General features: G+C 42.4%; 40 protein-coding genes (2 of these 40 cut by a window edge). 34 read left to right on the top strand and 6 right to left on the bottom strand.

The window, feature by feature from the left end:
* Both cheZ and Xmir_RS12050 read left to right on the top strand, forming a co-directional pair.
* Nucleotides 1-244: the 3' portion of a protein phosphatase CheZ gene (cheZ, locus tag Xmir_RS12055; protein ID WP_047965002.1), read on the top strand. It extends 413 nt beyond the left edge of the window; only the last 244 of its 657 coding nucleotides appear in the window; its start codon lies off the left edge, out of view; it ends in the stop codon at nt 242-244.
* Nucleotides 245-428: 184 nt separating this feature from the next.
* The gene (locus tag Xmir_RS12050; RefSeq protein ID WP_167385974.1) at nt 429-1277 is read left to right on the top strand and encodes an alpha/beta fold hydrolase; all 849 of its coding nucleotides are present in this window, start codon (nt 429-431) and stop codon (nt 1275-1277) included.
* Here the strand turns inward: Xmir_RS12050 and Xmir_RS12045 are convergent.
* A complete protein-coding gene (locus Xmir_RS12045; protein ID WP_099114489.1) occupies nt 1246-1833 on the bottom strand; it encodes a recombinase family protein in 588 nt (195 codons plus the stop codon). The genes Xmir_RS12050 and Xmir_RS12045 overlap by 32 nt on opposite strands.
* A gap of 316 nt (nt 1834-2149) precedes the next feature.
* Here Xmir_RS12045 and Xmir_RS12040 point away from each other — a divergent pair, with 316 nt between their 5' ends.
* The 4 genes from Xmir_RS12040 to flhA all read left to right on the top strand — a co-directional run bounded on the left by Xmir_RS12040 (nt 2150) and on the right by flhA (nt 7936).
* A complete protein-coding gene (locus Xmir_RS12040) occupies nt 2150-3526 on the top strand; it encodes an alanine/glycine:cation symporter family protein (RefSeq protein WP_099114488.1) in 1377 nt (458 codons plus the stop codon).
* A gap of 91 nt (nt 3527-3617) precedes the next feature.
* Complete coding sequence (locus Xmir_RS12035) at nt 3618-4493, top strand: hypothetical protein (protein ID WP_099114487.1); 876 nt, start codon at nt 3618-3620, stop codon at nt 4491-4493.
* A gap of 196 nt (nt 4494-4689) precedes the next feature.
* On the top strand, nt 4690-5841 hold the full coding sequence (gene flhB, locus Xmir_RS12030) for a flagellar biosynthesis protein FlhB (RefSeq protein WP_099114486.1): 1152 nt from the start codon (nt 4690-4692) through the stop codon (nt 5839-5841).
* The gene (gene flhA / locus Xmir_RS12025) at nt 5834-7936 is read left to right on the top strand and encodes a flagellar biosynthesis protein FlhA (RefSeq protein WP_099114485.1); all 2103 of its coding nucleotides are present in this window, start codon (nt 5834-5836) and stop codon (nt 7934-7936) included. Before flhB ends, flhA begins: the two co-directional genes overlap by 8 nt.
* Nucleotides 7937-8004: 68 nt before the next feature.
* Here the strand turns inward: flhA and Xmir_RS12020 are convergent, their stop codons facing one another.
* The gene (locus Xmir_RS12020; RefSeq protein WP_099114484.1) at nt 8005-8337 is read right to left on the bottom strand and encodes a hypothetical protein; all 333 of its coding nucleotides are present in this window, start codon (nt 8335-8337) and stop codon (nt 8005-8007) included.
* Between the two features lie 105 nt (nt 8338-8442).
* Here Xmir_RS12020 and Xmir_RS12015 point away from each other — a divergent pair, with 105 nt between their 5' ends.
* The 5 genes from Xmir_RS12015 to Xmir_RS11995 all read left to right on the top strand — a co-directional run bounded on the left by Xmir_RS12015 (nt 8443) and on the right by Xmir_RS11995 (nt 15033).
* Nucleotides 8443-9015, top strand: coding sequence for a DUF4291 domain-containing protein (locus Xmir_RS12015; RefSeq protein WP_099114483.1), 573 nt, complete (start codon nt 8443-8445; stop codon nt 9013-9015).
* Nucleotides 9016-10013: 998 nt separating this feature from the next.
* Nucleotides 10014-10577, top strand: coding sequence for a fimbrial protein (locus Xmir_RS12010; RefSeq protein ID WP_145956892.1), 564 nt, complete (start codon nt 10014-10016; stop codon nt 10575-10577).
* Between the two features lie 99 nt (nt 10578-10676).
* The gene (locus Xmir_RS12005; RefSeq protein ID WP_099114481.1) at nt 10677-11384 is read left to right on the top strand and encodes a fimbrial biogenesis chaperone; all 708 of its coding nucleotides are present in this window, start codon (nt 10677-10679) and stop codon (nt 11382-11384) included.
* Between the two features lie 33 nt (nt 11385-11417).
* On the top strand, nt 11418-13934 hold the full coding sequence (locus tag Xmir_RS12000; protein ID WP_099114527.1) for a fimbria/pilus outer membrane usher protein: 2517 nt from the start codon (nt 11418-11420) through the stop codon (nt 13932-13934).
* A gap of 97 nt (nt 13935-14031) precedes the next feature.
* On the top strand, nt 14032-15033 hold the full coding sequence (locus Xmir_RS11995) for a fimbrial protein (RefSeq protein ID WP_099114480.1): 1002 nt from the start codon (nt 14032-14034) through the stop codon (nt 15031-15033).
* Between the two features lie 339 nt (nt 15034-15372).
* Here Xmir_RS11995 and Xmir_RS11990 read toward each other — a convergent pair whose 3' ends face one another.
* The 3 genes from Xmir_RS11990 to flgA form a co-directional block, all read right to left on the bottom strand.
* On the bottom strand, nt 15373-15813 hold the full coding sequence (locus Xmir_RS11990; RefSeq protein ID WP_099114479.1) for a flagella synthesis protein FlgN: 441 nt from the start codon (nt 15811-15813) through the stop codon (nt 15373-15375).
* A 26-nt stretch (nt 15814-15839) separates the two neighbouring features.
* On the bottom strand, nt 15840-16139 hold the full coding sequence (gene flgM, locus Xmir_RS11985; RefSeq protein WP_099114478.1) for a flagellar biosynthesis anti-sigma factor FlgM: 300 nt from the start codon (nt 16137-16139) through the stop codon (nt 15840-15842).
* A 123-nt stretch (nt 16140-16262) separates the two neighbouring features.
* Entirely contained in the window at nt 16263-16934 is a 672-nt protein-coding gene (flgA, locus tag Xmir_RS11980; RefSeq protein ID WP_099114477.1) for a flagellar basal body P-ring formation chaperone FlgA, read from the bottom strand.
* A gap of 301 nt (nt 16935-17235) precedes the next feature.
* Between flgA and flgB the strand changes: the two genes are divergently transcribed.
* The 12 genes from flgB to Xmir_RS34020 all read left to right on the top strand — a co-directional run bounded on the left by flgB (nt 17236) and on the right by Xmir_RS34020 (nt 28290).
* Nucleotides 17236-17652 (top strand): flagellar basal body rod protein FlgB, encoded by a 417-nt coding sequence (gene flgB / locus Xmir_RS11975; protein WP_099114476.1) that lies wholly within the window; start codon nt 17236-17238, stop codon nt 17650-17652.
* Nucleotides 17653-17657: 5 nt separating this feature from the next.
* Complete coding sequence (flgC, locus tag Xmir_RS11970) at nt 17658-18062, top strand: flagellar basal body rod protein FlgC (RefSeq protein WP_099114475.1); 405 nt, start codon at nt 17658-17660, stop codon at nt 18060-18062.
* Between the two features lie 13 nt (nt 18063-18075).
* Nucleotides 18076-18771, top strand: coding sequence for a flagellar hook assembly protein FlgD (gene flgD / locus Xmir_RS11965; RefSeq protein WP_099114474.1), 696 nt, complete (start codon nt 18076-18078; stop codon nt 18769-18771).
* Between the two features lie 15 nt (nt 18772-18786).
* Nucleotides 18787-19995, top strand: a complete 1209-nt coding sequence (flgE, locus tag Xmir_RS11960; RefSeq protein WP_099114473.1) for a flagellar hook protein FlgE — start codon at nt 18787-18789, stop codon at nt 19993-19995.
* A gap of 21 nt (nt 19996-20016) precedes the next feature.
* Nucleotides 20017-20772, top strand: coding sequence for a flagellar basal body rod protein FlgF (locus tag Xmir_RS11955; protein WP_099114472.1), 756 nt, complete (start codon nt 20017-20019; stop codon nt 20770-20772).
* A gap of 17 nt (nt 20773-20789) precedes the next feature.
* A complete protein-coding gene (flgG, locus tag Xmir_RS11950) occupies nt 20790-21572 on the top strand; it encodes a flagellar basal-body rod protein FlgG (RefSeq protein WP_099114471.1) in 783 nt (260 codons plus the stop codon).
* A 68-nt stretch (nt 21573-21640) separates the two neighbouring features.
* Nucleotides 21641-22420 carry a flagellar basal body L-ring protein FlgH gene (locus Xmir_RS11945; protein ID WP_099114470.1) on the top strand — a complete coding sequence of 260 codons (780 nt, stop codon included), beginning with the start codon at nt 21641-21643 and terminating at the stop codon, nt 22418-22420.
* Nucleotides 22421-22435: 15 nt separating this feature from the next.
* Entirely contained in the window at nt 22436-23554 is a 1119-nt protein-coding gene (locus Xmir_RS11940; RefSeq protein WP_099114469.1) for a flagellar basal body P-ring protein FlgI, read from the top strand.
* Nucleotides 23554-24519, top strand: coding sequence for a flagellar assembly peptidoglycan hydrolase FlgJ (gene flgJ, locus Xmir_RS11935; protein ID WP_099114468.1), 966 nt, complete (start codon nt 23554-23556; stop codon nt 24517-24519). Before Xmir_RS11940 ends, flgJ begins: the two co-directional genes overlap by 1 nt.
* Nucleotides 24520-24639: 120 nt before the next feature.
* Nucleotides 24640-26277, top strand: coding sequence for a flagellar hook-associated protein FlgK (flgK, locus tag Xmir_RS11930; protein WP_099114467.1), 1638 nt, complete (start codon nt 24640-24642; stop codon nt 26275-26277).
* 36 nt (nt 26278-26313) lie between these two features.
* Nucleotides 26314-27264, top strand: coding sequence for a flagellar hook-associated protein FlgL (flgL, locus tag Xmir_RS11925; RefSeq protein WP_099114466.1), 951 nt, complete (start codon nt 26314-26316; stop codon nt 27262-27264).
* A gap of 675 nt (nt 27265-27939) precedes the next feature.
* Nucleotides 27940-28290, top strand: coding sequence for a DUF2645 family protein (locus tag Xmir_RS34020; RefSeq protein WP_099114465.1), 351 nt, complete (start codon nt 27940-27942; stop codon nt 28288-28290).
* 88 nt (nt 28291-28378) lie between these two features.
* Here Xmir_RS34020 and Xmir_RS11915 read toward each other — a convergent pair whose 3' ends face one another.
* On the bottom strand, nt 28379-28708 hold the full coding sequence (locus Xmir_RS11915; RefSeq protein ID WP_099114464.1) for an antibiotic biosynthesis monooxygenase family protein: 330 nt from the start codon (nt 28706-28708) through the stop codon (nt 28379-28381).
* A 74-nt stretch (nt 28709-28782) separates the two neighbouring features.
* Between Xmir_RS11915 and Xmir_RS11910 the strand changes: the two genes are divergently transcribed.
* From Xmir_RS11910 to Xmir_RS11860, 11 genes are all read left to right on the top strand, one after another.
* A complete protein-coding gene (locus Xmir_RS11910) occupies nt 28783-29487 on the top strand; it encodes an ArsR family transcriptional regulator (protein WP_099114463.1) in 705 nt (234 codons plus the stop codon).
* A gap of 905 nt (nt 29488-30392) precedes the next feature.
* The gene (locus Xmir_RS11900) at nt 30393-30710 is read left to right on the top strand and encodes a hypothetical protein (protein WP_099114461.1); all 318 of its coding nucleotides are present in this window, start codon (nt 30393-30395) and stop codon (nt 30708-30710) included.
* Between the two features lie 323 nt (nt 30711-31033).
* The gene (locus tag Xmir_RS28865; protein WP_244170922.1) at nt 31034-35653 is read left to right on the top strand and encodes an AMP-binding protein; all 4620 of its coding nucleotides are present in this window, start codon (nt 31034-31036) and stop codon (nt 35651-35653) included.
* Nucleotides 35650-38991 carry an AMP-binding protein gene (locus Xmir_RS28860; protein ID WP_244170921.1) on the top strand — a complete coding sequence of 1114 codons (3342 nt, stop codon included), beginning with the start codon at nt 35650-35652 and terminating at the stop codon, nt 38989-38991. Before Xmir_RS28865 ends, Xmir_RS28860 begins: the two co-directional genes overlap by 4 nt.
* 394 nt (nt 38992-39385) lie before the next feature.
* Nucleotides 39386-40258 carry a 3-hydroxyacyl-CoA dehydrogenase family protein gene (locus Xmir_RS11890; RefSeq protein ID WP_099114460.1) on the top strand — a complete coding sequence of 291 codons (873 nt, stop codon included), beginning with the start codon at nt 39386-39388 and terminating at the stop codon, nt 40256-40258.
* Nucleotides 40259-40260: 2 nt separating this feature from the next.
* On the top strand, nt 40261-41319 hold the full coding sequence (locus Xmir_RS11885; protein ID WP_099114459.1) for an HAD-IIIC family phosphatase: 1059 nt from the start codon (nt 40261-40263) through the stop codon (nt 41317-41319).
* 12 nt (nt 41320-41331) lie between these two features.
* The gene (locus Xmir_RS11880; RefSeq protein ID WP_099114458.1) at nt 41332-41589 is read left to right on the top strand and encodes an acyl carrier protein; all 258 of its coding nucleotides are present in this window, start codon (nt 41332-41334) and stop codon (nt 41587-41589) included.
* A 7-nt stretch (nt 41590-41596) separates the two neighbouring features.
* Nucleotides 41597-42748, top strand: a complete 1152-nt coding sequence (locus Xmir_RS11875) for an acyl-CoA dehydrogenase family protein (protein WP_099114457.1) — start codon at nt 41597-41599, stop codon at nt 42746-42748.
* Nucleotides 42749-42956: 208 nt separating this feature from the next.
* Complete coding sequence (locus tag Xmir_RS11870) at nt 42957-53228, top strand: type I polyketide synthase (protein ID WP_099114456.1); 10272 nt, start codon at nt 42957-42959, stop codon at nt 53226-53228.
* Between the two features lie 263 nt (nt 53229-53491).
* A complete protein-coding gene (locus Xmir_RS11865; RefSeq protein WP_244170920.1) occupies nt 53492-54985 on the top strand; it encodes a serine hydrolase domain-containing protein in 1494 nt (497 codons plus the stop codon).
* A 156-nt stretch (nt 54986-55141) separates the two neighbouring features.
* Nucleotides 55142-57671, top strand: the 5' end (the start) of a protein-coding gene (locus tag Xmir_RS11860) for a type I polyketide synthase (protein ID WP_099114454.1). It continues 3245 nt past the right edge of the window; 2530 of the gene's 5775 nt are visible here — the first part of the coding sequence; its start codon is at nt 55142-55144; the stop codon falls past the right edge of the window.

Here is a 57671-nt window from a genome sequence, read left to right as displayed (position 1 = left end):
CATGATGGCGCAAGACTTTCAGGATCTTACTGGGCAGGTAATCAAGCGGATGATGGAAGTCATTCAGGAACTGGAAAAACAGTTGGTCATGGTATTAATGGAGAATATGCCCTCTGACCAGATGGCTAAAGCGAAAAAAGAGAACGATAGTCTTCTTAACGGTCCTCAAGTTAACCAAAGTGGTACTGGTGTTATTGCCAATCAGGCGCAGGTTGATGATTTATTGGATAGTTTAGGTTTTTGATAACGAGCGATAGTGACTTAACGAACAGAATTCTTAATAGAACTTTCATCTTTTGATCGCGTTTGGGGGAGTCTGATGGCTAACCCAAACGTCTGCTTAGAAATTATTAGATTAGCTCACAGTGTTATCCCGTTGTTCTAGTGTATAAATATACAATAGTCCAAATCAAGCTGAGGAAAACATTGTGAAGTCGATTAATAAAATCATTAAGTTGAAAAATTCATTTGTATCTTACCGTAAAGAGTTCGGCGAAGATCAGGAAGCCAATAAAAATGCAGTTGTTTTTCTGCATGGCACAAATAGCAGTGGCAATAGCAGCTTTGGCGAAATAAAAAAAGCATTTATCGGTGATCGAACGGTAATTATTCCTGATTATGCAGGATGTGGTCATTCAGGTTTACCGTCAGAAGCCCTGACTATTGAACATCTTGCAGAGCAAATCGCTGTTGTGATAGAAGACAGCGGTGAGGTTCCTGTTGATTTGGTAGGGGTTTCTTTGGGAGCTGTAGTAGCTGCTGTTGTGGCAGCAAAGTATCCGCATTTAATCAATAAATTGATATTGACTGCACCGTGGGCAACAAATGATGATCCCCGCCATCAATTGATATTCAATACCTGGTTGCATTTGGAGCTGAATGATAAAGCGTCAGCAATGGCTTTTGGTTTATCCCATGCCTTAAGCCCAGAATTTATTTCCTCACTAGGGCATGAAACGATACAGAAAATCTGTTCTCAACCCGCAGAAAAAGCGATAGAAAAACGTATTGCCTTGGGATTAAACATAAATATAAAAGACTATTTGAATCAAATAGATAAAGATACTCTGGTTATTGGATTACGCCGAGATACGTTAATTCCACCTTATTTAGTGCGTGGAGTTTATAACAATGTGAAAAACAGTACATATAAAGAAATTAATAGTGGTCATGCTGTGCACATTGAAAAACCAACAGAATGGATTGATTTAATAAAAAACTTCACTTTTTCAACACCGCAGCTTTCTAATCAGGTAAATCATGAAATGGGGAATTAGCCACTTTTCCCACCGGCAAATACTTATAAATCGTTGATAACGACACATTGTAAATAATCGACAACTGTTTTCGGGTATGTCCTTTAATCAGCAACCTGGCGGCTTGTTGTCGGTCTTCCTCAGTAAACACCACCGGCCGCCCTCCTATTCGTCCTTGTTCCCGCGCTGCTGCCAGGCCTGCATTGGTTCTTTCCACAATCAATTCGCGCTCCATTTCTGCCAGTGCACTCATTACATGAAAGAAAAATCGTCCCATTGCGGTACTGGTATCAATACTGTCAGTCAGGCTTTGAAAATGAATACCGCGTTCATGCAGCTCTGAAATGAGCGTCACCAGATTTTTCACACTGCGCCCTAGTCTATCCAACTTCCAAACCACTAACGTATCACCGGATTCAAGATGTTTTAAAGCACGTTTTAGCCCCGGACGATTAGCGGTTTTCCCACTGATTTTGTCTTCAAAAATCAACTCACAGTTGATACTAACCAACGCATTTCTTTGTAAATCACTATTTTGGTCATTTGTTGACACTCTGATGTAACCCACTCTTGCCACTGAAAATCCTTTAGTTATCTAAGAAACTATTCATTTTATAAATAATACCTATTTATTCACTATAAAAAACCTTTAATTTCTTTAAAGAGAAGATAATAGTTTGTTTTAAGAGGATTAATATCAGAACGAGTGATGTAAGAGGAATTGTTATCAATAACATTGATGAAAAGTAACCAGAACGAGTGACCAAACTCACAGTATCAATTTTTTCTTGCCAATAATACTCAATTAGTCCTCGCTTATTTCTCCAAAATGCTCTTTATTTAATTGAAATAATTTTGTTGCTAACTTGTTATTTTAAATGCCGAGGGTGTATATGGAATTGATTACGCAATGGTTAGGTGCGGTAAACGGGATAGTATGGGGAGTTCCCATGCTCGTCGGGCTTCTGGGTATTGGTATCTTCATGCAAATTCGTCTGTCCTTTTTACCGATCCGTAAATTGGGCACCGGATTCAAATTACTCTTTCAAAAAAATGAACAACGAGGTGAAGGACAAATCTCACCTTTTAATGCGTTAATGACAGCTTTGTCAGCGACGATAGGGACAGGGAATATCGCAGGTGTAGCGACAGCTATTGTAATGGGCGGGCCAGGGGCGATGTTCTGGATGTGGATGACCGCACTGGTCGGCATGGCGACGAAATATTCAGAAGCGGTACTGGCAGTGCGTTTCCGTGAAACCGATAAAAATGGTAATTACGTTGGCGGCCCGATGTATTACATCAAAAATGGTTTGGGAAAAAAGTGGGTTTGGCTGGGAACGCTCTTCGCCTTTTTCGGCAGTATTGCGGGTTTTGGGATTGGCAATACAGTACAAGCCAACTCCGTTGCTGATGTATTGCAAAGTAATTTTGGTATTGAAAAAACCATAACTGCCGGGATTCTGGTTATTTTGGTTGGTGCAGTGTTGATTGGTGGCATCAAACGTATTTCTGACGTTGCAGGTAAATTAGTACCTGTCATGACAGTGGGTTACTTTGGTGCAGGGATTATTGTTCTGGCCCTCAATGTGACAGCGATTCCAGAAGCGTTTGCTTTAATCATCAAATCCGCTTTCACCCCGGTTGCAGCACAGGGTGGATTTGCGGGTGCAGCAGTTTGGGCGGCGATTCGTTTTGGTATTGCTCGTGGAGTATTCTCTAACGAAGCGGGAATGGGAAGTGCACCTATCGCACATGCAGCGGCAAAAACTCAAAACCCAATTCGTCAGGGCTTGATTGCCATGCTGGGAACCTTTATTGACACGATCATTGTTTGTTCCGTTACAGGTTTAACTATTGTTATTACCGGTGGCTGGCTGACAGGTGAAACAGGCGCAACACTGACCGCATCTTCCTTCTCATCTGTGATCCCGGGAGGTAACTATATCGTTGCCGTTGCCTTGGCGATTTTCGCCTTCACAACTATTTTGGGCTGGAGCTTCTACGGTGAGAAATGTATCCAATATTTATTGGGGCCAAAAGCCATAGTGCCTTTCCGCATTGCTTGGATTATCGCGTTGCCGATTGGCGCTACTCAGTCGTTGACCTTCGTCTGGTTGCTGGCAGATACCCTTAATGCCATGATGGCAATCCCGAACCTGATCGCGGTTGCTATGCTCAGCCCGGTTGTCTATCGTTTGACGAAAGACCATATCCGTGATGTTAATGCCGATAGCTTTGATATTAAACCAGTGGTGAAGGCAGATTAATGTTGGCTGATATTGATGTTGGCTGATAAGGGGCAGGAGAGATTAACAAATCTCTCTAAGAGAGAGTTATCTTCTGATTAGGAGTAACAAATTGTTAAGCTACAGAAAATTAATTCCCGTCATTTTGATGGCAATATGGCAGATGACTGAAGTGCAGGCAGCTCCTCTGGAGTTACCTATCTCATGGGATAAGTTTTCATCGCCGATTATCACACTGGAATTTGATGGAAAAGTGCATGCTTTAACGCTTGATACAGGATCAAGAACAGGGCTTCACTTATTTAAAGAGATAGCCAACGATATAAAGTCGCTAAAATTTACAGGTCAAAAGAGACGTTCAACGAATATTCTTGGAGAAGCGAAAGAAGACGCACAATTTATAATTAAAAATGTCACGGTGAATGGTGAACCATTTCATAACATTGAAGGTGTCGAATTTGCTCCATGGGGAGTAACGTTATCAGGGAAAGAAAAGCCTCCGGAATATTCAGTGATCGGCCTTGGTTTCTTTCACGATCATCGGCTCCTTATCGATTACGGCCGTATGAAATTGACTGTCATTGATAAAGACACAAATTTAAATTCCTGGATCGATCCAGACTGGGTTGAAGTTCCTTTTCAGTTATCGGAAGAAGGATTAATACTTACTGTTGAGGTGGGTGGTAAAAAGCGCGATCTGGTGCTTGATACAGGCGCAACGATTTCGATAATAAAGTCAGATCGAGTTCCAAATCCGCAGGACACCGTTGCCTGTAGCAGTATTTACCCGGCACTCAGTGATGAGAAGTGTACTTTCATCCCGATGGAAGTCCTTCATTCAAAAAATAAAGATAAAATATACGCGATGATATTGGATAATATTAATGCCTCATTTACTAAGGACGGGTTGCTTGGAGGTGATTTTTTCAAGAAACATGCTGTTTTAATTGATTTCGTGCAAAAGAAGTTATTCTTGCGGCAAATTTAAGGCATATAACCTGTTCTAACCATACCGGAGGCTGGATGCCTCCGGCGCTCTCATAATTCCCCAAATACCCCTGCAAATTTCGCAGTGTTCCCGCCATTGAATTTCTGGGCTTTTGTCATGCTTAACACAATTTTATTTGCCCTTTTCCAAAGGCAAATTTTCTGCATGCAGTAACGAATGCTCACCAAGGAAAGCCGTGGCTGAAGATAGCGATCTCGAAAAAACCGAAGAACCCACGCCCCATAAACGGGAAAAAGCCCGTAAAGATGGGCAAATTGCGCGTTCCAGAGAACTCACTTCCATCCTGATGTTAGCTGGAGGCGTAAGCCTGCTCTGGATGAGCGGACAATCAATCACCCATGATCTTTCCCTGATGGTGTTTGAAGGATTCAATTTTGATCACAATATGGTCAGTAATGACAAACAGATGGTGCAACAAGTTGGCCGATTGCTGAAACAGGCGGTCTGGGCATTGCTGCCAGTTTTTGTCGGGTTAGTTTTAATTGCGCTCAGCGCACCCGCTTTAATGGGCGGGCTGTTATTCAGCTCAAAATCCATCAAATTTGACCTGGCTAAGTTGAATCCCATTTCTGGCTTGAAGAAAATCTTCTCCATGAATGCGTTGGCAGAACTGTTCAAAGCCATCCTGAAAGCATCATTGGTGGGAAGCGGTGCCGCGCTGTTTATCTGGTTGAATTGGCCTGCCATGCTCAACCTGACTGCCCAGCCTCCGCTGATGGCGTTGAGCGATGCGATGATGATGCTGATTTTTGCCGGCTATGTTGTCTTATTTATGCTGATACCGATGGTGGCGTTTGATGTGTTTTATCAAATTCGCAGCCATTTGAAAAAGTTGAGAATGACTCGTCAGGAGATCAAGGATGAATTTAAGGAACAAGAAGGGGACCCGCATGTAAAGGCAAGGATCCGTCAACAACAGCGAGCGGCTGCGCGTAAACGCATGATGGCGGATGTGCCAAAAGCTGATGTCATTGTCACCAACCCAACCCATTACGCTGTTGCCTTGCAATACGACAGCAAAAAGATGAGCGCCCCTAAAGTGTTGGCAAAAGGGGCAGGGCTTATTGCCTTGCGCATTAAAGAAATCGGTGCTGAAAATCGCATTCCGTTACTGGAAGCTCCACCTTTGGCGAGGGCGTTATTTCGTCATGCTGAGGTAGGCGGCTTTATTCCTGCGGCGCTCTATGCTGCTGTCGCAGAAGTGCTTGCCTGGGTTTACCAATTGAAACGTTGGAAACAGGAAGGTGGCCTGAAACCGAAAAAACCTGAAAATCTGCCAGTGCCGCCAGCACTGGATTTCGCTGGAGAAAATAATCGTCATGGCTAATCTGGCCTCATTACTACGTTTATCGGGAAATCGTTTACCGGGGAATATAAAAGGCTCCCAGTGGCAAATGCTTGCGGGGCCTGTTTTGATTCTCATGATCTTGTCGATGATGGTACTGCCGTTGCCACCATTCCTGCTTGATCTGCTATTCACTTTCAACATTGCACTTTCCATCATGGTTTTGCTGGTGGCGATGTTCACCCGTCGGACGCTGGACTTTGCCGCATTCCCGACAATTCTGCTGTTCTCAACCTTACTGCGTCTGTCACTAAACGTCGCTTCCACACGAATTATCCTGATGGAAGGGCATACTGGCTCTGCGGCCGCGGGGCAAGTCGTGGAGGCCTTTGGTCACTTCCTTGTCGGTGGTAATTTTGCGATAGGTATCGTGGTTTTTGTTATCTTGATCCTGATTAACTTTATGGTTATTACCAAAGGTGCAGGGCGTATCGCAGAAGTCGGTGCGCGTTTTGTGCTGGATGGAATGCCCGGCAAACAAATGGCGATTGATGCTGACCTGAATGCCGGATTGATCGGCGAAGATGAGGCGAAAAAACGTCGTGCCGAGGTAACACAGGAGGCGGATTTCTACGGCTCAATGGACGGTGCGAGTAAATTCGTGCGCGGTGATGCGATTGCCGGATTGATGATATTGGTGATCAACGTGATCGGTGGTTTGATTGTCGGTGTTGCCCAACATGGTTTGGCTCTGGGTGATGCAGCGGAAGCTTATACCCTGCTGACTATCGGTGACGGATTGGTTGCCCAGTTACCTGCATTGATCATCTCTACCGCAGCGGGCGTTATTGTAACTCGTGTAGCGACTGATGAAGATGTTGGTCAGCAAATGGTGACCCAGCTTTTTAACAATCCCAAGGTGATGATGTTAAGTGCTGGTGTACTTGGCTTACTCGGCTTGGTGCCGGGTATGCCTAACTTTGTCTTTTTATTGTTTACGGCGGCATTGGCAGGCGTGGGTTATTTCCTATTGCGTAAGGACAAAAATCCGCTTATGGCACAACATGAAGAGATGAAAGTGGTAGAAGAACAACAACAAACCGCAGAAGCATCATGGTCTGATGTGCAATTGGAAGATCCGCTGGGCATGGAAGTTGGCTATCGTTTGATCCCGATGGTGGACTTCCGCCAAAATGGCGAGTTGCTTGGTCGTATCAGTGGTATTCGTAAAAAATTCGCGCAAGAAGTGGGATATTTGCCCCCTGTCGTGCATATTCGTGACAACCTTGAATTGGCACCAGCCAGTTACCGTATCATGATGAAAGGTGTCGAAATTGGTCGTGGTGAAGCTCATCCGGGCCGCTGGTTGGCGATTAATCCGGGCGGCGCTGTAGGTGAACTACAAGGGGATTTGACGACAGATCCGGCCTTTGGTCTGGCGGCAGTCTGGATTGATGACAGCTTAAGAGAACAGGCACAGGTACAAGGTTATACCGTTGTAGCAGCCAGTACCGTTGTGGCGACTCACCTTAACCATTTGCTTTCCCAGCATTCCAGTGAACTCTTTGGAAGACAGGAAGCACAGCAGCTGTTTGAGCGTGTCAGTCAGGAAATGCCGAAATTGACGGAAGATTTCATTCCTGATGTCGTCAGCCTGACAACGCTGCATAAGGTTCTGCAAAACCTATTGGCAGAACAAGTGCCGATTCGTGATATGCGTACCATTATTGAAACGCTGGCAGAACACGCACCGGTACAGAAAGATCCGTATGAATTAACGGCGATGATCCGAATTGCACTTGGCAGGGCGATTGCTCAGCAATGGTTCCCGGGAGCGGATGAGATCAAAGTGATTGGCCTGGATGCCGGTCTGGAAAGATTACTGCTGCAAGCGCTGCAAAATGGTGGCGGTTTAGAGCCGGGCTTGGCTGAAAGTCTTGAACGTCAGGCGGCAGAAGCTTTGGAGCGTCAGGAAATGTTGGGTGCACCACCAGTGCTATTGGTAAATCACGCACTGCGGCCGCTGCTTTCTCGCTTCCTGCGCCGTGTATTGCCGCGCTTGGTTGTATTATCTAACCTTGAAATCACCGACAATCGTCAAATCAGAATGACAGCAACGATTGGCGGTACGAGGTAGTATTGGCAGAAACTTTGTTTTGAAGTGAAAGAATAATGAATATAAGGTGATCCTTTGTGATCACCTTATTATAATTCAGGCCCTGACCACTGTAGCTGTTTTTTCATTTCATCTGGAACCAACTCAAAAAGCATTTTAATTCGTTCTTTATGGAATTGATAATTTGCGCATATTTTACTATTAGCATTTTCTAAATAGTATCTGGCTTGGTTATTTAAAAAATAAATATCATGATTACAATTTTTTGTTTCTCTTAGAGATTTAACAATGTCGTGTAATAATTCTGCTTCATGATAGCAGGATTTATCTCGCCCTTTTCTAATTGGGCTAAGTGTTTGTACATTTCTGATATAAGGCAGTGCAAAGCTTAACATTTCAATATATATATCAATACGCTTCATGATAATACCTTAAGCATAAAAATTAACTTCCCTTGAGAAAATGTATATTGTACAGTTGTATAATTAAAATAGATATTTCTAACCAAAGATAAAAATAAGGATATTATGTTTTCATATAAAAATAACGCAATAAAAGCAAATTACACTGATGAATATATCAGAGTATATCAAGCTTATTCCGATTCAATCGCTGACAGTGCCATCCAAAGCGGTACTTTTGTTTCCCCCCCTTTCAGTATGACCCGCATGACATGGATTAAACCTTCCTTTTTATGGATGATGTACCGCTCCGGTTGGGCAAAAAAAGATGAAGGGCAGAAGCGAATTCTGGCGATTGACCTGACACATGAAGGATTTAAAGAAATCATCCAGCAAGGTGTGGTCAGCCATTTTGATCATAAACTTTTTGATTCAATAGAAGTATGGAAGAAGAAAGTACAGAACAGTGATGTTGTGATCCAGTGGGATCCTGAACGGGACATCTCATTAAATAAATTGGAACAGAGGACTATCCAGATTGGTTTACGCAATCAAGCTGTTGAGAAATATGTGAATCATTGGATTATTAAGATCAGTGATGTGACTGAACAAGCACATGAAATTCATCGCTTAGTGCAAAAGAATGAGTTGGATATGGCTAAGTCATTGCTCCCTGAAGAAAGAATATATCTGGATTAAAATTAATGTCTCAATAATACTCAATTGCTAATCTGGTATTTTGGGTATAAATGAAAGATAAAGCAGAAAAGGTGGGTTGAAAAATAGCCCCCTTGCAGACTTATAGAGGACACAATTTAAAACTATCTAGCATGAATATATGGTGGTGGCTTTTTAGTTTAATCAGAGTTTCAGTTTATCAATAAAGCAATAACCATTATGCGGTGTTTGTAGGTATAAAGTTAGCTAAAAGTATAACTATTTTATATCAATAATATGATATTTCAGAATATTATATTGCTCAGGATGGTATTGTACCCAAATATGAGAATTCGTTTTTTAGTGGTGGCTGGATAAATTTCAGACTGGTTGGTGTGCTTGTTATTTGATCTTGAAATCGAAAATTTTGAGTAATTGACAGTAAATGACGATCGAAATAAGCATTTCGATAGTTTTTATCTATCAATTGTTTCTTATAAATAGTTAATAACAATTTTTACGACGAAATGAGTTAGTGTATCTTGATTCCATTAGTAATAGGGGTTTTATTAATATTGTTCATATAATATATTGCTGTAAGCTAAATTTATTTAATAGCATTTGGCATGGAGGCCGTGTTTATGTTTTCCCTATATATGGATGCTCTCTCCTCTATAGCATTTAATCAACATATTTATAACATAATGAGTGTTTTTTAACCCAAAACACTTTTTTTGGTTATTTTTATACATATGCGTCTGTATAAATTGACGAAAAGAAGAGAAATTATCATTTATCATATTGTCAAACTAATATTGGGAAGAAAAATAGAGATAACTATATCTTTCTTTTCTTTTTCGATCGTTGGTGGTGTATTTATTAAGGGTTTTTGATGTTAAAGGATTGCATTTATTAATTTTTAAATAAAGTGTATTAGATTTTTATTGATATTAATTTATTATTTTTTAGGGACTTTGAACGGAAGACGTTTTCTTCTCGATGAGTTTTACACATGCACGTAATATAAATGGAATAAAGAAGTGAATTTATTAATGAGATCTGCTGTTATAGTGGTGGTTTGGTGTTCTATGGTTGTTTCCGTATTTGCTGCTAGTAATAATGGTTCTATTACCTTTACTGGTAAAGTAACTAAAGGAACATGCTCTACTGTTGTAGTGGGTGATAGTGGGAGTCATATTGGTAGTGTTAAGATGCGTGATGTTGGCGTGGGGGATTTTACAGCCAAGGATGATGCTAAAGGTGATACAGATTTTAAAATTAAGCTGAGTAATTGTAAGTCATCAAATAGCTCTTCAGTGAAGATCAGTTTTATTGGTACTCCAGATGCTAATAATTCAAAGGTGCTGAAGAATAGTGCAACGAGTTCTCCCGCTGCTGGTGTTGGCATTGGTATTTATAATAAATCAAATGACTCGCTAATCGAAATAGGAAAGGATCCTGTAGCAGTTGCTACTCTAAATTCTGGCGCTTCTGCTACTAAAGAATTGCTTTTTGTTGCTAAGTATGTGGCAACAAAAGATCTAGGTAATATTACAGCAGGTCCGGTGCAGGCTAATGCAAGCTTTACCGTAAGTTACGATTAGTTCCAATTCCTTACGTTTCTATTTTTATTGCCTCTGTGATATCCCCGCCGTGTTTGGTGGGGTATCCCTTATCTTGAATTTGTGTAGGGATATGTCGTTATGTCAAAACATTTTTTGATCGGGCTGTTATTTTTTCTGCCTGTTTTCCTTGCTACTCCTGTCCACGCGGGAATATCACTCAGTAGCACTCGGGTGATCTATGAAGCCTCGCAACGTGAAGTCGCCATTTCCGTCATCAATGACAGCAAAGAAAATGTATATCTAATTCAGTCCTGGGTAGATATTTTTACTCCCACTGTTGAATCTTCTGGTCAAAAAATACCATTTTTAGTTACACCACCTTTGTTTCGTTTAGATGGTGAACACGAAAATCGTTTGCGAATTATTCTCATGAATGGCGTATTACCACAGGATCGTGAATCTGTTTTTTGGCTTAATGTTAAGGCTATTCCTGCCCTGAATAAAAATGACACAAGTCGCTTACTAATATCGCTGAAAAACCGGATAAAACTTTTTTATCGTCCGGCAGGGCTGACAGAACAACGCGCTGCGAAGGCCTATCAACAACTCATTTTTTCCCGGCAAGCAGGGCAATTAATGGTGCAGAATCCAACGCCTTTTTATGTCTCTTTTTATGAGATCAAGCTTGGGAAAAGTGCAATACCGGAAACCGGCATGATAGCACCGTTTAGCAGTCGGCAATGGCCGTTGCCTATAGATTCTGGTAATACCGTTACTTGGAGAACCATCAATGATTATGGTGGTATCACTGATCCCCAATACCAAACATTATCACTTGTGCAATAACCTATCAGTCAGAATAAGAAGATGTTTGGCGTTATGAGCTTGATTATTTTTGTTGTCTATAAGCGGTTAGCGTTGTTGTTGATGGTCATGTTGTCAGGGGTATTGTTAGTGATACCTGTTGCTGGGCATGCCAGTGAACTCTTTGACTTAAATGCCTTGGAAATCCATGATCCGTCTGCTCCACTACCCGATTTAAGTTATTTTTCTGAGAAAGGTGGCAGTGCACCCGGAATATACAGGGTTGCTATTCGCGTCAATGATCAGGATAAGGGTACACAAGATATCCAATTTGTGATGGGAACAGAGAAGAAACTTCAACCCATTTTATCAGTTCAGCAATTGATTGACTGGGGGGTTAATACATCTGCTTTTCCAAAACTGAATTCATATGAGCAATTTACTGATTTATCTGATGTTCTTCCTTATGCCGACGCATCATTACAATTGAGTCAACAAACTCTGTCGATCACTATTCCTCAGGCAGCAATGGCAGCAGCAGCCCGTGGGGCGATTGATCCGTCACTTTGGCAGCAAGGAGAGTCAGCATTATGGGCCAGCTATGACCTCAATGGTGTAAATACCTGGGGTAAAAACGATTCGGGTACGAAGAATTTCTATATGAATTTACGTAGTGGATTGAATTGGGGAAGCTGGCGTTTACGGAATTATTCCACCTACTATCGAAACTTTGGCAAAAATAGTGGTGATAAATCATATTGGGAAAATCTGAATACTTCTTTGCAGCGTGATATTCATGCGCTAAAAAGCCAGCTTGTGATTGGTGAGACAAATACACAAGGCGATTTGTTTAGTGGATTTGCTTTTCGCGGTGTCACCTTGATGTCGGATGATAACATGTTGCCGGATAGTCAACGGGGATTTGCTCCGGTAGTGAGGGGGATCGCAGAAAGTAATGCTCAGATTACTATTCGTCAAAACGGGTACATTATTTATCAGGCAAATGTTCCACCTGGTGCTTTTGTGATTGATGACCTTTATCCAACCTCTTCCGGGGGAAATTTGGATGTAGTCATTCGGGAAGCTGATGGGCGTGAACGTCACTTTGTGCAGCCATTTTCATCAATTCCTGTTATGTTGAGGGAAGAGCACTTCAAATACAATTTTACGCTGGGAAAATATCGTGATTCGCGTGCAGATGCCTATCAGCCAATTTTCACACAGGGCGAAGTTTATTACGGTCTGCCATATGCAGCAACCCTTTATGGCGGTATGTTACTGTCTTCAAATTATCAGGCGTATGCAGTTGGTTTAGGATACAGCCTTGGTCATTGGGGATCGCTGGCGTTTGATATTACGCAGTCACAGGCTGATATTATCCATAAAGGCCAACAATGGGGTTGGGCCTATCGGGTACAGTATGCCAAAGACTTTGAACAGACAGGCACGAATTTTTCACTGACCAGTTATTATTACCCTTCGCCGTATTTTTACGAATTTCAGGACATTAATAACAGGGCAGCATATGAGGAGCCATTACATCAGAATAAACATAAACTTCAGCTCACATTGAGTCAGGGTTTGTCGGATTATGGCAGTCTCTATTTTTCCGGTTATCTACAGAATGATTGGGAACGCAGAGGCGTTACCCGCAGTTTAAATGTCGGGTACAGCGTCAGTTATGCCGATATCCATTACACCCTGAATTACGTCCAAAATATGAGTTCAGGTGACTCAATGGCCGATAATCAACTGGCATTTAATGTACAGATTCCCCTCGAACGTTGGTTGCCAAGTACAAGTAGTTGGGCGACTTATAGCATTAATCATAATCGTCGGGGTGATATCAACCAATCAGTTGGGTTGAGTGGTACCGCCTTAGGTAGATTGAATTATTCCTTACAGCAGAGCCATGATAATCATGAACAGGGCACTGGCGGCAATATAAACCTTAACTATAAAGGTTGTTACGGTGTGTTGTCTGGCGGATATCACTACAGTGATGATTCAAAGCAAATTAGCTATGGTCTCAGAGGAGGCGTAGTTGCCCATCGCCATGGCCTGACCTGGTCGCAACCACTGGGGGAAACCATTGCTTTGGTCAGAACGGCTGGAGCGACCGGCATTAAAGTCACTGGCTATAACGGCGTTGAAACTGATGGACAAGGTCATGCAGTATTGCCTAATGTCAGCCCTTATAACCGTAACCGTATCGCCTTGTCACCGGATTCTTTTGGGGAGGGCGTGGAGATCGGGTCTAATATCCAGACTGTCATTCCAACACAGGGAGCTGTGGTCATCGCTGACTTCCAAACACGGATCGGTCGCCGAGTGCTGTTTACCTTGACTTATCAGGGCAAACCCATTCCTTTTGGCACAATAGTTACCTTGAATGAAAAAAACACACTTCATTCCTTGACTACCAATCACAGCATTGTTGGTAGTGGAGGAGAAGTTTATTTCGGCGGGGTTCCAGAACAGGGCGAATTATCTGTTCAATGGGGGAATGGTCAGTTTGAACAATGTAAAACGCGTTTTCATCTGCCTGAAAGTAAAGCAATGGTGATTTCGCTGCATGAAGAGTGTCGATGATGGCAGATGGCTATTTTATTTCTGCGTTAACAATATCTTCTGTATTAACAATGGGAAATATAACAATAAATTATAGAATTAATATAAGGAATGGCCGATGAAAATGCTTATTTATCCATGGTTATTGTTGGCTTCTGTGTTTTTTTCTTCCGGTAAAGTGTATGCGAGTTGTTCTGGAGGTGATGAGACATTGCCCCAAGCTGAGGCATCTATTCCGTTAGATGCTCCTTTTCTTTCGCCAATTGATGAACTGGTTGTAAGAGATACTATTAAGACAATAACATGCGAAAACCTGCCGGCAGATATTACGGATGTATCTGTCGGTATAAAAGCCTATGGGATATTTTCAGGAAACTCTTTTAAAAACCGTAAAATTTTTAAATTGGGCAATAGTGGCCTTGGATATACCGTCAGAGGTTCACATAATGTTAGAGAAAATCGAAAATATGTCACTGACAAAGATGAGATGTCTGGTTTAAATACCCGGAAGATTTACTCTGAGAAGGTACAGGCCAATGGTTTTGCTAATTTGAGCCTTGCACTCAAATTCGACTTCTACAAAATTGGCCCAATCAATCCAGGTGATTATACTTCCCAATTATTAGGGGCTATTGTTATCGTACCAAATAGCGGAGGGAAGACCCAAGAGTTTAAATATACTGCGAGTAAGATAACAGTTAAAGTACGATCGTGTTCCATTAATGATAGTAATATTCAGGTACCATTAGACACGATCACACAAATGCAATTACCCAAAGTGGGCTCAACAGCAGTGGAAAAGGCATTTGATATCCCTTTAAATTGTGATGCACGTATCAAAGTTAACATGCTCTTGCAGGCAGGCTCTCAAGGCGTTTATGACGCCCAAAAAGGCATTATCAAACTTAATCCTGATACCAATGCAGCCAGTGGTGTTGGTATTCAAATTTTGGATGGTAAGAAGGTAACTCCTATTCCCCTTGGAAAAAAAATTAAATATACCGAAACCACAACAGAAGGACCTGTCAGTATTCCTTTAAAAGCGCGTTATTATCGGTATGGTAACGTTAAAGCAGGGATAGCCAATGCGACAGCGACATTTACCATGAGCTATGAATAATATTTCATCTTAGATTAAGTTTATCTATTTTTGATCCTAGTGCAGGGGGTGATTTATTTAAATTTGGCATCGAAAAAATAACATTATCTACTATCGAAGGTATGATAAATATGATGTATATAACACGAAAGCTTCCCCGTAGAGTTAGGCTTGTACTTTTTGAATATAAGCATTTATGCAGCGCTTAAGAGAAAATTAAGCCAAAAAATTGGCGATTAGAATGAAAATTATTCCTTCTTGTGTAGGGAAGAAAGGTATAAATGTACAGAAACAGACCTCTTATCAACGCATCACCTAAGAGGTCTGTAGATATTACTGCTTAAAGCAGTATGATAAAAATCAAACGCTAATCTTATGGCCCGATAGCGCTGAATTATGACGTGCTTGCCCATCAGCACCATAAAGAGAAGGACTGTGATGACTTTTCAGAAAAGCAATTGCCTTACTATTCAACTCAATATGCTGATCCAGCAAGAATCCATTGTGGGCATTTAAATCACGGATACGTTCAACCGTTTGGCCAATTTGCTCCCATAATATTGCCAGTCTTTCATGGTCAGCATAAGGTTCATTTATTTTCAGCGTTTCGTTTAGTTGCTGGCGCTTGCGTTCTGCGTGATCAAGTGCTGAAAGCAAAAATGCCTTTTGCTCAGTGACTCGATGTAAATGATTCGCTTCAATAAAACCTTCGCATAATATGCGCTGTTCTTCTGCCATCGTGTGCGAAAGCGAATTTAAATGCGCACTTTGCTGTTCAAGCAAGAGTTGAAGTTCTTCCATTTATGGCTCTTTATGAATTTGATGGTTTATTTATCATATTCCATATTTTCAAGGGCTTCTCTGAATAGGGCATCAGCAATTTTACCGCTGTCCATCGTCAGTGTTCCCTGTGCAATGGCTTCTTTCAATTGTTGTACTTTCTGGATATTAATATCCTGGCTACTTGGCTGGACGAGCTTTTTTTGCGCTTCGCTCAGTTTGACTTGCGTATCGGCGCTTTTTTCTGCGACAGCCACAGTTCTTCGAGTGATCTGAGCCCCTTCATTGGCATTGCGTTGCTGTAAAGCAGCCATAGCCAGTAGAGGTTGAGTGCGTTCAATACTCATAATCGTAATCCTTTAATCAGGCATTATCTATTTGTCTTAGGTAGCAGGCGATATACCGCTGGCATGCCTGTAAAATCATGGCCTGTTGGTTATATCGGCTTGAAGAAATAAAACTTTAGCCATTTATAACATCATTTTTACACTACCATTTTCTTGGGCTTCACCAGTAATAACCTGCCCGGACGCTAAGCGGACACGAATATTATCAAAACTCGCGGCATTGTTAATCGCTTTTCCTTCGTAACGCACCTGAAAATGGTGTCCATCTACGGTGACGACCACATTTTGTCCAGCTTTAATCGCCCATGGACGCCGAATCATATTGCGTGTGATGAATTGTCCGGCAGATATGTTGCGAATCGCAATACCATTTTGTATGGCCTTTCTGTTACGGATTATGTCGTTTGGCAGTTTATCTAAGGATCCTGTTTTTACTTGAAAATCTTTTTCTGTCAAAACTGCATTGCGGTTAATAGCTTGCTTAGAAACCAAGTAAGGGCCATTGACATTGACGTAAACCTGAATAAAACGACGTTGCTGACCACAAGTCACCGGGATGGAAAGGCTCCCCCAATTTTTATTGCCTAGTGATGGCTGGACCTCAGGAAATTCACAAGTCGGCCAATGTTGCTCAGGCGTTTTGATTTCCACAGAGACTTTATGACCTGATGTGTGATGAATTTGCCTGAAATAATCATTTATCGATTGCGGTAAGTTGTTCCCCCAAGCCAAAGAAGTGCAAAAAAATAAATTAAGGAAAATGGCAAGGGAACCGATAAATTTTAATGCAGACATGTCATCACCTTAACCCCGTTAGCGAACCATGATTTCAAAAAATATTCAGCACCTGTTGGATGTTAATAGTGTAACGCGATTGATTATTCGTTAATGGGATAAATAGCAATCCAATTTGTTTCTATTCTTCGAATCACCTTTTTCTTCTACGTTTATTCTGTTAGCTGCTTAGAGCTTATCCCCAGCTTATTTCATGTGCATTGCCTTAAACAACGTCGCAACATTAGTGATGAAGAGGGGGCTATAAGCTCTTGATGTGTTATTGGGGTTCGCCCCGACAGAACAGACCCGAGGGAGGAGTATGCTCGATAAATTAGATGCCGCCTTTCAATTTCGACAAGAAGCGCTGGCACTCCGCAACCAGCGGCAGGAAATTTTGTCTGCCAATATCGCCAATGCGGATACCCCTGGCTATCAGGCGCGTGATATCGATTTTGCTGCTCAACTGAAAAAGGTAATGGCACATGGTCGTGTAACGGGGAATGGAATTGGGCTAACTCTGACTTCCGAGCGACATATTCCCGTTCAGCCTCAAAAACGTCTGGAGATGGATCTGCTGTATCGGGTGCCATACCAGACAGCCATGGATGGAAATACCGTTGACATGGATATGGAACGCAGTAATTTCGCAGATAACAGTCTGAAATATCAGGCTGAACTTACAATGACGAATGCGCAGATCAAAAGCATGATGTCAGTTCTACAGTCACAAGGATAATGGGAATGTCTCTACTCAGTATTTTTGATATTGCCAGTTCTGCGTTGTCCGCTCAGTCCCAGCGACTGAACGTCAGCGCCAGTAATATGGCAAATGCCGATAGCATTGTTGGGCCGGATGGAGAACCCTATCGCGCCAAGCAAGTGGTCTTTCGTGTCGCAGCACCAGCAGGGCAGGAAATAGGTGGTGTTCGTGTCAGTGAAGTGGTGGATGATCCCACACCTTTCCGTCTTGAATATCAGCCGGGTAACCCGTTGGCTGATGAAAAAGGTTATGTTCGTATGCCGAATGTGGATGTTGTCGGGGAAATGGTCAATACCATCTCCGCTTCCCGTAGCTATCAGGCGAACGTTGAAGTGCTTAACACCACTAAGTCCATTATGTTGAAAACGCTGACTCTGGGTCAGTAACAGGAATTTCATTATGGCAGTGACCACTTCAATCAATGAATCATTGGATAATACTACGCTAGGTGAGCTGGCTTCTGTGGCCAAAAAAAAGCCACAAAGTAGCGGTGATATCAAAGATAACTTTCTGAATATATTAGTGACGCAGCTCAAGAACCAAGATCCTACCAATCCAATGCAAAACAACGAGCTGACCTCTCAGATTGCGCAGATCAGTACTGTTGAGGGCATAGAAAAACTCAATAAAACACTGGGAAGTATTGTCGGACAGATGGACAACAATCAGGCAATGCAAACAACATTGCTGATTAATCGAGATGTCATTATACCCGGCAATAAGATTTTAGTCGGCTCCAGTGAAGAAAAAGGCATCAGCGTATCACGACTGGGCGTTGAGCTGACCCGACCTGCCGATAACGTAAAAGTAACCATCAAAGATAAGAATGGGGCAGTCGTTCGGGAAGTGGATATCGGTAAATTGAATGCAGGTGTCCATAGTTTCAAATGGGATGGCAAAGACGCAGATGGCAAGGAAGTGGCAAACGGTGCGTATAGTTTCACGGTTTCCGCAAGCTATCAGGATCAAGCGTTAGTGGCACTTCCGCTGATTTCTGCCAAGGTAAATGGCGTCACGCGGGGTGAGGATGGCACTAAATTAGATTTAGGGCTGGCGGGTACGGTAACCATGGATAAAGTTCGTCAGATTCTTTAATTAAACGGAGGACATATGTCTTTTTCACAAGCGGTCAGTGGTTTGAATGCCGCAGCGGGTAATTTGGACGTTATTGGCAATAACATCGCAAACTCGGCGACATTCGGTTTTAAATCCAGTTCTGCTGCCTTTTCGGACGTTTTCAGCGGCTCAGATGTGGGATTGGGTGTTAAGGTTTCTGGTATGCTTCAGAACTTTAAAGATGGCTCAACTACCAGGACTAATCGTCAGTTGGATATGGCAATTACACAGGGTGGTTTTTTCCGCATGCAGGATACCAGCGGTAATATTTTCTATTCCCGTAATGGTCAGTTCCAAATGGATAAAGAGCGTAATCTGATCAATATGCAGGGCATGAAGCTGACGGGTTATCCGGCGGTAAACGGAGAAATTCTGCAAGGCGGAGCGGTCGAGCCGCTTTCAATTCCAACAGATATGTTGAATGCGAAAGCGACTACAGCAGTTAAGCTGAAAGCCACCCTAAATTCAATGCACTCAGCCATTGATCCGGTGAAAAACGCCTTTGATCCGAATAATAACGATAGTTTTAACTACAGCACCACCTTGCAAGTCTATGACAGTTTGGGGAATCAGCATGATCTCCGAACATTCTTCGTGAAAACAGCCGACAATACATGGGAGTTTCATGCCAAGGATATTTCTGTAGCCGGCTCTACCGCCCATAAATTGGGTGATGTGCAATTTGACGGCTATGGCCAAATGGTCGGTACCAATAATGTATTTACATTCAATGTCGAATCTTTGAATGGTTCAATGGCCGGGCCAATCACCATTGATTTTTCGGGTAGTAAACAGCAGAACATTCCCCAAGATTTTACCTCCAATCCAACACAAGATGGCTATGCCGCAGGTAGCTTCAGTGATTACCGTGTGGATGAGGACGGTAAAATTTACGCGACCTATTCCAACAGCCAGAAACAAGTATTAGGTCAGGTCGTACTGGCAAACTTCTCTAATCCTGAAGGCCTGGCTGCGCAAGGTGATAACGTTTGGGTAGAATCCAGTGCATCAGGCAGCCCGGTTGTGGGTATCGCAGGTTCAGGCAACTTCGGTAAGCTGATCACTGGGGCGTTGGAAGCCTCTAACGTCGATATGAGCCAGGAGCTGGTCAGTATGATTGTCGCCCAGCGTAACTATCAATCCAACGCCCAAACCATCAAGACGCAGGATCAAATTCTGCAAACTCTGGTCAGTATGCGTTAATAAGCTCAGGCGGATAGCTTTATGGATCACGTTATATATACCGCTATGGGCGCTGCACGCCAAACACTGGAGCATCAGGCTGTCACTGCCAACAATCTGGCCAACGCCTCAACACCGGGCTTCAAGGCTCAGCTTGCTGCACTGCGTGCCGTACCGATTGAAGGTGAAACCCTGCCGACGCGTACCCTGACTGTTGCTTCCACCCCCGGCATGGATAGCCGTCAGGGACCCATGAATTATACCTCCCGCCCATTGGATGTAGCTGTCGGACAAGGCGGCTATTTGGCTGTCCAGCTCGAAGATGGGATGGAAGCCTATACCCGCAACGGCAGCATCCAGATTTCCCCCGAAGGGCAACTGATGGTGCAGGGGCGCATGTTGATGGGCGAAAACGGGCCGATTGATGTGCCGCCACAGGCTGAACTGACTATTGCCGCTGATGGTGCCATTTCTGCTTTGATTGCCAGTGATCCGCCAACCCTGTTGGGTCAGATTGGTAAATTGAAAATTGTCAAACCGGAAGCCGGACAAGTGGTGCGGGGTGATGATGGTTTGTTCCACTTAACGCCACAGGCGCAGGAGCAGCAAGGCAATGAATTGGCGGCCAGCACGGAAGTGAAAGTCATGCCGGGTGTACTGGAAGGCAGTAATGTCAATCCAGTGGAAAGCATGGTGAACATGATCGCCAACGCGCGTCGTTTTGAGATGCAGATGAAAGTCATACACAGTTCCGATGAAAATGCACAGCGGGCTAATCAAATTCTCGCTATGAGCTAATCGGGGAGGATAAATTCATGATCCGATCTTTATGGATTGCCAAGACTGGGCTGGATGCTCAGCAAACAAATATGGATGTCATTGCCAACAACCTGGCAAACGTCAGCACCAATGGTTTTAAACGCCAGCGTGCGGTATTTGAAGATTTGCTCTATCAAACTGAACGCCAGCCGGGCGCGATGTCGTCTGAACAGACTAACTTGCCATCAGGGTTGCAGATTGGTACTGGGGTACGGCCGGTAGCTACTGAACGTTTGCACAATCAGGGCAACTTGGCGCAGACCAATAACAGCAAAGACATAGCAATCAAGGGGCAGGGCTTCTTCCAGATCCAGATGCCTGATGGCACAACCGGCTATACCCGTGATGGTTCATTTCAGGTGGACCAAAATGGTCAGTTAGTGACAGCGGGCGGTTTTCAGGTCGTGCCAGCAATCATCATTCCAGATAATGCCACCAAAATGAGTATCGCCCGTGACGGGATCATCAGTGTGAATGTGCAGGGGCAAAACGCACCTCAACAGGTCGGGCAATTGACGCTGACCACGTTCATCAATGAAAGTGGTTTGGAAAGCATTGGTGAGAACCTGTATCTGGAAACCAACAGTTCGGGTGTTCCAGTGGAAAATGCGCCGGGCATTAATGGTGCCGGATTGCTCTATCAAGGCTATGTTGAAACCTCTAACGTCAATGTGGCGGAAGAGTTGGTCAATATGATTCAGGTTCAGCGAGCCTACGAAATCAACAGTAAAGCGGTATCAACGTCTGATCAGATGTTGCAAAAACTGACTCAGTTATAACTTAATCATGAATAGTGGAGGGACATATTCCCCCCACTATTTCTGCGATAAATTTAAGAGCATAGAAGATGGATACAATGCCCGTTGCCGAAAGCCATGCTAAAAACCATGTAGCTTATGACTCTGCCGGTTTACGGAAAAACCGGGAAAATAAGTGGCGTATTAGCATATCTGTGGCGGTATTAACCTTGTCGGCACTGACATTAGGGGGCTGTGCTTACATGCCGCACAAACCGCTGGTGGGAGGGCAGACAACCGCAAAACCCGCCGAAGCACCTGCTCCAATGCCAAATGGTTCCATTTTTCAGGTTGTCCAGCCGGTTTATTACGGTTATCAACCCCTGTTTGAAGACCGTCGTCCACGCAATATCGGTGATACGCTGACTATTATCCTGCAAGAAAACGTCAGTGCGAGCAAAAACTCCTCAGCCAACGCCAGCCGCAATGGTAAAACTGGTTTCGCTGCTGCTTTAACCCCCCGTTTTTTGCAGGGATTGATAGGCGGTGACAAAACCGATTTGGGCATGGAAGGCAATAGCGAGTTTGGCGGCAAAGGAGGGGCAAATGCCAACAATACATTCAGGGGCACGATTACTGTGACGGTGAATAAATTGATGGCAAACGGCAACCTGCATGTCGTAGGGGAAAAACAGATCGCCATCAATCAGGGAACTGAATTTATTCGTTTCTCTGGCGTAGTGAACCCTCGCACTATCACTGGCAACAATACGGTCAGCTCCAACCAAGTTGCAGATGCCCGCATTGAGTATGTCGGTGATGGTTATATCAACGAAGCGCAGCATATGGGCTGGTTGCAACGTTTCTTTATGAATATCTCACCGTTTTAAAAGAGGGCGGTCAGGATGAAAAAATTAGTCGCCAGCCTTTTTACGTTTTTGCTGGTTCTGTTCAATACATTCGCGTCTACCAGTGCTTTCGCGGAGCGTATTCGCGATCTGACGACCATTGAGGGCGTTAGGGATAACGCGCTGATTGGTTATGGTTTAGTCGTTGGATTGGATGGAACGGGTGACCAGACCATGCAGACGCCTTTCACAACCCAAAGTTTGAGCAATATGCTGTCACAATTGGGGATTACTGTGCCGCCCGGTACAAATATGCAGCTTAAAAATGTGGCCGCCGTGATGGTGACAGCAAAGCTGCCACCTTTTGCGCGTTCAGGGCAGAACATTGATGTTGTGGTCTCCTCATTGGGTAATGCCAAGAGCTTACGTGGCGGGACATTGCTGATGACGCCCTTGAAAGGGGTGGATAACCAAGTCTATGCGTTGGCTCAGGGCAATATCCTCGTGGGTGGCGCAGGTGTGAGTGCCGGTGGTAACAGCATTAGAATCAATCAGCTTGCAGGTGGGCGTATCTCTAATGGTGCGGTGATTGAGCGAGAATTGCCAACGCAATTCGGCCAGAAAAGCACGTTGAACCTGCAATTGAATGATGATGATTTCGGTTTGGCTCAGCAGATTAGCGATGCGATCAACCGTCTGAAAGGAACAGGAACGGCAACACCGCTGGATTCCCGTACCGTTCAGTTGCGTCTGCCAATAGAAAACAGCGAGCAGGTTAAGTTTCTGTCTCAAGTTCAGAACCTAACTATTCGTGTTAATGATGGCGATGCCAAAGTAATTTTCAACTCCCGCACCGGTTCAGTGGTCATGAACCGCAATGTGACATTGGATAGTTGTGCGATTGCTCACGGTAGCCTGTCTGTCACTGTTGAACGTCAAACGGTCGTTAACCAGCCTGATACACCATTGGCGGGGGGAAGTACCGTCGTGACCCGCAATACGGGCGTTGGCATTCAGGAACAGGGCGGTGCATTGCAAAAAGTCAATGCCAGTGCGAACCTGACTCAAGTTGTACGTGCGTTAAATGCACTGGGTGCAACGCCAACAGATTTAATGTCGATTTTGCAGGCGATGGAGAGCGCAGGCTGTCTGCGTGCAAAATTGGAGATTATCTGATGAATGACTTTCTGACGATGCCTAATGCTGCTTATGATGTTAACTCGCTGCATTCACTGAAAGCTAAACTGTCACAGGAACCACAACAAGGGCTACGGCAAGTAGCCCAACAACTGGAAGGCGTTTTCGTTCAGATGATGCTGAAAAGCATGCGTTCCTCGTTGCCGCAAGATGGCATTTTGAGTAGTGAACAGACCCGTTTTTATACTTCGATATACGATCAGCAAATTGCTCAGGATCTTTCCCAAAAGGGACTGGGGTTTGCTGACATGATCGTTAAGCAATTCTCTGACGCTAATAATATGCCGAGTGAATTGGCGGGCACCACGCCGATGCCACTGGATAATGAAATCCTGCACACATTGCCGAAACAGGCATTGGAGCAATTTATGCGCCGGGCGATGCCTGACCATTCCTCTTCGGCCTTCACCAATGGTTCAGCCCAGTCGAAGTCATTGCCAATGAACAGCGCCAGCTTTGTTTCCATGCTTTCCTTACCGGCACAATTGGCAAGCCAGCAAAGCGGTATTCCTCACTTATTGATTATTGCTCAGGCCGCGCTGGAGTCAGGTTGGGGACAACGAGAAATTCTGACCGCAGAAGGCAAACCGAGTCATAACCTGTTTGGCATCAAAGCGGGGAAACACTGGAAAGGGCCTGTCACCAATATCATGACGACGGAATACATTGATGGTGAACCGAAGAAAATGCAGGACAGCTTCCGTGTGTATGGCTCTTATGGGGAAGCGATAACGGATTACGTTAAGTTGCTGACAGAAAATCCCCGCTACGCCAAAGTTGCGCAATCCACGACGGCTGAGCAAGGCGCGTACTCTTTGCAGGATGCAGGTTATGCCACCGATCCCGGCTATGCCAAAAAATTAGTGTCACTGATCCAGCAGTTAAAGAATACCGGCAATCAAATGGCAAAAGCCTATGCCTATAATTTCGATAACCTGTTTTAAATGTTAGGTGGCGGAATCAAGCGTATTTCTGCTCAAGGAACAGAGAGATGTGCCGATAACTGTAACAGTGAATGACCTCCTATAGAGGGAGGATTAAAGAAAACGTAAAAGGATCTACACATGTCCAATAATCTTCTGAATACTGCCATGAGTGGTGTGAACGCCGCGCGGGTGGCAATGGATGTTGTGGCTAATAACATCAATAACTCTACAAAAACGGACTATCACCGACAAACTACCGTGATAACATCAAATAATGGCACCATGTCGCCAGTGGGTTTTATTGGCAACGGTGTCGCTGTCAGTGCCATCAACCGTGAATACAGTGAATTCATCACTCAGCAAAAGAATGCCGCACAAACTAAACATTCGGCACTGAATGTTTATAGCCAAGAGATCAGCAAAATCGATAAGTCATTGGCAGAGACAAATACCAGTCTGTCCAGCTTCATCTCAGATTTTTTTGAAAGGTTGGGAGTGCTTGGGAGCAATGCGGAAGACAGCGCTGCCAGAACCACGGTATTGGGTACCGCAGATGGCCTGGTTAACCGATTCAAAAAAGCTGATGAAACTTTGCGTCAGATAGACAGTGGCGTCAATGCCCGCATTGAACAGAATGTTCAGGATATCAATAAATATGCGAAAGAAATTGCCGCGCTGAACAATGAAATTACGCGGATGCGCGGTATGGGTAATGGCGAACCTTTGGCGTTGCTGGATAAACGTGATGAAGCGGTTAACCAATTAAATCAGTTGGTTGAAGTGAACGTCGTTCAGCAGGATGGCAGCACTTATAACGTCTCATTCGGTGGCGGTATGATGCTGGTATCGGGCAATAAAACCTATCAGTTGGAAGCGATCCCTTCCAGCGCTGACAGTCGCCGTATCACTGTGGGTTATAACAATGGCACCGGTGCCAGAGAAATAGACGAACGCTTTATCTCTCAGGGAGCACTGGGCGGCGCATTGCAAGTGCGCAGGGAAGCGGTGGATTCAGCCCGCAATGAGTTGAACCAACTGGCACTGGTGATGGCCGATCAATTCAATCAGGTACAGCGTGGTGGTATTGATCTGAACGGCGATAAGGGGGCTGATTTCTTTACCTTCCACCAACCTGAGGTTATCTCCAGTAGCAACAATAAAGGCACGGCTGAAATTACCGTGGAATATGCGGATACCACGAAAGTGAAAGCCAGTGACTATACCCTTAAATTTGAAGGCGGGAATTGGAATGTCCAGCGCATTTCGGACAGAGCCATGATCCCGGCGAAAAAAGAGGGGGATACGCTGGAGTTTGATGGTCTGAAAGTTAACATCAATGCGGCTAAGGCAGAGGAGCACGACAGCTATACATTGAAAACAGTCAGTAACGTTGTGGCAAACTTGGAAATGAATCTGAAAGATTCTTCCAAACTGGCGGCTGGTACTGTCAAAGATGCTGGCCCAAGCGATAAGCGTAATGTGGATAAATTCCTTAAATTACAGGATGAGCGTTTGGTGGAGGGTAAATCGTCTTTTTCTGGTGCTTATGCCTCGTTGGTCAGTCGTGTGGGGAGTAATACGCATAAAATCCAGACAAGTGCCAAAACGCAGGGAGAGATTGTTAAGCAATTGGATTCAACGCGGGAATCGATTTCAGGTGTCAGTTTGGATCATGAATACGTCGAATTGCAACGTTTTCAGCAGTATTATCTGGCAAACGCCCGTGTGATCCAGACGGCGACAACAATGTTTGATGCGATTCTGGCCATTCGCTAATCACCACTTGGTTGAAGATAAAAAGGAAATGAGATTGTGCGTGTCAGTACGAATCAATTATACAGTCAGGGCATGAATGCGATCTTTGATGCCCAATCAACGAAGATGAAATTGAGTGAGCAACTCTCCAGCGGTCGTCGAGTCATTAATCCCTCTGATGATCCTCTGGCGGCTTCGCAGAGCATTATGATTTCCCAATCTGAGTCAAAAAATCAGCAATTTGCCACAGCCCGCACTTTTGCCAAAAATACCATGTCAACTCAGTTGAGCATTATTGCAGATGCCGTGAATGTGACGAGCAGTGTTTCTGAAACGTTGGTGGCTGCGGCATCTGCGCAGAGCGACAAGGATCGGGAATCTTATGCACAGCAATTGAACGGTCTTAAAGAACAGTTGTTGAACTTGGGTAACAAAACGGATGGCAATGGTCGCTATATTTTTGCTGGCTATAAAACGGATGAGCCTCCTTTTGTGAAAGATGACAGTGGGAAAGTCAGTTACGTCGGTGGTGATGAAAAAATTACCCAGAAAGTGGATGATAACCGCTCAATGATTATCGCCCATACCGGGCGACAGGTATTTTTATCTCATCCCAGCAACCCAATCAAAGACAGTGAACCAGATATTTTTGCGGCCATTGATATGGCGATCGAGGCATTAACAAAAACGCCGTACAGCACAGCCAGTGAGGAAGAAAAGAATGAAGCGATGGCGTTGATAGATAAAGCTAACCGTAGTGCCCGCAATAGCTTGAACAACTTTTCTTCGGCAGAATCCGTATTGGGGTTGCAACTTAAGGAGCTGGATCATCTGGATGATCTGGGGCGTGACCGCAGTACCTCTAATCAAGTGCAGAAAGGAGAATTGGTCGAGGTTGATTGGGTTTCCGCTATATCCAAGTACCTCCTGCAAGAGGTTACCCTACAGGCTTCCTACAAAGCGTTTACTGACTTAAAAGACATGTCTCTGTTTGAGAAGTATCGCTGATTAAGACTGGTATACCGTTTTCACTTCAAGCCCTTAGCTTCTTTTTACGTAATATGAGGGAAGATAAGGGTTTATTTGTTCCCTTTATTTTGTCATTTTCCACTTACTGGCAGTGCGCTCATTTCTGTTTTCTTTCTTTCATTTCCTTTCATGATTCAGAACCATTATCGTACTCCTTCAATTTGTTGTTATCAGATTTTCATATTTTCAATATGTCTTCTGCATAAAAAACTGATACTTTAAAAAGTCTCAAAGTGTAATTATTAAACAATATTTGTATGGATAATGACTTGTAAATAAATAGCAATATAAAATAGATAAAAAGAATAAAAATTCTAAAATTGTAGTTTATGTCAATGATTTTTCCTTTATTTATAATTATGGTGAATGATTTGAGGGAATATGCAGTAATCGACACGGTTAAAACCAATTTTTCCCGTGGATTCACAAAGGAAAGATGATCCGTTCTATAAGGCGTAAAATCACTCCCATCCATGATTAATTTCGATTTTTTTATTTAGTATATTATTTTATCTTGTGATCGAGATCTTATCTTTGATAGGAAAGAGAAATATTACATTATATTTTTTGATATAAATATTCTTGAATGTGAATTCGCGGTTTCTTGTCTAGGGGTAGATCTCGTCTTACTATTGATGATAAGAATAAATAAACATGAAAACTATAAGTATACTCTTTTGTATTATCTTTATTTTGTATAGTGCAATATTAATTGGGTGCTTTTCGACGGTCGATCATGACTGGATGATTGGGAAAGAGGGAGTCAATACGGTTTGTGATGTAGTGAATACCTTTGTAGTTAATGACGACAGAAAATTAACAGCCCCTTTGTGTTTGGTCTTTTTATTACCTTTTATGATTCTTTTTATGATGAAGGGAGTAAAAGGATTTTCGGAGAGTAAATTACAGTCGATAATTTATTTTTTGACAGTGATGTTTTCAATTGGAAACTGGTATTGGATGTTTTTTGGTCGATTTGCAGATTGTCCATTCCCCCCAAACTGACTATGATGATTATTGGAAGATAATGGAGTTGAACATTATCTCCCAATAAGAATTATGCAGAATAAGCCATTAATAATTTATTGCCAGTTCATCTTTCGGTTGGTGCTTCTTCCCTTGCATACATCCCGTAATCCCGGATAATTGCCGCGACTCTCAAACGATAATCCACAAACACACCATTGCGCCCTGACGCCTGTGCTTCCTGATGCTGGTAAGTATTTCGCCATTGTTTTATAGATTCTTCATCACGCCAGTAGGAGAGTGAAAGATATTTATTGTTATTATTGAGGCTCTGAAAGCGTTCTACGGAAATAAATCCCGGAATGGTGTTCAATAATGGTCTGAGAGCAGCAGCAGTATCAAAATAATGTTCACTTTGGTTTTCTGCGACTTCGACTTCAAATATGACAGCTAGCATTATCGTTTCCTTGAAGGATAAAAAAATCTAAGCTACCTTGCTGCAATCACTGTCACTTCGATGGTTATCAAAATATGTATGAATTTACTCTTGAGAAACGAGTTTCGGCCATTGCCGGGGTATTGGCTGATTACACCCGTGCCCGCATGTTATTTTTGCTGATGGATGGGCGAGCTTATACAGCGACAGAATTAAGTGCTGCTACTGATGTTGTTCCATCAACAACCAGTGCTCATTTAAATCGTCTGGTAGAAGAAAGTTTAATCAGCTGCATTAAACAGGGGCGACATCGTTATTTTAAAATCTATAACAAAGAAGTCGCTCAGTTGCTGGAAAATATGATGTGTTTTGCTAATGGCGGGCATAACGATATTGTTAAAATTTCCACACCCCAATCTTTGCGTTTTTTCCGAACTTGTTATGATCATATGGCAGGGGAAATTGCGGTAAAAATTCATGATAGTTTGTTGGTGAATCATTGGATGACGGATAATTATGAGTTAACGCCAACAGGCAAAGATCTTTTGATTTCGCTTGATATAGGCAGAGACAAAGCGCTCTCTTCGCGGCGAAAATTTGCCTGTTCCTGCCTTGATTGGAGTGAACGGCATTTCCATCTTGGCGGTTTTTTAGGAGCATCGTTGCTTGATGCTTTTTTAAAGAAAAAATGGGCAGTCAGGCAATTGGACAGCCGGGAATTGGTATTAACAGAATCAGGGAAACGTGGGATTAAGCAGAAGTTTCGCGTGGAAATAGATGGCGGTGAGGGATTTATATAGCGATTTTTGTGTTTGCAATCACCCAACATATATAACTAATGTTTAATGTAAAATGAATTTTGGTTATATTCGTTTTGATATTAATTTAAATTGTTATTATTGTTTTATTTTATGAAGTAAATGCTCTTCTGATAACTGTTTTCTATGGTTTTTTGTATTATTTATTTGATTTTATTGTGATTTTTTGTGATCGCTTGGAATAACAGAGAGATAAGATTTGAAACAGGCTTCTTAACTTTATTTGTTGATTGATACCCGATAGCATTGTAATGTTTATGGCGCTAATTCACTACCCACGTAAAAATGAACATGTTAATTCTAAATAAGAAAATTAATGGCATCTCTTTATCAGTCATGATTTAAGGTGTTTGGTTTGTAGTTTAGGTGAGGTTATGTTAGCTGATATGAAAAATCATCAATATTCAATGCAACAAGTTTTTTCTGAACTGATTTACAAGGTTGATAATTACAAGTGCGGTAATGACTGTATCAGTTCTGTTTTCGGGTTTTCCAGGTTTTGGATGTTTCTGTTAATTGCCATAAATATAGAAATTCATAAATCTGTCATCAAATTTCAATTAAATGATAACTTGAACAGTGAGAAAATGGCTTCTGAAAACGAGGGGAAATTAAGTTTATTTATTAATTGTTAGCGTAAACAAGTGATGTTTCCGTAATCACTCAAGTTATAAAAAACGGGCGAAATTATTTATACGGTTTATATAGCCAGGCAGATGAACTTATACATAATTATACCGGGACAGCCCGAAACAGGACAAAATAAGATAATAATAAATCGTATTCTATACCCAATGAATTTCAAGATGCAGCTTTATCGGCTGCATCTTGAAAACAATGGGTATATAAGCATAATGGCCGCTATCAACTTGAGGAGTCTTATAGAAATGTTTATCCGTAAGTATGGTTTTATGAGTAGCAGAAGTGCTGTTTATCCTTTTTTGTTTATTAAAAATTATATTGTATCAAAAATAATTCATCTTATTTCATATGATTCAATTTATCATAATGACATTTTAGTGAAGGGTATTATCTTTAATTTTGTACCGCGTTATTCTTCATCTTTTATGCTCTTCAATTTTAAACCTGGATCATTGTTAGCTGCTTTAACTCACACCAATCTCACTGTTATCGGTGTTCCTGAGGGTTCTTATCCTCTCTGTTGTGATGTAACTCAAAATTTATTAGGAATAGTCCCCACTTAATTTCAATCGAACAATACTGTCAATAATAATGATATTACAAATAACCACAGATGCTATTGGTCATTCTTTAGCACCATAGTGAAAAACTGACAGAAAATTATTTCTCCGGTTGAATGATAAATTTTGTATTTTTGTATGTCATTTTTTGAGGTTCTGAATATTCGTGTCATGGCTTGCAAAAATATGGCGCTGAATGTTGTTGAATCGTTATTGGGACTCTTTGCGATTATTAAAATTAAGCTCCTGAAAACTTGATAGTAGATAGGAAAAATTGCATCAAGTATAGGCAGAATTTGCTCTTCACCAAAACGAGTATTTAAACCATGAATAAGCTGATTTTTGAGCTGTCTCGGTCACAGCAAGCTGTTTTCAAAATGGAAGCGTTTCATTTGACTGGCTACCCGTTTTATTTGAGTGTTGCAGTACGTTTAAACGGGGATATCTCTCTGGACAGGCTGACTCAGGCCGCTGAAACGACCCAGAATTCAATGGATATATTTCATATTGGATTCGTTAAAGACCATGCGGAAACAGATCACTTGGCAACACAGTGGCATGGCATCCGGCAGCTCACTCCTCACGCGGAAGTCATACAAGTAGATTTTAGCGGTTATCCAGACCCTAAACGGGCTTTCGAAAGTTGGGCAGAGCGCCAGACGTTGATAGAAGAAGATTTATCACTGACACCGGTGCGCGTTTTTGCCGTGCGTTTTCAGCCGGAACAGACAGGATGGTTTATTAAGGCGCATCATGCGGCTACAGATGGTGAGGGATTGTCAGTACTGATAGAACACTTGATGAGTGCGCTGGAAGAAGAAGAGCCGGATACGGAATATCTCCTATTTTCGGTTAACGCGGAGGGTGAGCGGAATTATGAAAACTCCCGGCGTATGCAGAGAGATGAAGCGTATTGGCGGAGTATTTTCAGTGACAGTACCGGTAACGAAACGGAATCAGCTAATGCCGGCAAAATAGCCAGCCGTTATCCGATTGGTGACTATCGCAGGCTAACGCCTCGATCCCGGCGTGTACGTTACGAACTGAGTGAAGCTGAAAACGATATGCTGCGCCAGTTTAAAAATCGTGGCGGCTCCATTTTCAGGCTATTTTTCGCGGCGGTCGCTTATACACAAATGGTTATTGAAGATGGTAATGGCGCTTTATTGCAGGCACCGATGCTTAACCGCTGGAGTAATGAAGAGAAACGCTCTGCCGCTATGGCAGTGGCGCCGGTTTTGATCCCCGTATCTCGCGAAGCGGGGGAGACGGTGACAGATTGTTACCATATGCTTAAGCAGCGCTTGCAAAAAGCGGTTGCTCACTCACGTTATGCGCCAGGCGCCCGATGGAATGAATTTGCATCACAAGATTGGAAACGGATCATTCCCGCTTTCGGGGTTTCCTATCAAACTGGCATTTTCCGGAAAACTGTCTTAGGTGCTGATGTATCAATTGATCATATGCAGGCAGTAGAAGCACTGTTTGCGACCATTCATATCCATGACCGCTTTGAAGGCGGGAACTTCAAATTTGAAGGGGATTTCCGCAAGATCTGGTCATTAGATCAATGTCACATGTTTCTGAAAACAGTCACTGATTATGCAATGGAAGCTGCCTGCGAAATTTTGGCACAACAACAAGAAGTCACGCAGACACCATTAAATGAAAAAGAGCAAGAAACCCACTCTTGGAAAGAACCTCTGACAAAGCCGATCGGCGTTCATTTATACCATGCGTTTGAACGTTATGCTGATAATCTGTTATTCAGGCAGGGTGCTGATGCCGTGACTTACCGTCAGGGATTGCAATGGATTAGCCAGTTCAGGGAACAGTTGCGTGCCATACGAAATGGGCATGATGAGCACAATCCGGTATTTATTCTGGGAAGACGTACGCCTGAGACGGTACTCGCTTATCTGGCTTGCCTGATTGAAAATGTGACGGTAGTGCCCGTTTGCCCGACCATGCCTTTAGCCAGATTATCGACTATTGCCCGTAATTCGGGGGCATCTCTCTGCATTTATACGGGAACCGACCATCAACTTGCAGAAATGTTAGGCTTGCGTTTGTTACGTGTTTCCCTGGATAAGGCCGGGCTTGATGTTGCATTGAATCCAGTAACATGGACAGAACAGACACACGCTCACCCTGCTTATATTCTCTATACCTCAGGATCGACCGGAGAACCTAAAGGCGTGGTGATTTCCCCGATGGCGCTGGCAGATTATGCCTTGGCGGCTAAGGCGGCTTACGCTGCGCAAACGCCATTTAATGCACCTTTATTTACCTCTTTTGGTTTTGATTTAACACAGACTGCCATTCTGGTTCCGGTTTTATCGGGCGGATTTATCCAACCTCATGAACAAGACATCCGTGATAACCCTGAATTGCTGCAAACGTTGCTGGCTGATGAGTCATTGACGGGCGTTAAATGCACGCCATCCCATCTCTCATTGCTGATTGAACACAGCCCGAAAAGACGTCATCCGCTGACTTTTATTGTGGGTGGAGAAAATTTGTCCTCTTCTCTGGTGCAGAAAGCACTCGATTATTTTCCTGCGGGGAGCAAAGTAATCAATGAATATGGGCCGACAGAAACAACAGTTGGATGCTGTATCTGCTCAGTGAGTAGGGGAGAAAGCTCTCTTGACGGTAGTGACAAGATAAACACTGCGGTTATGCCTATCGGTACGGCGTTGGGTAAAGCAGAAATATCGATAAAAGATTCTTGGGGACAAAATATGCCCCGTGGATTCAGGGGTGAAATCAGTATCAGTGGTCCGGTGCTAGCCACGGGATATCTCAACGACCGTATCCAGACGCAGGAAAAATTTGTGTGCGGGGCTGATGGATTAAGCCGCTGGTATCGTACTGGTGATTTAGGGTTACAGGACGAGCAAGGAATATTTCATTGCCTTGGGCGTATTGACGATGAATTTAAGATCCGTGGCTACCGGATTCACCCGGCAGAAATAGAGAAAGCGGTGGAAAGTGTACTGACGAGTGTCGGGGAGAACGCTAACTATAGTTGGGAGTTGAAGGCACTGAAATTGGTGGTTGATGAAGCCAATGGGTATGAAACAGTCGCTTTGTGCAGCAGTCAGGCCATACCGCATGATAACCCGGAATTTCAACGTAGTCTGAAAACGAAAGTTCCTGATGCTTGGCTGCCAACGCTGTACTGTACCGTACAACCCTGGCCGATTAATGCTAATGGTAAAGTTGATATGGCGGCGCTGACCGCCGCAGCTCAGGCTACGTTGATGGCGAATGGTTCTTCCCTGCCCGGTTCAGCCAATGCACAACGGCAGAATGGATCGGGAACCTATCAACTGCCGGTCTGGTTAAATGCAGAGTTTCTGAAACCAATCTGGCCACAAAACGTCGATCTTACCATCTCATTTCTGGAACAGGGAGGAGACTCGATCAAAGCGATCAGGCTCGTCGCATTGTTAGCCAGAGAAGGGGTTCGGATTGGGGCAAGTGAACTGTTAACGTTGAATTCCTTAGGCTCTGTTCTTGAAAAAGCCTGCGCAGCGGCGTTGGAAAATGGAGTCACTGATTCGGTTATATCAGAAGAGCTTGAAGCAAGCTGGATTAAGCACTTGCCCAGTATCGGCTGGTTCCGGCAACAATGTTTTAAACATGGCAATCGGTTGCAACAAGGCATGGTGCTTGAGTTGAAATCTTCGCTCTCGGCTGAAGAAATAAACGCGGCTGTCGCAATGGTTAAAGCAAGGCATAAAATTTTTGCTTTGAGAGCAAATCAAGATTTGAGTGAGTTTTACTTCGCATCTCCAGAACCGGCGGTATATGACTGCGGTACAGTGACCGAAGACGAGATTCTGGCACCGGGTGAACACCTTGAAAACAGGTTGAATAAATTGCAAGGCAGGGTTTGTCTGGAGAAACAACCTAGCGTGCATTCGGTCGTATTTGATCCGGTTTCACACAAAAATTATCTGATTTGGGTTTGTCATCACCTTATTTGCGATGTGCATTCATGGATTTTCTTATTGGATGAGTTGGAGCAAGCCATCAATGGTGCTTCATTCCAACATGCGAATGCCGAGGGAACGACCCACGAGCAAGGCGCATTCCTTTGGGGTAAATGGTTGGCAGAACACGCTCCTGAGGTGGACTATGTGCCTTATGACGATACCTGCCATCACCCTTCGGTGACTCCGGTTACTTTGGCGCTGTCAATTTGCGGTCATGATTTGCGATTGATGGAGCAACGCTTTAAGGCTGAGCGTTCACAATTGATCGCTGCTGCTTTGATGGAGGTTATGCAGGATAACGAAATATTGCCTTCGCAGCCTGTCATCCTGTTTGAAAACCACGGGCGTTTATTCTCTGAAGCAGGCATTCCCACAATCTGGAATGCAGAAATGGCGAATGCGGTAGGTTGGTTTACCGGCTTTAATCAGTTGACTCTTAACGTTTCGTCAGAGCACCTATGTCAACTTTCTCAGGCTGCTTTTTTACGAATATTAAAGTCGGGTTTCTATGAAGATAAGCAGAGCTGGAAAGCACAATTGGGGCTGAATAATCCGGGAAAACGGCCACACATGTGCATCAACGACATTGGCTTGGGATTAGAAGGGCGCGGAACATGGGGTTATTTCGATCTGGTTCAGTCCTTGTCGGGAGGTTTCCGGCATCCTGACGAAAAGAGTGTGGCCGACTTTGACATACTTATTCGTGATTGTCGTGAGTCTGGCTCTGTTTTAGTTGAATTGAGGCTAGGTATTCCCAACGCTAATGGTGATGATGCGCAGCATTACTTGGCACAATTAAACGAAAAGCTATTACCGGGTGAAAAGCTATTACTGGGCGAAAATCAGCTAATAAACGAAAAGCCATTCATACCTGCCGATTTTCCTCTTTGTCAACTCTCACAATCGGAGCTTGATCTCATTATTAAGGGAGCCTCAGCATGAGAACCGCTATCGATTCAGCGAACACAGGATTCAACGATAATTATATTGAAGAACTGCTACAAGTGACGCCTCAAGCGAATGGGTTACTGTTTCACGCATTAAAAGATGGAAACAGCGCTTATCACATTGGTGTGGCATTCAGCTTGAAGGTGGATGCCGATAAAGAAACCCTCCTTGAAGTATGGCAGCAGATACAGCAGTCACAGCCCGCTCTCAGGTCGGTTTTTGTCTGGGAAGGTATTCGCATTCCCCATCAGGTTATTTATTCTTTGCCCCGAATTCCGTTCGAATATGTCCGTGTTGATTCGACGGCTCCAGTCCCGTCAATTAAACAGCGTTGCCTTGATTGGCTGGCACATTCTAAAGCCACGCCTTTTGCGTTGAACAAAGAAGTATTTCGCCTTGTTGGCTTCCACGATATTAAGGCGGGAACGGTGAGCCTGGCCTTCTCTTTTCACCATATTCTGATGGATGGCTGGAGTAGTTCACTGTTGATTTCCCTCTGGTTGCAGGGACTGCGTCAACAAAAAATGATTCCTCTGGATGCACGTATCTATTCACAGCAACTCTGGCAGGGATTAAGTCAGGAAGCGCTGATGTCCAGTCGCAAATATTGGCAAGAGGTGTTTCAACATTTGCCCGGTGGAGAGTCTTCTGCAACAACCAGACTCTTGGCTGAACCCCTGTTCCGGGCTATTGGTCACGATACGGCTGAGAAAGCAATCAATGAAAAAATCGTCATAAATAGCTTATGGAGCGAAGAACGTAAAGCGGCTATAGAATCACTTTGCCGCCGCGTGGGGGTAACGTCGGCCAGTTTTATTTATCTATGCTGGGCATTGACGCTGGCTAAATTCACCTTCCAGAAAACCATTACGTTGGGTTGTACATTTTCCGGCAGGGGCGGAGCTTTGACGCAAGACATTGACCGTCAGCCCTTAGGCCTGTTTATCAATACCGTACCGCTTATCCTTACGCTGGAAGGTAAGTGGAATGTAGAAGCGGCTTTGCGTTCTGTTTTTCAAGCGCTACAACAGGCGCAACAATATGAAAAAACGCCGCCTTTATTGATCCGCGAGGAAGCGGGAATACGTGAAGAACTCTATGACTCTATTGTGGTTTTTGATAACTATCCCATTGATGCCACATTGAAAGAGGCCAGTTGTGGTGCCTTCGTGACGGATTTATACAGTGAAGAAACGACGCATTTCGGTTTGACATTAACCGTTTCTGGTGTGGAACAATGGTTAGTCGAACTCAGTGCCGGAGAGGTTTTCACGGGGGCATCTGATGCAGTAAAAATGGCGTTTAATGGGTTTGAATCGTTGGTGGAAGATCTGATTCATCACACCACAGATACCTTGATTGAAGATCTCATCTTAAAACTTAATAGAGAAAGAGCAGAAGAAGTCTCTTTGCGCATTGGGGAGATCAACGAACAGACGCCGGATATCAATTCATTGCTGACACGTATTTACCAGCGTCTTAGCGAATCTCCTCAAGGAATCAGCCTGATCCATGGACAAAATAACATCAACAATCGTGAGTTATTGAAAGGAGTGAGTCGCGTACAAGAACAGCTACGGTTATCGGGTTTTATTCCGGGAGACAGAGTTGCTGTCCATCTTGAAAAAGGATTGTTATCGACTCAGGCAATACTCGCAATATTATTCAGCGGTGGCAGTTACTTCTATGTCAATCCGAAAGATCCACTGCAACGTAAAAAGATCCTGTTAACATTGGCAGATTGCAGCATTGTTTTATGTGACGCTTCCTTTAATAAAGAACTTGGCGCAGGGAGCGGGCGTTATTTGCTGCTGGATATTGAGGAAAAGATTTTACAGCCATCTACGGCGGAGCCAACGCTATGGACTAACCGACGGCCTGAAGATGAATTTTACTTTATATTCACGTCGGGAACGACAGGCACACCGAAGGGAATTGCGATCCGTAATGAATCGGTCGCAAACCTGCTGGACTGGTTTATTAAAGAGACGGTGCTGACAGCTGCTGACAGAGTGCTTGGGCTGACCGATCTGAATTTCGACCCCAGCGTAGAAGATTTATTGGGTAGTTTTGTTGTTGGCGCCACGCTGATCTATCCATCGCCGAATGTGTTACTGGAGAGACAGACGTTCATTGGGCTATTGCAGTCTGAATCTATCACCTTAATCAATTTTATTCCCGGCGCCATTGCGCAGCTTATTCAGGACGCGCCATTCTTGCCTGCCATGAGATTGTGGATATTCGGGGGTGAAGAATTACCTAAACGTCTTCGGGATGATTTGTTGCAGCAAGGATATGCCGTTAGCAACCATTATGGTCCCAGTGAGACGACAGTGGATTGTCTCAACGCGAAACAAACTCTTACTACGGACGTTGCCATCGGTTGGCCAATTCAAAATGTTATTGCCTACTGCGCTGATATATTTGGCAAACCCTTGCCTGCCGGTGTTCGTGGTGAGCTTTGGGTGGGAGGCAAGGCGGTTGCCCGTGGTTACACGACTAACCCCGTTGAGACGGCGAAGTATTTTGTTAAATCTAAGTATTTGGATCAATACAGTAAACATCCTTTTTATCGCACTGGCGACATGGTTACTTTTTCCAATGAATCAGGTTTTCGCTATCTGGGGCGGATTGATGATCAGGTGAAGGTGAACGGTATTCGCATTGAACCGAGCGAATTGGAGCGTGTTGTTGAGACATTAGATACGGTTAAAGCCAGTTGCTTACTGCCCGCAATAGAATCGAAAGGAAAGCGCCAGTGGCATCTTTTTGTTGATAGCCATGAACCTCCTGCGATATTGGAGCCTCGGATACGAGAGCATATCCGGCGTAATTTCCCGGAATCGTGGTTACCTTCACTTATTGTGGTTGTCGATGGGTTTGAACGTACCATTACCGGCAAGATCAATCGCCGGAGCTTACAGGAGTATGCTGCGCAACAACTGCAAACAAAACCGGTGGAAAATCATGTGCCATCGGCAGATCCGGTGGTAGCTAAAGTGCAGGTGGTTTGGAAAGCGGTGCTGGAAAGCCAGATGATTGATACAAACATTAATTTCTTTGATGCTGGTGGTAATTCGATAAAGATAATTGCACTCCAATCCCAGTTGCAACAAGCGTTCAATCAGGAGATCCGTGTCACTGTCTTATTTGAGCATCCGACGATTGCCTCTTTCTCAAACTGGATTAAACAGAGCCAGTTGTCACCTGAGCAGGTGAACTTAGACAAACAATCATCCCAGGAGCATATGTTGTCGTCATTCCAATTCGGTAAGAGCAGATTAGCGGACAGGCGACGCAAAGCAAAAGGCAGTACAGGAGAGCCTGTTTAATGAATGACGATGTATTTTATGTGCTCATAATAAATATTAATTATCAAATGGGAAATAATGATAGCTATTTGTGGCTTTAATGTTTCTTTTATTTCTTATTAATTGATAAGGTATATTGCACATGTATTTCTAGTGTTAATTTTTCGAAATTAACATAAGGATTACTTTGTGATAAATAAATTACTGCCTAAGTCAACTCTATTTTTTAAATCAAATAGAGTTGATTGTGTTGTCAAAATTTTTTGTAGAAAAATATGAATTTTACATTGGTTTTAAGGCCGTGACTTAAGGGCGGTAGCGTATCTAAATAACACTTATGAAATCGGGTGTTATATATTTTGTTTTTATCTTTTCCGACAAGCTGATTTTCAATTATAAAAAGTGGGGGTAATCGTTGAAAATATCAATTATTGGTGCCGGTGTCATGGGATTAGACACAGCAATAACATGTGCTGCATATGGACATAATATATTACTTATAGATATATCCTCAGAGGTTCTGGTAAATCTTGCTTCGCGAATTTCAAGTGAATTCCGTTTATATCGGATGCTTAAACCTGAATTTAAATCTCTGGATATATCAGAATTGAAAGCACGGATTCAATTTACGTCATCTTATGAAGAGATTGAAGATTGTGACTGGGTAATTGAAAATGTCAACGAAGAGTGGGCGATTAAACAAGATGTTTATAAAAAAATAGCGCCATACATTAAGCCTGAAACTTATGTTGCTGCAAACACAAGCTGTATATCCATCACAAAAATTGCAGCAGCGTTACCTTTTCCTCAAAAAGTACTTGGCCTCCACTTTATGAATCCCGTGCCTATAAAGAAATGTGTCGAAGTGATTAAAGGTTTCCATACTTCCGAACAAACATTGACTGAGGCAAAAAAATTCTTACAGAGTATTGAGAAAAATCCTGTGGTTGTAGAAGACTTTCCCGGATTTGTTTCCAATCGGCTTTCTCACTTATTCATGAACGAAGCGGCATTTCTCGTACAGGATAATCTCGCCAGCCCACAAGATATTGATCGCATCTTCAAAGAAGGTTACGGACATGCTATGGGGCCATTAGAAACCGCAGACCTGATTGGGCTGGATACAGTCGTTAACTCTTTGCAGGTTCTCTATGAAAGTTATCAGGACCCGAAATACCGTTGCTGTCCTCTGCTAAGGAAAATGGTTGAGGCGGGAAATCTTGGTAGAAAAAGTGGTAAAGGCTTTTTTAATTATAAAAATAGTAATTATAAAAACGCAGGATATTAATGATGGGTGACTTCGCAAATAAACCAGTAAGCAGTGATATACCGGTAAAATGTATCATCTGGGATTTAGATAATACTCTATGGGATGGGGTTCTTTCTGAAGGGGATGATCTTAAGTTAAAGCCCGGAATAGAAAAAATCATCGACCAATTTGATCAAATGGGTATTTTACAGTCAATAGCAAGCAGGAATGAAGCGTCTGATGCTTTGGACATGCTGAGTAAGTTTAATTTAAGACACTATTTTATTTATCCTCAAATTCATTGGGGTGCTAAATCTTCCTCGATTGAAAACATTCAGAGAAGCTTAAATATCTCAGCGGATACATTTATTTTTGTTGATGATCAGATCTTAGAAAGGGATGAAGTTAACGCTAAATTCCCGGAAGTCACTTGTATTGATGCGTTGGAATATCAATCAATACTTCATTTGCCGCGAATTGCCAACATGGAAATATCGGATGATGCAAAACTAAGAAGGCAGCGTTATCAAGAAGATATTCTGCGTAAAGAAGAGGAAGATGAATTTATTGGTACATCAGAAGAATTCCTCAGCCAACTCAATATGAAGTTTTATATCGCCAAAGCCAAACAAGAAGATCTCCTGCGGGCTGAGGAACTGACGCAACGGACTAATCAGCTTAACTCAACAGGCATAACTTACAGTAGAGAAAAATTAAATGAATTAATTCACTCAGATGATTATGGCGTATTTGTTTTTGAATTAGTGGATAAATATGGTTCTTACGGGAAGATAGGTCTGGCATTAGTACACTATAAAGAAGAGACTGATTATATTAAATTATTGTTAATGTCCTGTAGAACGCTTTCCCGTGGAGTGGGAAGCATAGCATTGACCTATATTATGCAGCAGGCAAAAGCAAAAGGGCATAAATTGTATGCTGAATTCAGACGTACACCTCGTAATCGGCAAATGTTTGTGACTTACCAATTCTCAGGGTTTAAAGAAATAGAAAAACTCGCTGATGAGACGATGCTCTTTGAAAATGCGTTAGAGCAAGTACCTGACTTCCCTTACTATGTTGATGTCATTATAAATTAATAGGATATGATAATGAAAAATCTGGACGCAATTGCCAAAGAAATTCGTGAATTTATTGAAAATAATATCTCTGTATTTGATGATGATGTTGAGTTGTTGGACGATACCAATATATTTACAAGTGGTTTGGTTAATTCACTTTTTGCCATGCGTTTACTTTGTTTCATCGAAGAGAAATGTTCTATAACCGTACCGGATGAATATATAGAACGTGAAAATTTTGTTTCAATCAATTCAATGCTGAACTTAATTAATAAAATAAGAGAGTAAAATTTATATGATAGGACATGAAATTCATTCTTTGGTGGAAGCTGCAAAGAAATTTTCAGATAACGTATTAAGACCTGCCGCAACATTAATTGATAAGCAGGGTAAAGTGCCCGGTGAAATTATCACTGAGATGGGAGCACAAGGATTTTTAGGCGCGATGTTACCCAAAGAATATGGCGGGCAAGGTATGGACCCTCTTTCTTATGGTTATTTGACTGAGGAAATCGGTAAAGGATGTAATTCAACACGCGCTCTATTAACTGTTCACACAAGCTTAGTGGGTGAAACGATTGCAAAACTAGGAAACCAATCGCAAAAAGAAAAATATTTACCGCCAATGGCGAAAGGTGAAAAAATCGCATGTTTTGCCTTATCAGAACCGGAAGCTGGCTCTGATGCTAATGCCATCAGAACAAAGTATGAAGTCACAGAAGACGGGTTCAGAATTAACGGCAACAAAAAATGGATTACTTATTCAGGGATTGCGGATTTATTCCTTGTATTTGCCCGTTGCGAAGAAAAAGTGAGTGCATTCATTGTCGAGTTTGGGGTGAAAGGGTTAACGAGAAAACCAATGCCGGACCTGATGGCAAGCCGTGGTGCTTATTTATCAGAACTTTATTTTGATAATGTAGAAATACCAAAAGAGAGTTTAGTCGGGCGTGAAGGAGAAGGGTTTAGCTTTGTCGCTAATACAGCCCTCTATTTTGGCCGCTACAGTATCGCTTGGGCGGGTGTTGCTATTGCCCATGCCGCGTTGGAAGAGATGGTGACTTATGCGCGTAAGAGGAAACAATTTGGTCAAAAAATCGCACAGCATCAACTCATTCAAGGCATCATTGCTGATTCAGCTACGGCATTTTATGCCGCAAAAGCGACTTGTGAAAAGATTGGCTATTTAAGGAATCAGGGTGATCACAATGCCATTATGGAAACAAATATAGCGAAATATAATAGTTCGGCAGTCGCTATGTTGGTTGCCAATAACGCCGTTCAGGTTCTCGGAGGAAATGGGTTATCCAGCCGATATCCGGCAGAAAGGTTATATCGTGAAGCCAAAGTTCTGGAAATTATTGAAGGAACTAATCAAATTCAACAAATGATAATCTCGCAACATGCCTTGCGTAGTTTTTATAGAAAAGACTCGGTTATTGAGTGATACCTATAAGAGTACGAATCTATCAGCAAATCCCGAAAATTAAAAATTAGATACATAAACTAATCCGGGGAAATCTGAATACTGAAATTCGTAATGAATTTGATGACTTGAACCAATATGTCATTTTATTCTTTATAGAAATGATTAATTATTTAAATTGAAGAAGCCAACTTTTTTCATTAACAAATGATTATAATAAAGGTTAATTATGGTAAATAATCTTACTGGTCTTGAAGTTGCCATAGTTGGAATGGCAGGTCAGTTCCCTGGTGCAGATAACGTACATGATTTTTGGGAAATGCTCCGTGATGGAAAAGAAGGTATTAGCAGATTCACGCAAGAAATATTAGAAAATAATGGTGTATCGGCTGAAGAATATTTACATGAAAATTATGTTCCTGCCAAAGGTATAATCAACAATCCATACCATTTTGCCGCTGATTATTTTGCAATTAATTACTCAGATGCAGAAAAAATGGACCCGCAAACGCGTTTGATGATTGAAACCTGCTGGCAGGCGCTTAACCATGCTGGTATTGATGCCAAACATTATCCGGGAGAAATTGGTGTTTACGCAGGAGCAGGTAATCAGTGGTCATGGTTTAAAACATTAAATACGGCATTCAGTTCTGCGGCGGAACAGTTCCATGTCGCCACATTAAATGACTCGGCATTTTGCTCCCGTATTTCCTATTTACTGAATTTACGCGGCCCGTCAGTCACGATACAAACAGCATGTTCAACTTCATTAGTTGCCGTGCATACAGCGTGTCAGGCTCTGCAAGCCGGAGAATGTGAGGTTGCTTTAGCAGGGGGCGTCAGCGTAACGCATCCACATCAATCCGGCTATATGTATCAGGAAGGAATGATAAATAGCGCAGACGGCAAAACACGGGTATTTGATGAACACGCGGGTGGTACGGTATTCAGTAATGGCGTTGGTGTTGTTGTATTAAAAAGATTGAGTGATGCGATAGAAAATAACGATAGAATTTATGCCGTTATCAAAGGCAGTGCAATTAATAATGATGGCAGTGACAAAATAAGTTTTACTGCCCCTAGTACTCTGGGGCAGCAAAATGTTATTCAGGCTGCCTTAGATGTCGCAGAAGTTGATCCTGACAGCATTAGTTATATAGAGACACACGGGACAGGAACTTTACTGGGAGATCCGATTGAAATTGCCGCCCTGAAAGCCGTTTTTAACGGGTCACAATCTTGTGCTATAGGTTCCGTCAAATCAAATGTGGGGCATTGTGATACCGCCGCAGGGATAATATCACTGATAAAACTCACATTATGTGTCTATTTTAAAACGTTAGTGCCATCCATTAATTTTGAGAAAGCAAATAAAAAATTAGAATTAGAAAAAACACCTTTTCATGTTAACACGCAAACAAAAAACTGGCTCAGTAAAACGGATGAACTCATCACTGCGGGCGTCAGTGCCTTTGGCGTTGGTGGAACCAATGCGCATCTTGTTCTCCAGGAATTTTGGGAGCAAATGGAACCCATTTCGACAGAACACTTAAATTATAAAGAACTTCCAAATCGAATTGAGTTTAAGCCTTTAATAAAACCAGATACTCCCCACCATCTGACCGATGAGCAGGAAGAGAGTGTCATTTTTGCAGAAAAAATCGACATTAAATCTCTGACTAAAAATATACTGGATATTTTTAAAATCTATTTTTCAAATAAGAAAATTTCGCAAGAGGATAATTTCTTTGATATCGGTGCCAGCTCTTTAGATATTGTTCAGCTACACGAAAAGATCAATAACCATTACGCAATAAAATTATCAGTTAATGATTTTTATCGCTATACAACCTGCCAGAAACTTTCCGAAAAAATACACAGCTTAATCAGTGAAGCTCCCCCTAAGATCATAAATAAGTCGAAAAAGGCAGCAAGAGGAAAAGCATCAGGCAGCGAAAAAGGAGTATTTAATGATTATCCGGCACATGCCATTGCCGTCGTTGGCATGAGCGGCCGATTCCCCGGAAGCCATAACATACAGGAATATTGGAAAAATATACTGTCTGGCAAAGAGGGTATTTCTTTCTTTACGGATGATGAACTGATCGATGCAGGATTTCCTGAACACATTTTCAAGAATAAGCATTATATCAGGGCAAAAGGCATTATTGAGCATTCACTGGATTTTGATAAAGATGCTTTTGGCTATACAGCACGTGAATCACAATATATGGACCCACAATTCCGTTTGCTGCATGAAATAACGTGGCAAGTGCTGGATGATGCGGGATATGGTAACCCAAAATATCGCCCTGTCACGGGTCTGTTCGCCTCTTCCGGCTCTAATTACGCATGGTTGGATTTGGTAAAAGATGAAGTACAAGACACCACAGAACAATTTGGTATTGGGTTGTTAAATGACCGGGAATTTCTCACAACCAGAATCGCTTACAAATTGAATCTTACCGGGCCGGCCGTGACTGTTCAGAGCGCGTGTTCCAGCTCTGCGTTAGCCATAACGCTTGCGTGTCAGAGCCTGCGGGTCAATCAGTGTGATTTGGCACTGGCCGGAGGTGTTTCCGTCACCGTGCCGATAAAAAGCGGTTACATGTATGTCAACGGAATGGTGAATAGCGCAGATGGTCATTGCCGCCCATTTTCTGAAGATGCCAGTGGTACTGTTTTCAGCGATGGCATTGGCATGATTGCTTTAAAAAGGCTGGAAGATGCAATTAAAAATAATGATCATATTTATGGCGTTATCGTTGGTTATGGTGTTAACAATGATGGCCATGAAAAAGCAGGCTTTACCGCCCCGAATGCAAATGGGCAGTCTGCCTGTATCAAGCAATCTTTAGAAATGGCGGGTCTCTCTGCCAATGATGTTGAATATCTGGAAGCACATGGAACGGCAACACTGGTTGGAGATGAAGTTGAATTAGAAGGCATCAAAGAAGCTTTAAACGTCACAAGCGACAATCCCAAAACGTGTCATATTGGCAGCGTTAAATCGAACATTGGTCACACCGATAGCGCGGCAGGTGTTGCAGGGGTTATTAAGGCACTGCTGGTGTTGAAAAATAAGAAGATCCCACCCACTTGCCATACTGAAACAGCACATCATTTATCGTTAGAAGGTACACGGTTCCGTTTGATCAATACCGCCACTGATTGGGAGGATAACAGTAACATCAGGACCGCAGGTGTCAGTTCATTTGGCATTGGCGGAACCAATGTGCATATGACCGTCCAATCAATCTCAGATCAAGCCGGTCACGAGCGGGATCGTGCAGAACTCATCACACTTTCAAGCAAAAGCAGAGAAGGGGTGATTAAAACGGCAGAAGCCCTGAGCCGGTTTTTGAGTGCAGATGTTCATAGAAAGGCGCTTTCTGATATTGCTTATACACTCCAAGTTGGAAGAGGAGAATATGAATATCGCACCTCGTTTGTTGCAGGAAATACAGAGGAACTTAACGCCGCATTATCTGGTGTTACAGAGACAAACAAGATCGCGGAAATTTCCTCTGATCACATACCGGGTATTGTATTGATGTTCCCCGGTCAGGGTGCTCAATATATCAATATGGCAAGGGATTTATATAATGAGCTGAGTATTTTCAGAATGCAGCTTGATGAGTGTCATGAATATCTGTTAGCGCATTTTGGAATAAATTTACTCGCATTACTTTATGATGAGAAAAGTCAGGAGAGTGCAGAAAAACTCCGTAATACTCAATTTACCCAGCCGATTATTTTTGCCGTATCTTATTCTCTTGCCAAGACCTTGGAGGCACTGGGAATAGAAACTAATGCAATGATTGGCCATAGCATTGGTGAATACGTTGCCGCAGCAATGGCAGGCGTCATGACATTGGATGAGGCCCTGAAACTCGTTGCTGTCAGGGGCCTTATCATGCAGGAATGTGAGCCCGGAGCGATGCTGAGTGTTTCAGCGGGCAGAGAGGATATTGAGCCTTATTTGACAGATAAAGTCACGTTGGCAACGGTAAACTCATCAAGTGCCTGTGTTATCGCGGGGCCGCAGGTTGAAGTTGAGAAAGTTCAGCAGAATTTGATGGCACAAAATTACCGTACCCGATTACTGGAAACTTCTCACGCCTTTCATACCGCAATGATGAAGCCTGCTGTAGAGAAATTTAAACAGGCTTTGAGGGAGATAAAGTGGAAAAAGCCCAATAAAGCCTACATATCAAATGTAACGGGCCAATGGATCACGGCAGAACAAGCAAATTCTGTCGATTATTGGGTTTCACACTTGTGTCAGACAGTCGAATTTCATCAAGGTATTCTGACTTGTTTGGAACAGCCTGAGCTGAATACCTTTATTGAAGTCGGGCCGGGCAGAACATTGTCTACGTTTGTTAAACAGATTGTTGCGACGAATCCAGATATCTCTGTTATTAATGTGATGCGTCATCCATTAGAAGAGGAAAACGACAGAGTTTATTTATTAAAATTACTTGGGCAACTCTGGATGAAAGGCCAATCTGTCAATTGGCCGGTTATTTACCAAGATCTGAATCCAAAACGAGTGAGTTTACCCGGTTATCAATTTATTTCAGAAGATATGAAGCTTGGAAGCTCCGGCACCAGTTTGAGTTATTCAGAAAAAGTATCTGAAATTCGAATCCCCAAAAATAACATCTCAGAATGGCTCTATGGTGAAGTATGGCAGGATGCTCTCTTACCCAATAAATCGAGCCAATCTGATGTGAAAATGGCGCTCTGTTTTGTGCCGGATATCGAGTGGTGCGAACCTCTTTGTCGTCATATGAATATTGACGAAAAAGCAGTAAGGTTTGTGTTATCAGGTGATAATTATACCACTGCGAACAATGTCATTACATTATCAGCAGGGGAAGCCAGCCATTTCGAAAGGCTGTTTAATGAATTAAAAGAGAATCAATTACAACCTGATTCGATAATATTTGCCTGGCCTTTATCGGGAAGCCAGGAAGTAAAAAACACATGGTTTTCTGCCATTACCCTGATTCAGGCATGGACAACAGTCGGAAATATGTGTGATTTCCGTTTGTTGCTGGTTAATACAGAACAACCTGAATCCAATATGCTCAATGGCTTAGTAAAAGTCATTACGCAAGAAGTCAGCAAATGTTATCCCAGATTAGTACAAATCAACCCGACAGAATCGATTGAAAAAACCTGTGAGATATTAACTGAAGAATTATTAGCAACTGATGAGCGCTTTATTGTTCGCCGGACAAAAGAGGGTTGTTCAAAACAAACCTATGAGCGGCTTGCAGTAAATCCATTAAAAGAGCACTCGCTCCTTAAACCGCAGGGTATATACCTTATTACCGGAGGATTGGGGGATTTAGGGCTTTTATTTGCAGAATATCTCCTGAAAGAATATCAGGCGACCGTGATACTTTCTGGACGAAGGGAATTACCTGATCAGCACGAATGGAAACAAGCCATTAAATCGCACTCGCCATCCTTCGAAGTATTGCAGCGGCTCGATAAACTTTCCGATCTTGGTACAGGAAACTTAGCTTATTATGCTGCCAATGTCGCTGATAAGTCTGCAATGCAACGTTTATTAGCGACGATCGCTGAACAATATGGAGAATTAAATGGCATCATCTGTGCGGCGGGTGTCACGGAAGGAAACTCATTCCAGGGCATTAATAGGATAACGCTGGACGCCTGTTTACCACAATTAGAAACCAAAGTTGAGGCTTATAAAATTCTGGCAGAATTAACAGAAAATCAGCCGCTGGATTTTTGCCTGCTTTGTTCTTCAATTGCCGCGATACTGGGCGGATTGAGTTTTTCTGCATATAGTTCTGTCAGTGCGTTTGCTGATTCTTTTGCGCAACAACAAAACAAGAAAGGTAAGCCCTGGATTAGTGTTAACTGGGATGGATGGGTTTTCGAACGTAATGATGCGGGTGATGCGCTAGGCTCCTCATTGAGTCAGCTTTTAATCGAGCCTGATGAAGGGATTAAAATTTTAGAGCGTGTTTTACAATCACCATTAAGAGGACAACTTATTGTTTCCACCGGTGATTTAGATAAACGCTTTACACAATGGGTTGGTACTCATTTAAAAACGTTCGATATTAATAAAGTCAATAAATCCCAACGAAAAACAATTTCCAAAGCCCAAATCGTAGAAACTATCCTTTCGGTGTGGAAAGACTTTTTAAAAGTAGCCCATATTAACCGTGAAGATAATTTCTTTGAATTAGGTGCTAACTCATTGGATCTGGTTCAAGTCAATAAAAGATTAACTGATGCACTCAATATCGATATTTCCGTTGTTGATATGTTTAGTTATCCCACTTCTGATCTATTAGCTGACCATATAACCAATCAGTTTGGAACAGTCAGCACCGATAACGTTCAGGATGAAAGCGTTGAAGATAGCTATGACAGTTCTTATCCAACTGAAAGCAGGGTTAAATCGGAAGCGATATTTGATAAACATATTGCGATTATCGGCGTAGCCGGAAAATTCCCGGGGGCTGAGGATATTCACGAATTTTGGGATAACTTATGCTACGGAAAAGAATCAATCAGCACAATGAGTAAGGAAGAGCTCATTGAAGAAGGCATTGATTCAGCATTATTAGACAATCCGAATTATATTCGTGCCAAAGGTATTATGCCTCATTCGGGTGAGTTTGATGCTGAATTCTTTGGCTATACCCCTTACGAAGCGCGTCAAATGGATCCGCAAGTACGGGCGATGCACACTTGCAGTTGGCAGGCATTGCAGGATGCGGGAATATCGACAAAAAACAATAAGCTAAAAATCGGCTTATATGCGGCTGCATCAGGGAATTTACAATGGCTAGCGCAGGCAATGGCAACGGCGGAAGGCAGTGCTGGTCAATATAGCGCTATGGTGGTTGCAGACAAAGATTATATGTCGACGAGCGTGTCATATAAATTAAACTTGTCCGGGCCAAGTATGGTTATTTCAACGGCCTGCTCTTCATCGCTTGTTGCCGTTAGTGAAGCCGTTAAATCACTGCGTGCAGGAGAATGTGATGTCGCTCTGGCAGGCGGTGTTTCAATTACCTTGCCCATCAAAGCGGGCTATTTATTTGAAGAGGGTATGATTTACTCTAAGGATGGAAAATGCCGGCCATTTGATATTCAAGCAAACGGGACGGTATTTAGTGATGGCGTTGGTATGGTGGTTCTGAAACCACTAAAACAAGCAATAGCAGACAAGGATAATATTTATGCGACTATTATCGGCAGTGCCATTAACAATGATGGGGGCATGAAAGTCGGTTACACGGCGCCAAGCACAAAAGGTCAGATTGATGTTATTCAGGCTGCATTACGAGATGCAAATGTATCATCAGAAAGTATCAACTTTATAGAAACACATGGTACGGGAACGAATTTGGGTGATCCCATTGAGTTCAATGCGCTGAAACAGGCTTTTTCAACGGATAAAAAGAACTATTGCAGAATTGGCAGTGTGAAATCAAATATAGGACACCTGAATTTTGCTTCTGGAATTACGGGGCTGATTAAAGCTGCATTATCCATCAAATATAGGGTGTTGCCACCCACGATAAATTTCGCCCGTCCCAATAAAGAAATGGATATTACGAACAGTCCATTTATTATCAATAACCAATATACGGAATTACGTGATAGTAAAAATCCAATCAGGGCAGGCGTCAGTTCTTTTGGTCTGGGTGGAACGAATGTGCATATTGTACTGGAAGAGTTTCAGGTTGATCAGAGCAAATCGTCCAGACAAAACATCAATAATCGATTGCCATTAATCTTGTCAGCACCGGATGAGAAATCATTGCAATCCTATAAAAAACAGTTAAAGCAGGTAGTTCAGAGCGATAACCAACAACTGAATGTGAGTGATGTCGCTTATAGTCTGATGTTAAGGGAGCCAATGGCATCACAATTTGTTGCGACAGTAAACAATCGTGATGAATTGATTCAGGCGCTGTCTTCAACAGAAAAAGATAATATTAATCTGTCACTTGGTATTAAGAGAAAAGTGGTATTTTTGTTCCCTGGTCAAGGTGTTCAATATAGGGCTATGGGGCAAGATCTTTACAACAACAATGTGTTATTTAAGCAATGGTGTGATAAAGGATTTTTAATAGCGAATAATTATTGCACAACTGACTTGAAAGCACTGCTTATTAATGGCTCTCAGGATGAACATGTTTACGAAACGGAATTTGTCCAACCATTGCTGTTTATTATCGAATATGCGCTGGCACAAGTTCTGAAATCTTATGGTATTACCCCCGATGTAATGATAGGCCATAGTTTGGGGGAATACGTGGCAGCGACATTGGCCGGAGTATTCTCATACGAAGATGCGGTTAGAATTATCTGTATTCGCGGTCAATGTATGCAGTCGACAGCAGCGGCGGCAATGCTTGCTGTAATGTCTTCATCAGAGAAAGTGAAAGAAATATTAACTGAGGATATTGAAATTGCTTTGGACAATAGTAGTGAGCTTTGTGTTGTCGCGGGATCTGATGATGGAATAACTCAATTCGAAGAAATTTGTCGCGGGTTATTAATTAAAACGAAACGTCTGGAAATTAAAAGAGCGTTCCATACCTGTTATATGGATCCTGTTCTGGACAAATATAGTCAGGCTCTCAGAGAAATCACACTTAATAAGCCTCAAATTGATTTTATATCGAATGTAACGGGTACGTGGATTGATAATAACAAAGTCATAGCAAGTGACTATTGGGTTAATCATATTCGCCAACCTGTACGCTTTAAACAATCTATTACGACGGCCTTAGAAAATGAAAATTGCCTGTTTATAGAAGTCGGGCCAGGAAATGGGCTTTCTACTTTCGTTCAGAATCACTCAGATTATGGCGTAAATCATGCTTGTATCTCGTGGCAAAGCCATAAAACCAGAGACATGAGTCACCATAATGAGCTGATAGAAAAATTAGCCCTGATCGCCTTACAGGGTATTGATGTGAATTGGCAGCAGGAGATCAATGTTCAGCAACCTGAATTGATTCATCTTCCCCCAACACCGATACGCGGAAAAGCATACCCGACAGATATAAAAAGGTTGCAGGCATTATTTTCCGGCAATTCCCCTCATGTTGTTGAAAAAGAGCAAAGAAAAGAAGAACACGCTAAAGTGACCAACACAATCAGAGCGGCCAACACAAATATCAACTTGCTGGTACAGGAACGGGATAGCGTTATCACCGAGTTAGGTTCTATTTGGAAACGCATTCTTGGTATTGATAGCATTGAAAACAGTGATGACTTTATTTCTCTGGGCGGGAGTTCTCTCTCCGCAGTGCAAGTGGTTGCAAAAGCGAAGGCAATCAATTTACCGATTAACATGAATATGTTGTTGTCGGGCCAGACTCTGGCTGAGATAAGCCAGATATTAAATAATGACCTCAAGATTGAATATAAGGGTTGGAAATTCAATGAGAATTTTTCACCTGAATTATATCCAACATATGCCAGTTGCTTATATTCAGCAGTCAGAGAAAAACTGAAACATGAACACCATCTAAACTGCGATGATGCCATTATGCAGGTTTCAGATGGCAGCCACTTAATTGGCATTGTATTACAACAGGCTGAAAATAAGGTTAAATTATCTAATCAGGAGGTTAACTTTGGTAATATGCTTGGCTGGCCTGCATTAGAAGAAAATTATGCCTTCTCTTATGCTAAGAAATTCTTCGAAGATTACGAATCCTATCAGAGCTACTGTGAAAAAGAGTTATCGCTTGGAAATGTCGTCATTGTAACCGGAAGTGACTACTATCTGCCTTTTTCACCTTCATACGGTTTATCAGAGGCGGAGTATATAACCAGGCCGCTATTCCAGGATATCGTGCTGGAAGATGAGACAATCCCGCATGTTTTTGTGCTGGTTGGAAAGACCGACTCAGGGTATCAAATATATGATGGAAGCTTCCAATACTTTGGGGAGATCAGCACACAGGAATTTGAGAAGACGGTTGTTGGGTTTAGAGGTTTAGATTTTATGGCGTCACATGAAGTCTTCAATAAATCCCGGCCTTATTTAGTCATTACCGTAAATTGCACTGGTGATTTTCCTGATAGCCGTGGACAGAAGGAACTCATTTTAAATAATCTGATTAATGATTTTAGAAGAAAAGAAGAGATAAAATATAATGAAAATGAGTTTACTTGTTATATAGGTCTGGCCGCGATAGAAAAAATTATTGAAACCCCGGAGCTATTAACGAACAGTACGGCTAAGGATTTGGAGGAAATATTTACACGTTGGAATAATCAAATTAATTCATTAAGGCGGTTTTTAATTCTCGTAAAACCAGAGCATGCCGAACAATTCGAAAGTTCATTCTCTTTTATTAATGGAAAAATGAACGAGTTGATTGCGTCGTGTCAGGATAATGACCATGACAAGAATAGGTTAAATGACTTGAATCTCATAAAATCGGAATTGGATTCCGTCATTGATATTCTCGGTTAATAAAGTGGCTTAATAAATCCTTCACCTTTCAGCTTGTTTTTTAGTGAAGGGCATCATTCCAGTCATATAGTCAGCTATGTGACTGGAAGTAAAGACACAATGTAACCCGGAATGTATTGGATATCGTTAAATTCAAGAACCATGATTTAGAGCCTGCTGGGAGGCTCTTATCGTCGTGACGGATTAAATTTTACAAAATAAAATATCAGGGGCATTATTGGATGAAAATCAGATTGCTTGTTATTTTTTTTAGCATCATATTCATGACCGCTTCTTTTGCCAAAAGTGAACCAACCAACCATATTGAACCAAACAATCATATTGGACAAAACAGCCATATTGAACCAAACAACCATACTGAATTAAAAAAGCAACTTATTGATTATATGGAAGTGGGTAAGATACCCGGTTTGTCACTGGTCATTATTGATAAGCACAACAAAACCCACCTAATAACTTTAGGCAAACAGAACGAAAATCAAGATGGAGACATTAAGCAGGAAACAGTATTTGAATTGGGATCGACGAGTAAAGCTTTTACTGGGTTAATCGCGGCACAACTCATTGAAGAAGGAAAAATAAAACAAGAAACCACCGTTTCTTCTGTCCTGCCTTCGCTCTCATTTTATACTGATAATCAGCCGATAGAGGTCAGCTTTATACAATTGCTGAATCATTCATCGGGGATTCCATTTTCAAGTGTTGATTTTATTTATGGTGGTAACAGCAGCGATTCTCTGGAGAATATGATTAATCGTATTGAACGGATAGATCTTCAGAACAGCCCCGGAACGCTTTATTCCTATGCAACGATTAATTATGATATTGCAGCCAGAATGATGGAAGTGGTAACACAGCAACCCTATTCTGAGCTATTAAAGAAATATGTGTTAACTCCGCTGAAAATGAATGATACCTCAGTTGATGTTATGGTTAATCATAAGGCAACCGGATATCAGATAAGCTATCTTGCTCCTAGACCATACGATGCACCATTCTTCATTTCTAATGTTCCTGCCGGATATATTCAGACAAACGCAATTGATATGGCGAAGTGGCTACGTTTTCTTCTTAAGGATAACGATTCACCATTAAGCAAATATAAAAAGCGTATGTTTGAGCCCAATACGCAATTATCGACGAATGAGGGTGAAGATGTTCATTATGCGCTAGGATGGTCTATAAATAACGATAAGATATATCATACCGGAATGAACCCGAATTTCTCCAGTTTTATTGGAATGAATACTCAATCTAACGTCGCAGTTGCTGTTATGGCGAATGTTAACAGTAATGTCACATTCACTATTGGTGAACAAATCTTAAAACAACTGTCATCGGGAGATGGGACAATAAACCTGACCTCTGCCAATGATGTTGAACTGTTTGATACATTTGATAGAGTATTTATAGCCTTAGGTGTTTTACTTTTCCTGTCTTTGCTAATAATAATATTCAGAATTTATCGTAATAGTATAACTAAAAAGAGCAGGCACTTGTCCGGGGCAAAGAAAGTCATCGTGATAATCTCAATCTTAGCCTGTTTGGGTTTGACGCTGTTAAGTTTCGTTTTCCCCTCAGTTTTATTAAATATGTCTTGGAATTCATTGATTATCTGGATGCCAATGAGTTTTATACTAATGTCGACATTGTTGATTTTGACTTTAATCATGAGCCTGATTCATTTACTCATCATATTTTTTCGCCATATATCCTATGCTAAAAACCAAAATAAACAGGAGCATGTTAATGACTAATTTGTAATGGGTTTATTTTGCGTTCCTTAGCGGGTGAATTATACCGTGATAAACGTATTTTGACAGATTATTTCAATAATGCCTTTATCTCCAATAAAATATAGAGCCGGAGATCAGGTTGTTTAAATTATCTATATAAAATTAGGTTGTTAATATATGACGAATTCATTTGATATAGCTATCGTTGGCATGGCTTGTAATTTTCCTGATGCAACTACACCACAAATGTTTTGGCAAAATCTAATTTCAGGAAAAGAAAGTATAAAAAAATTTACCCATGAAGAGTTGATAAAAAACGGGTACAGCAAAGAAGAGATCAATGATCCTAATTTTGTCCCCGCTAAAGCGATACTCAATGATTACAAGTCTTTTGATAACAATGTATTTGGTTATCTGAAAGACGAAGTTGATAAAATGGACCCGCAATGCCGGTTATTACACGAATGCTGCTGGCATGCCTTGGAAGATGCTGCGTATATTCCCGGCGATAATAAAGACAGAATAGGTTTATTTGCGGGTACTTCGATCAATTTACCGTGGATATCTAATCAGCTAAAACAGAAGCTGACTCCGGCTGAAATCTTTGATGCGGTGAATTGGAGTCTGCCGGAATCTATCATTACCCGAATAGCTTATCGATTAGGTTTAAATGGGCCGGTGATGTCTGTGCATACCGCCTGCTCAACTTCTTTGGTTGCCATTCATACCGCCTGCCAGTCAATCTTAAGCGGAGATTGTGATCTGGCTTTGGCTGGTGGGGTTTCCGTTTCATTACCTCAGGAATCAGGCTATACATACCAGCGCGGAATGATCCGCTCGGCTGATGGGCACTGTCGTCCATTTGATGCGCATTCGAATGGTACTGTGGGTGGCAATGGAGTGGGCATTCTGCTTCTGAAACTCCTTGATCGTGCTTTAGAAGATAATGATCAAATCCATGCGATTATAAAAGGGTCATCAGTTAATAATGACGGGCAACGTAAAGTGGGATTCACGGCGCCAAGTATAGAAGGGCAAGCAGAAGTTATTGCCAGTGCGCATATGTTGGCTGGTGTGGAGCCTGAAGATATCAGTTACATAGAATGTCATGGAACAGCTACTGAAATTGGTGATCCCATTGAAGTGACCGCCCTGGCACGTATATTCCAAAATTCCCATCATGTTTGTTGGTTGGGTGCGGTAAAAAGTAATATTGGTCATTTAGATGAAGCCGCCGGTGTTGCAGGTGTCATCAAAACTATTATGTCATTGAAGAATAAACAATTAGCCCCCACTCTGCATTACAATAAGCCGAATGATAAGCTGCATATAGATGAAACACCGTTTAAAGTTGTAGCCAGCCCTATGGATTGGACAGTACCTGCGGGGAAAAAAAGAATGGCAGGCGTCAGTTCTTTTGGTATTGGGGGAACGAATGCGCATATCGTGATTGCGGAAGCTGATCAGCAAGAAGAAGTACAAGATGACGGACAGCCGAATGTATTTTTAATTTCAGCAGAAACGCCCGCAGCGCTACAAAATAATCAACAGAATTTGCTGAATACACTTAAAGGCTCTAAACCGTACCGCTTGAATGATATTGCGTATGTTTTGCAAGAAGGAAGAAAACACCACCGTTATCGTAAAGCGTTTGTTGGTGCGACATATCAGGAATTATGTTCCGCTCTGGAAAGAGAGACGACGAACCCCGTAAAAGCAAAAGATCCAGAACAGAATATTGTGTTTATGTTTCCCGGGCAGGGAGCACAGTATTCAAATATGGCACTGTCACTTTATGAAAACCACTTATTATTCCGTTCAATGGTTGACTCATGTCTGCTTTTGGCTTCTGAGTATCTTGGTGAGTCCCTGCGAGACAAATGGTTTAATCATGGCGATGGTGATTTTCTTAGCGAAACACAATATGCACAGCCGGCCATTTTTATTATCGAATATGCGCTTGCCAAGTGTTTAATTGATATAAATATTAAACCCTCAATGCTCATCGGTTATAGCTTTGGGGAGCTGGTTGCCGCAACTATTGCTGACGTTTTTACATTAGAAGACGCATTAAAGTTTGTTATAAAACGCGGGCAACTCATGCAAAGTCTGCCTACTGGCGCCATGCTGAGTATTCCACTGCCTGCATCAGAGGTATTGCCGCTTTGTCCTGATCACATTGTGATTGCAATAGATAATAAAGATTCTTGCGTCGTTTCATCTGATGAACCATCCATCGAAGCGTTTTCTCAGATATTAAAGAAAAAACGTATCCTGACGACGCCCATCAAATCTAAACATGCAGCACATTCCCCCGCAATGACGAAAATAAAGGAGGAATTACTGCAAATACTTTCTGGCATTACGTTAAATGCGCCGAAAACAGCAATCATGTCCTCTGTGACGGGTAAAATACTTTCTGCCGGAGAAGTAACATCAATTCACTATTGGGCTGAACAAGCGGAAAGAACCGTGTGTTTTGTTCAGGGAATGGAAAATATTCTTAATACCAGTAATCATTATGTGTTGATTGAAGTGGGAGTGGGAAGAGATCTCGTTAATTTAATTCGCCGGTATACAACACCAGAATCCTCGCAATCAATCATACAATTGCTCCCGGAAGATAATAAAGCTGACACTCATCCTTACTTATTCTGGGCTGGATTAGGGAAAATATGGCAACAAGGCGTTAAAATTCAATGGAACA

The sequence above is a fragment of the Xenorhabdus miraniensis genome (assembly GCF_002632615.1).
The sequence above is the reverse complement of the archived record's forward strand: the minus strand, read 5'-3'. Positions and strand labels throughout refer to the sequence as shown.

Bases quoted from the DNA above. Each gene is read 5' to 3' on its own strand.
- Xmir_RS12040 (WP_099114488.1), top strand. From the start codon at position 2,150: ATGGAATTGATTACGCAATGGTTAGGTGCGGTAAACGGGATAGTATGG.
- flhA (WP_099114485.1), top strand. From the start codon at position 5,834: ATGGCTAATCTGGCCTCATTACTACGTTTATCGGGAAATCGTTTACCG.
- Xmir_RS12020 (WP_099114484.1), bottom strand. From the start codon at position 8,337: ATGAAGCGTATTGATATATATATTGAAATGTTAAGCTTTGCACTGCCT.
- Xmir_RS12015 (WP_099114483.1), top strand. From the start codon at position 8,443: ATGTTTTCATATAAAAATAACGCAATAAAAGCAAATTACACTGATGAA.
- Xmir_RS12005 (WP_099114481.1), top strand. From the start codon at position 10,677: ATGTCAAAACATTTTTTGATCGGGCTGTTATTTTTTCTGCCTGTTTTC.
- Xmir_RS12000 (WP_099114527.1), top strand. From the start codon at position 11,418: ATGAGCTTGATTATTTTTGTTGTCTATAAGCGGTTAGCGTTGTTGTTG.
- Xmir_RS11995 (WP_099114480.1), top strand. From the start codon at position 14,032: ATGAAAATGCTTATTTATCCATGGTTATTGTTGGCTTCTGTGTTTTTT.
- Xmir_RS11990 (WP_099114479.1), bottom strand. From the start codon at position 15,813: ATGGAAGAACTTCAACTCTTGCTTGAACAGCAAAGTGCGCATTTAAAT.
- flgM (WP_099114478.1), bottom strand. From the start codon at position 16,139: ATGAGTATTGAACGCACTCAACCTCTACTGGCTATGGCTGCTTTACAG.
- flgA (WP_099114477.1), bottom strand. From the start codon at position 16,934: ATGTCTGCATTAAAATTTATCGGTTCCCTTGCCATTTTCCTTAATTTA.
- flgB (WP_099114476.1), top strand. From the start codon at position 17,236: ATGCTCGATAAATTAGATGCCGCCTTTCAATTTCGACAAGAAGCGCTG.
- flgC (WP_099114475.1), top strand. From the start codon at position 17,658: ATGTCTCTACTCAGTATTTTTGATATTGCCAGTTCTGCGTTGTCCGCT.
- flgD (WP_099114474.1), top strand. From the start codon at position 18,076: ATGGCAGTGACCACTTCAATCAATGAATCATTGGATAATACTACGCTA.
- flgE (WP_099114473.1), top strand. From the start codon at position 18,787: ATGTCTTTTTCACAAGCGGTCAGTGGTTTGAATGCCGCAGCGGGTAAT.
- Xmir_RS11955 (WP_099114472.1), top strand. From the start codon at position 20,017: ATGGATCACGTTATATATACCGCTATGGGCGCTGCACGCCAAACACTG.
- flgG (WP_099114471.1), top strand. From the start codon at position 20,790: ATGATCCGATCTTTATGGATTGCCAAGACTGGGCTGGATGCTCAGCAA.
- Xmir_RS11945 (WP_099114470.1), top strand. From the start codon at position 21,641: ATGGATACAATGCCCGTTGCCGAAAGCCATGCTAAAAACCATGTAGCT.
- Xmir_RS11940 (WP_099114469.1), top strand. From the start codon at position 22,436: ATGAAAAAATTAGTCGCCAGCCTTTTTACGTTTTTGCTGGTTCTGTTC.
- flgJ (WP_099114468.1), top strand. From the start codon at position 23,554: ATGAATGACTTTCTGACGATGCCTAATGCTGCTTATGATGTTAACTCG.
- flgK (WP_099114467.1), top strand. From the start codon at position 24,640: ATGTCCAATAATCTTCTGAATACTGCCATGAGTGGTGTGAACGCCGCG.
- Xmir_RS34020 (WP_099114465.1), top strand. From the start codon at position 27,940: ATGAAAACTATAAGTATACTCTTTTGTATTATCTTTATTTTGTATAGT.
- Xmir_RS11915 (WP_099114464.1), bottom strand. From the start codon at position 28,708: ATGCTAGCTGTCATATTTGAAGTCGAAGTCGCAGAAAACCAAAGTGAA.
- Xmir_RS11910 (WP_099114463.1), top strand. From the start codon at position 28,783: ATGTATGAATTTACTCTTGAGAAACGAGTTTCGGCCATTGCCGGGGTA.
- Xmir_RS11900 (WP_099114461.1), top strand. From the start codon at position 30,393: ATGTTTATCCGTAAGTATGGTTTTATGAGTAGCAGAAGTGCTGTTTAT.
- Xmir_RS28865 (WP_244170922.1), top strand. From the start codon at position 31,034: ATGAATAAGCTGATTTTTGAGCTGTCTCGGTCACAGCAAGCTGTTTTC.
- Xmir_RS28860 (WP_244170921.1), top strand. From the start codon at position 35,650: ATGAGAACCGCTATCGATTCAGCGAACACAGGATTCAACGATAATTAT.
- Xmir_RS11885 (WP_099114459.1), top strand. From the start codon at position 40,261: ATGGGTGACTTCGCAAATAAACCAGTAAGCAGTGATATACCGGTAAAA.
- Xmir_RS11880 (WP_099114458.1), top strand. From the start codon at position 41,332: ATGAAAAATCTGGACGCAATTGCCAAAGAAATTCGTGAATTTATTGAA.
- Xmir_RS11875 (WP_099114457.1), top strand. From the start codon at position 41,597: ATGATAGGACATGAAATTCATTCTTTGGTGGAAGCTGCAAAGAAATTT.
- Xmir_RS11870 (WP_099114456.1), top strand. From the start codon at position 42,957: ATGGTAAATAATCTTACTGGTCTTGAAGTTGCCATAGTTGGAATGGCA.
- Xmir_RS11865 (WP_244170920.1), top strand. From the start codon at position 53,492: ATGACCGCTTCTTTTGCCAAAAGTGAACCAACCAACCATATTGAACCA.